This window comes from Kitasatospora sp. NPDC101157 (assembly GCF_044768255.1).
Lineage (GTDB): Bacteria > Actinomycetota > Actinomycetes > Streptomycetales > Streptomycetaceae > Kitasatospora.
Genome location: NZ_JBIWPL010000010.1, coordinates 1 through 57,671, shown reverse-complemented (window position 1 = coordinate 57,671; position 57,671 = coordinate 1). Strand labels below are relative to the sequence as shown.

The following is a 57,671-nucleotide window of genomic DNA, read 5'->3' as shown; positions in this document are numbered from 1 at the left end:
ACTTGCCCTCGGCGTCGGCGTGGTGGCGGTAGCGCAGGAGGGCGGGGTGGCGCGAGGGGTGGGTGTGGAAGGACTCCTCGCGGGTGAGGGTCATCTTCACCGGGCGGCCGGTGCGCAGCGCCAGCAGCGCCAGGGTGACCTGGAAGGAGAGGTCCTCGCGGTCGGTGGTGGCGCCGGGCACGCCGGTGACCACCAGTCGGACCCGGTCCGGCTCCAGACCGAGGCAGGCGGCGGTCCGGTCGCGGTCACCGTGCGGGTCGGTGGAGGACAGGTGCAGCTCCACCCCGCCGTCCGGGCGCGGCACGGCCAGCCCGGCCTCGGCGCCGAGCGGGGCCGGGTCCTGCCGGCCGACCTGGTAGAGGCCCTCGACGACGATCTCGCCGACCGCGTCCGGGTCCCCGGTGCGCAGCGGCAGGTGGCGGAACAGGTTGCCGTCCGGGTGCAGCGCAGGGGCGGTGAACGCCTGCTCGGGGTCGGTGACCGCCTCCAGCGGCTCGTAGTCGACCGCGATCAGGCCGACCGCCAGCCGGGCGGTGTCCGGGTGGTCGGCGGCGACGGCCGCGATCGGCTCGCCGTGGTGGCGCACCACGCCCGCGGCCAGCACCGGCCGGTCGGCGACGATCGGACCGGCCGGGGCGCCGTCCGGCAGGCCGTCCGGGCCGGGCGGCAGGTCGGCGGCGGTGACCACGGCGTGCACCCCGGGCAGGGCGAGCGCGGCCGAGGTGTCGATGCCGCGGATCCGGGCGTGCGGATGCGGCGAGCGCAGCACCGCGCCCCACAGCAGCCCCTCGGCCCACAGGTCGGCGGCGTACGGGTAGATGCCGAGCGCCTTGGGCAGCGCGTCGCTGCGCAGCGGTGAGCTGCCCAGGCCGAAGGGTTCCGGTGCGGCGCCGCCCTCGCCGCCGTCCTGCTGGAGTGCTGCGCCGATGTCGGTAGGCGACGTCATGATGCGTGGTCGTCCTCGGGGAGCCGGATGCCGTGGGCGGGGGTGGCGCCGTAGGGGACGCCGAGGGTCGGGGCGCCGGGCGGCCCACCGCCGTCGGCCGGGGCACCGTGCGGGTCCGGGTACGGGATGCCGTGCGGGTCCGGGTACGGGGTGCCGTGCGGGGGCGTGCCGTCGTGGACGGCGCCGGGCAGCGGGGTGCCGTGCGCGGGGGTGGGCTCGTAGACCGGCGCGTCGTAGCCGGTGTCGTAGCCGGTGTCGTAGCCGTTCTGCTGCTGGCCGTCCGGGTAGCCGGCCGGCACGTAGGTGCCGTGGGCGGGGGTGGCCTGGTACGGCTGCTCGGGGTAGCCCTGCGGCTGGTAGTACACCTGGTCGTCGGCGGCCTGGGCGGGGATGCCCGGCTGCATCGCCGTCAGGGCGGAGGTGTCGTACACGCCGGTGTCGTACACGCCGGTGTCGTAGCCGCTGTCGCCGTACGGCTGTTCGGCCGGCGGCTGGTCCTGCGCCTGGGCCTGGTCGGGGGCGGCGGCGGGCTCGGCGGGCGGCTGGGGGACGTGCTCGATCCAGGCCTCGGCGGCGGCGTGGACCGGCGGCACGACGACCGGCTCGGGCTCGACGGCGGCCGGCTGCCCCACGGCGGCGGCCTGTTCGGCGGGCGCGGCGGAGGTGCCCGGCGCCCCGGCCTCGGCGGACGGTTCGGCGGCGGCCTCCCCGGCGGCGGTCGCGGCGGCCCGCTCCGCCTCCTCGGCCTCCAGCGCGCGCGCGTCCGCGACGGTCTGGACGGCGGCCAGCACGCCGCGGTAGCCGGTGCAGCGGCAGAGGTTGCCGCACAGCGCCTGCCGGGCCTCGACCTCGGTGGGCCGGTGGTTGCGCTGGAGCAGGTCGTGCACGGCCATCGCCATGCCCGGGGTGCAGTAGCCGCACTGCACGGCGCCGGAGGCGGCCAGCGCCTGCTGGACGTCGCTCGCGGCGCCGCCGGCCGACAGGCCCTCGACGGTGTTGATCTCGCTGTCGGCGGCCAGCGCGGCGGGCACCAGGCAGCCGGCCACCAGCTGGCCGTCCACCTGCACCGAGCAGGCCCCGCACTCGCCCTGCTCGCAGCCGTCCTTGGCGCCGGCCAGGCCGAGCCGCTCGCGCAGCACGTAGAGCAGGCTCTCGCCGATCCAGGCGTCGGTGACGGGCCGTTCGAAACCGTTGACCCGCAGCGTGTAGGAGGCGCACGGGCGCAGCTCCCGGCTGACCTGCGGAGCGAGGCCGAGCGGATCGGCGTCGAGGGTCTCGATGGGGTCTGTTGTCACTTCAGCGCCCTTCCCAGTGCCCGTCGGGCCAGCACCGATACGGTACGCCGCAGCCGAACGGCGGCCGCCGTCGGCCCCTCGGTCACGGCCTCCCAGGCGCCCTCGGCGCCGTAGTTGTCGGGGACGCAGGCGGCGGCCACGTACTCGCCGAAGGCGGCGCCGGCCGCCGGGTCGATCTCCCGGCTGCCGTCCCAGTCGATGCAGCCGGCCACCCAGGCCTCGGCCTCCAGCGGGCGCAGCGGCACCGGGGCGACGGCGCCGACGGCGCAGCGCACGGCGCGCCGGGCCGGGTCGAGGACGAGCGCGACGGAGGCGGTGGCGCGGGCCGGGCCGCTGCGGCCGGTGGCCTTGAGGAAGACCTGCGGCGCGTGCAGCAGCGGGACCCGCACCCAGGTGAGCAGTTCGCCGGGGCGCACCGGGTCGAGGCCGGTCAGCAGGTGACTGACCGGCACCTCGCGGCTGGCGCCGGCCCGGGCGAGGGTGACGGTGGCCTCCAGGGCGGCGAGCACCGGGAGGGTGTCGCCGGCCGGGGCGGCGGTGACGATGTTGCCGCCGAGGGTGCCGACGTTGCGGACCTGCGGCGGGCCGGCGGTGCGGGCGGCGTCGGCCAGGGCGGGGATGAGCGCGGCGAAGTCGGGGCGGTCCATCCGGGCGTGGGTGAGTCCGGCGCCGAGCACCGCGGTGCCGCCGTCCTCGTAGCGCCAGCCGCGCAGTTCGGTGATCCGGCCGAGGCCGACCAGGGCGGCGGGGCGCAGCCGTCCGGCGTTGACGGCCTCCATGAGGTCGGTGGCTCCGGCCACCGGTACCGCGGCCGGGGCGGCGGCCAGCGCGTCGACGGCCTCGTCGAGCGAGGCCGGCAGCATGATCGTCCGGTTCACCTGGGTCCCACCGTGCTCCACTTGCTCATCGATCGCCTGCCGCCCGCGGCCGCGGCCGCACTGTCCGCGTCAGCAGCCCGGCCTGGCCGTAGGGTACGGGCGATCGGGCCGGGTTGGGCAACTCTGGCACACAATGCTCGATGATCATTTCGGGACCGGTGAACGGGACTGCCCGATTGGGACGGATACCGGGCGGTATCTGCCCCGACTCCGATCGAGCCGGGGCAGATGTTCATCTGTTCTTGACGTCAGATGACCGCCCATAAGTTCCCGGTGGTCACATCGGCGCACCGGGGCACCGCCTCAGCGCACCGGCGGCGGCCCCTCGATCGGCCGTCCCGCCACCCCGGGCCGACGCTGCCACGGATGCGGCCCGTCCATCGGGCGGTACTCCACGCCCAGCGCGTCCAGCACCTCCAGGTGGCCGCGCAGCCGGCGCTCGAAGGCCGGGTAGTCGCGCTCGGCCGGGTCGGCGGGCAGTTCGGACCAGGCGACCTCGGCGAAGGCGACCAGCCGGGGGAAGACCCGGTAGTCGACGTCCCGGGCGCTGTCCGCGAACTCGCTCCACAGGTTGGCCTGGGTGCCGATGACGTGCCGGGCGGCGGCCTCGTCCAGCTGCGGCGGGACCGGCTCGAAGCGGTAGACGTCCTCCAGCGTGCGCACGAAGCCGACCGGGACCGGCTCGTCCGGCCCGTCCGCCTGCCGGTGGTCGAGGTAGACGTGCTGCTCGGGGCACATCACCACGTCGTGCCCGGCCCTCGCGGCCGCGATCCCGCCGCCGAACCCGCGCCACGACGAGACCGCCGCACCGGGCGCGAGCCCTCCCTCCAGGATCTCGTCCCAGCCGATCAGCCGGCGGCCGCGCTCGGCCAGCCACCGGTCGAAGTGCCGGATGACGTGGCTCTGCAGCTCGTCCTCGTTGGCCAGGCCCAGCTCGCGGATCCGGGCCTGGGCGGCGGCGCTCTCCTTCCACTGCTCCTTGGGGCACTCGTCGCCGCCGAGGTGGACGAACTCGGACGGGAACAGCTCCAGGACCTCCTCCAGCACCCCCTCGAAGAAGCGCAGGGTCTCCTCGGAGGCGTTGAGCACGTGGTGGCTCACCCCCCAGTCCGTCCAGACGCCGAGCGCGGAGGTGTCCACCGCGTCGGTGTTGCCCAGCTCGGGGTAGGCGGCGACGGCGGCCTGGGTGTGGCCGGGCAGGTCGATCTCCGGAACGACGGTGACCCCGCGCGCAGCCGCGTAGCCGACGATCTCGCGCAGGTCGTCCTGGGTGTAGTAGCCGCCGTGCGGGCGGTCGTCCCGGCGCTGCGCGGACCGGTAGCCGACCATCGAGCGCTCCCGCCAGGCGCCGCGCCCGGTCAGCCTCGGATAGCGCTTGATCTCCACCCGCCAGCCCTGGTCGTCGGTCAGGTGCAGGTGCAGCACGTTGAGCTTGTGCGCCGCCAGCAGGTCGACGAAGCGCAGCACGTCGGACTTGGGCAGGAAGTGCCGGGCGACGTCCAGCAGCGCGCCGCGCCAGCCGAACCGGGGCGCGTCCGCGATGTCCGCGCCGGGCAGCACCCAGCCCTCCCGGCGCAGCGGGGAGCGGCGGTACGCGTCCGGCCCGAGCAGCTGCCGCAGGGTCTGCGCGGCCCAGAGCGCGCCGGCCGGGCCGCCCGCGGCGAGCAGGGCGTGGCCGGGGCGCACCGCGATCCGGTACGCCTCGGCGGCCAGCGCGTCGTCCAGGGCCAGTTCGATGCCCGTACCCGGCCGGCCCGGGCCGAACGGGAGCCCGGTGGCCGCGGACAGCGTGCCGCGCAGCCACCGCTCGGCGTCGGACAGGCCGGGCGGCGCGGTCAGCGTGGTGGTGGCGTCGAGCGGGAAGTCCTCGTCCGGGCGCCGGACGGCACTCGAAGGTGCGGGAATGAGGTCCATTCCGACATCCTGCCCAGGCCCGCCACGATTGGCATAGACCACTTCGGAAACGCGGTGCTATGCAAAACGACGTCCCGTGGACGGACGGCTACTGCTTGTCGCCGTCGCCGCCCTGGGGCTTGCCGATGCCGTCGTAGATCTCCTTGCACATCGGGCAGACCGGGTACTTCTTCGGGTCGCGCCCGGGCACCCACACCTTGCCGCACAGCGCCACGACCGGGGACCCGGAGAGCGCGCTCTCCATGATCTTGTCCTTCTGGACGTAGTGCGCGAAGCGCTCGTGGTCGCCGTCCCCGTGGGACACCTGCGGGACGGGCTCGACCAGGGTGCCGGTGCCGAGGCCGCGCTCGGGCTCAAGAGTGCTCATGAGTGCCAAGTCTATGGGCGCCGCCGGAAACCGGGCCAGTGTCGCGCCGCCGCCCGGCCCCGGGCGGCCGCTCAGTTCATCGTCGGGTCGTCCGGGTAGGTCGCCAGCAGCGCCAGCGGACCGCGCTGGCGGCGCAGCACCGCGCGCCACAGCCGCTCCGGCTCGGGGCTGGAGACGTCCCCGGGCTCGCAGTCCACCAGGTACCAGGCGCCGGTCTCCAGCTCGGCCTCCAGCTGGCCCGGGGACCAGCCGGCGTACCCGGCGAAGATCCGCAGGCTCCCCAGCTCCCCGGCCAGCACCTCGGGCGGCGCCTCCAGGTCCACCAGGCCGATCGCGCCGTGCACCCGCCGCCAGCCGAGCGGCTCGCCGGAGCCCGGCTCCCCGGGAGCGACCGCCAGGCCGAGCGCCGAGTCCAGCGCCACCGGACCGCCCTGGAAGACCACCGCCGGCTGCCCGACGAGTCTTCCCCAGCCGTCCAGGACACTGCCCACCTCGACCGGCGTGGGCCGGTTGAGCACCACGCCGAGCGCCCCCTCGGCGTCGTGGTCGAGGAGCAGTACCACCGCACGGGCGAAATTGGGATCGGTGAGCACGGGCGTCGCGACGAGCAGACGGCCGGTGTGCGACCGGCCTCCGTGCGAATGGGCCGCCGTCATGCCACACATGATCCCGCAGAACGGCACCGGTCGGACACCGCAACACTCGAAACCCCGCCGCGCCGGACGAACACCCGTACGGCCGAACCGGCGGGCGTGAGCGGGGCCGGAGAGAGCACCATCACGGGAGAGGCTCACGGGAACCATCGGGACGCCTACTACCATCTACGGATGGTGGACGCCCCTCTACGGTGCCGACTCGGATTCTCCGGGGGCCCGAACGCGCCCGTACGCCCGTACCACCGGTCCACCAGCGGTTCCGTACCGGAGCCGTTCCCACTCCTCTGGCACCCCGGATTGCGAGAACGATGACCGACGACGTCCTGCTGGTCCACGGCGGAAACCCGCTCGAAGGCGAGATCCGCGTCCGCGGAGCGAAGAACCTGGTCCCCAAGGCCATGGTCGCCGCCCTCCTCGGCCAGGGCCCCAGCAGACTGCGCAACGTCCCGGACATCCGCGACGTCAAGGTGGTCCGCGGCCTGCTGCAGCTGCACGGCGTGACCGTGCGCACCGGTGACGAGGACGGCGAGCTGATCCTCGACCCCTCGCACGTCGAGAGCGCCAATGTGGCCGACATCGACGCCCACGCCGGTTCCTCGCGGATCCCGATCCTGTTCTGCGGCCCGCTGCTGCACCGTCTCGGCCACGCCTTCATCCCGGGCCTGGGCGGCTGCGACATCGGCGGCCGGCCCGTCGACTTCCACTTCGAGGTGCTGCGCCAGTTCGGCGCCACCATCGAGAAGCACCCCCAGGGCACCTACCTGGTCGCCCCGCAGCGGCTGCGCGGCACCAAGATCGAGCTGCCCTACCCCTCGGTGGGGGCGACCGAGCAGGTGCTGCTCACGGCCGTCCTCGCCGAGGGCGTCACCGAGCTGCGCAACGCGGCCATCGAGCCGGAGATCGTCGACCTGATCTGCGTGCTGCAGAAGATGGGCGCGATCATCACCCTGGGCACCGACCGCACCATCCTGATCACCGGTGTGGACGAGCTGGGCGGCTACACCCACCGCGCCCTGCCGGACCGCCTGGAGGCCGCCTCCTGGGCCTGCGCGGCGCTCGCCACCAAGGGCGACATCTACGTCCGCGGCGCCCGCCAGCTGGAGATGATGACCTTCCTCAACACCTTCCGGAAGGTCGGCGGCGCCTTCGAGGTGGACGACGAGGGCATCCGCTTCTGGCACCCGGGCGGCGAGCTCAAGGCGATCGCCCTGGAGACCGACGTCCACCCGGGCTTCCAGACCGACTGGCAGCAGCCGCTGGTGGTCGCGCTGACCCAGGCCACCGGGCTGTCCATCGTGCACGAGACGGTGTACGAGTCCCGCCTGGGCTTCACCGGCGCGCTGAACCAGATGGGCGCGCACATCCAGCTCTACCGCGAGTGCCTGGGCGGCACCCCGTGCCGCTTCGGCGCGCGCAACTTCCTGCACTCCGCGGTCGTCTCCGGCCCGTCCAAGCTGATCGGCGCCGAGCTGGTCATCCCGGACCTGCGCGGCGGCTTCTCGTACCTGATCGCGGCGCTGGCGGCCGAGGGCACCTCGACCGTGCACGGCATCGACCTGATCAACCGCGGCTACGAGAACTTCATGGAGAAGCTGCGGGACCTCGGCGCCCACGTCGAGCTGCCCAGCGAGCAGCTGGTCGACGCGTAACGGCCGACGCACGGCGAGAGGCCGGGCTCCCCGCGGGGAGCCCGGCCTCTCGGGCGTTCAAGGGGTGACTCAGGCGCCCTTGGCGGCTTCCTTCAGCTTGGAGCCGGCGCTGACCTTGGCGCTGTAGCCGGCCGCGATCTGGATCGGCTCACCGGTCTGCGGGTTGCGGGCGGTGCGGGCAGCGCGGTGGGTGCGCTCGAAGGTCAGGAAACCGGGGATGGTGACCTTCTCGTCGCCCTTGGCGACGACCTCGCCGACGATCTCGGCGAAGGCGGCCAGAACGGCGTCGGCGTCCTTGCGGGTCACCTCGGCGCGCTCGGACAGCGCGGCCACCAGCTCACTGCGGTTCATGTGTACTCCTGTGGTCTGTTCGCTTGCGGTGTGCGGGGGCCCATCGGTGCTCCCACCGGGGGGCACCCGGATGGGCCGCAGGTCCGCACACTGTGCTCATGCAGGCAATGCGTGGTCGCAGGCCGGGTCCGAACCCGATGCCGCGCGCCGGAGCCGTCGAAGGCCCGCCCGCCCGCCTGGGAACGAATCCTGCCCCGACCGGCCCCGAGAAAGCCAATCGGGCCCCGGCCGAGCCACCCGAACAACGCCCGCCCGTTGGAGGTGTGACGCTCCGTCGGCTCCGGCGGACCGGGCGCGGGCGGCGGTCAGGACGACACGCCGGAAGACCAGGGGGACGTTCCGTACTTGTCGGACACGCCTGCCCCGTGCAGGGCTACCGTACGCCCTAGGCACGACAAGCCCAAACACGCCCCTCGCCCTTGTGTCGCAAGGGTTCGGGGCGGGCTTGGGCGAGTATGGCCGCTAATCGGACATTTGACCGATCGACGACACGTCGTCGAGTGCCGTCCTCAGAGCTTGACGACCGGGAACGCGGAGGTGTCGAGGGTGCCGACGATGCCGGGGGTCGGACGGGCCGGGGCGGGCGCCTGGGCGTCGGCCAGGGCGGCGTCGCGCACCGCGGCGGCGACGGTCTTGGCGACGTCCTTGTGGAAGACGCTCGGGATGATGTAGTTGGCGTTCAGCTCGTCGTCGCCGACGGTGGTGGCCAGCGCCCGGGCGGCGGCGATCATCATCTCGGTGTTGACCGTACGGCTCTGGGCGTCCAGCAGGCCGCGGAAGACGCCCGGGAACACCAGCACGTTGTTGATCTGGTTCGGGAAGTCGCTGCGGCCGGTGGCGACCACGGCGGCGGTCTGCCGGGCGACGGCCGGGTCGACCTCCGGGTCCGGGTTGGCCAGCGCGAAGACGATGGCCTGCTCCGCCATGGTGGCCAGGTCGTCGCCGTCCAGGACGTTCGGGGCCGAGACGCCGATGAAGACGTCGGCGCCCGCCACGGCCTCCTTGAGGGTGCCGGTGCGGCCCGAGCGGTTGGTGTGCTCGGCGATCCAGCGCAGGCTCTCGTTGAGGTCGTCACGGCCCAGGTGGACCACGCCGTGGACGTCCGCGACGGTGGCGTGCTCGACACCGGCGGCCAGCAGCAGCTTGAGGATCGCGGTACCGGCGGCGCCGGCGCCCGACATCACCACGCGGATGTCGCCGATCTCCTTGCCGACCACCTTCAGCGCGTTGGTGAGGGCGGCCAGCACCACGATCGCGGTGCCGTGCTGGTCGTCGTGGAAGACCGGGATGTCCAGGGCCTCGCGCAGCCGGGCCTCGATCTCGAAGCAGCGCGGCGCGGAGATGTCCTCCAGGTTGATGCCGGCGAAGCCCGGGGCGATCGCCTTGACGATGGCGACGATCTCGTCGGTGTCCTGGGTGTCCAGGCAGATCGGCCAGGCGTCGATCCCGGCGAAGCGCTTGAACAGGGCCGCCTTGCCCTCCATCACGGGCAGCGCGGCCGCCGGGCCGATGTTGCCCAGGCCCAGCACCGCCGAGCCGTCGGTGACCACCGCGACGCTGTTGCGCTTGATGGTGAGGCGCCGGGCGTCCTCGGGGTTCTCGGCGATCGCCATGCAGACCCGGGCGACACCCGGGGTGTAGATCATGCTGAGGTCGTCACGGTTGCGGATCGGCAGCTTCGAGGACATCTCGATCTTCCCGCCGAGGTGCATCAGGAAGGTTCGGTCCGAGACCTTGCCGATCGACACGCCGTCGATCGCCCGCAGCTTCTCGACGATCTCCTCGCCGTGCGCCACGGAGGAGGCCGCCACGGTCACGTCGATCCGCAGCGCCTCCAGACCGGAAGCGGTGACGTCGAGACCGGTGACCGATCCGCCGGAGGACTCCACGGCCGTGGTGATCGCACTGACCGCGTTGCCGCGGGCCGGGACCTCCAGTCGCACCGTGATCGAGTTGGAGACACTGGGCACCGTCGCCATCGACGCTTCCTTCTTCCGTCTGTCCCGCAGGCTCAACATTTTGTTGAAGGCATCGCCTGCGCATGCTAGACCTCGATCGTCGCACCTTCCAAGGGATTGCCAGAAATAACGTTCATTGAGTGTGCGGATCCGACAAGCGGGCCCGGCCGCCCGCGGTCTTCCGCCCTCCACTCCTTGCCTCTGCGGGCCGATGCGTTACATTGGACAGGCACCGGCTCGATCCAAGCCCCCGGGCCCAACCTTCGTCCCTCAGAGGGACCACTTGCCGCGAGGCGAGCATGGCGGGTCGGTGTTCTAAACGTCTGAAGGCCCCTCACCACCGGTGAGGGGCCTTCGTCATGGGGCGGGTCAGCCGTGCAGCAGCGCGGGCACGCCGGCCGCGTCCGGCAGGTCGTCCGGGCCGGACAGCACGGTCAGCCGCTGGGTCGCCCGGGTCAGCGCCACGTACAGCACCCGAAGGCCTGCCTCCGACTCGCCCGCGATGCCGGTCGGGTCGGCGACCACCGTCGCGTCGTACTCCAGGCCCTTGGCCTCCAGGCTGCCCAGCGCCACCACGCGCTCGCCCAGGCCCTCGGCCCAGCCCGCGGCCTCGGCCCGGCGGTCCATCGGCACCACGATCGCCACCGTGCCGTCCACCTCGCCCAGCAGAAGCTCCAGCTCGGCCCGGGCGGCCTTGCCGAAGGCCTCCGGCGAGGGGTCGGTGACGGCCGCGAAGCGCGGCTCCACGCCGACGTGGCGCACCGCGCTCGGCGAGGGCGTGCCCGGCGCGGCCAGCGCCAGCACCTTGGCCGCGACCTCGGCGATCTCGGCCGGGTTGCGGTAGTTGACGGTCAGCGTGAAGCGGCGGCGCGGCTTGCCGGCCAGCACCTCGTCCAGCGCCGCCTGGGCCTCCTGCGGGAACGGCCAGGAGGACTGCGCCGGGTCGCCGACGATGGTCCAGGTGGCCATCCGGGACCGGCGGCCGATCATCCGCCACTGCATCGGGGTGAGGTCCTGGGCCTCGTCCACGATGACGTGGGCGTACTCCTTGCGCTCCACCGGCTGGCGGTCGCGCTGGCGGGAGCTGCGGTCGGCGAAGGTGGTGACCTCCTCCAGGCCGCTCAGCAGGTCCACCGCGTCCACCTCGCGGACCTTCGGACGGGCCGGCTCGCCGAGCAGCACCTGCAGCTCGTCCACCAGCGCCACGTCGTGCGCCGACAGCGCCCCCTCGCCCTCCGGCGACAGGTGCCGCCAGGAGGCGGCCAGCAGCCTCGCCTCGTCCGGGGTCACGGCGCGGCGGGCGATCCGGTTGGTGTGCCGGGCCTGCTTGAGCGTGCCGAGCACCCGGCGCGGGCTCAGGGCCGGCCACCAGGCGTCCAGGAAGTCCAGGAAGGACGGCTCGTCCGAGACGTAGTCGTCGAAGGACTCCTTCTCCTCCTGGCGCTGCTCCCGGGCGTAGTGGTCGGTGGGCCTGGGCAGGTGCCGGGTGGCCTCCTGCCACAAGGCGTCCAGCAGCAGCCGGCGGGCGCGCGGGCGCAGCAGGTTCAGCGGGGTGCCGCCGGAGCCCACCACGTTGCCGCGCACGGCCCGCAGCCGGCCCGCGTCCAGCTTCAGCACCTCGCCGCGGGCGACCACCTTGAGCTCCTGCGGGGCGCCCAGCTCCAGGGCCGCCCGGGCGGCCCTGCGCAGCAGCTGCACCATCCGGGCCGAGCCCTTGACCCGGGCCGCCTCAGGAGTGTCGTAGGTGCCCGCCTCGATGCCGTCCACCAGCGAGCCGACGGCGCGGATGGCGACCTGGCCCTCCTCGCCGAGCGAGGGCAGCACGCCCTCGGTGTAGGAGACCAGCAGCGGGGTCGGCGAGACCACCAGGATGCCCCCGGCGTAGCGGCGGCGGTCCTGGTAGAGCAGGTACGCGGCGCGGTGCAGGGCGACGGCGGTCTTGCCGGTGCCGGGGCCGCCGGTGACGAGCGTGGCACCGGCCGCGGCGGCGCGGATCACCTCGTCCTGCTCCTTCTGGATCGAGGAGACGATGTCGCGCATCGAGTGGCTGCGGGCGCGGCCCAGCGAGGCCATCAGCGCGCCGTCGCCGACCACGGCCAGCTCCTCGCCGTCCAGGGTCGGGGTGAGGTCGGGGCGCAGCAGGTCGTCCTCGACGCCGATCACCTTGCGGCCCTTGGAGCGGATCACCCGGCGGCGGATGACCCGGCCCGGCTCGACGGGGGTGGCGCGGTAGAACGGCGCGGCGGCGGGCGCCCGCCAGTCGATCACCAGCGGGCCGTACTCGGCGTCCAGCACGCCCAGGCGGCCGATGTGGAGGGTCTCGGCGACGGCCGGGTCGGCCGGGTCCAGCGGGGTGTCGGACGGGATGCCGTGCTCCTCCGGGGCGTCCGCCTGCTGGAGGTCGATCCGGCCGAAGAGGAAGTCCTCGAACTCGTTGTTGAGGCGCTGGAGGTGCGCGCCGGCCCGGTAGACCTGGGCGTCGCGCTCGGCGAGGGCGCCGGGGGTGCCGACGTGGACCCGCTTGGCGGCGTCCTCCAGGATGTACTCGGCCTCGGCGAGCTTCTCCTCCAGCCGGTGGTAGACGGTGTCGAGGTGCTGCTGCTCACCGGCGATCTCGCGCTCGCGGACGGTCTCGTGATCGGTGATGGGGGTGGTGTCCGTGTTGCTCTGCATGGCCTCGGGGTTTGCGGCGGGGTTGCGGCGGAATCCGGCTCCGGAAAACGAGCGGACGGATGATCCTACGCCCGGGTGGCCGGACGCGCCGCACCAGGACGGTAAAAGTTCGAAGGCCGCCCCCCGCGTGAGCGGGGAACGGCCTTCGGTGTGAACATGGGGTGGTGGAGATGCCGGGAATCGAACCCGGGTCCAGTGGAGTTAATTCAGGGCTTCTCCGAGCGCAGTCCGCTGTGCTTTTCTCGGCCCTGGCGGTCACGCGGACAAGCCGCCAACAGGCCCAGCTGCTGTTTGATTTCCCATCCGCCCCCGCAGCCCGGGCGGACGGTTGAGTTCCCTAGATTATGCCAGGGTCCGGGTCGGGAACTCCCCGGTCTGACACCCAAGCGCTATCGGTGCTTATTAGGCAGCGAGAGCGAACTGCTGGGAATCGCGCTTAGAGTTGGCGATTATTTTTTTGCGACACGTGGTTAACGAGATCATTGCCGCGTTCCTCGGCTCGCTTCCCCTGTTTCAACATCCCCTGTCGAAACCGATCATCCCCATGTTTTTTTGAGAAACAGCTCGGACGGCGACCGTCCGTGTTGCTTGCGCCATAGTACGCGAGGCGACGGGCGAGGGTCCAGCGGATTAAGCCCGCTGGCGCCGCCGGGCCGCCGCCACCGCGCGGGCCGCCTCGCGGGTGTCCTGCTTCTCGCGGAGCGTCTGGCGCTTGTCGTACAGCTTCTTGCCGACCGCGAGCGCGAGTTCCAGCTTGACCCGGCCGTCCTTGAAGTACAGCGACAGCGGGACCAGGGTGTGGCCCGCGTCGCGGACCTTGGTCTCGATCTTGCGGATCTCCAGCTTGTGCAGCAGCAGCTTGCGCTTGCGGCGGGCCGCGTGGTTGGTCCACGTCCCCTGGGTGTACTCGGGGATGAAGACGTTGTCGATCCACGCCTCGTGGTTCTGGATGTAGGCGTAGCCGTCGACCAGGTTGGCCCGCCCCTCCCGCAGCGACTTGACCTCGGTGCCGGTGAGGACGAGGCCGCACTCGTAGGTGTCGAGGATCGTGTACTCGTGTCGCGCCTTCTTGTTCTGCGCGATCAGCTTCTGTCCGGTTTCCTTTGCCATAGCGCGGTCATTCTCGCACTTCGGAGCCGGATCGGGCAGCTGCTTTAGGGACCCGTCCGGCCGGTCAGGAGCGCGTGCCGAGTCCGGCGAGCACGCGCAGGGCCAGCGCGTCGGCGTCCTCGCCCGCGGTGGCCGGGACGTCCGGGTTCAGGCCGGTGCCGTCCAGGGAGCGCCCGGCCGGGGTGTGGTAGCGGCCGACGGTCATCTCCAGCACGGCGCCGTCGGCGAGCCGGCTGGGCTGCTGGACGGTGCCCTTGCCGAAGGTCCGCGAGCCCACCACCACGGCGCGGCTGCGGTCCTGCAGGGCGCCGGCGAGCAGTTCGGCGGCGCTCATCGTGCCACCGTCCACCAGGACCACCAGCGGGGTGCGCGCGTCACCGCCGGGCGGGGCGGTCAACTCCCGCGTCCCGCCGCGCTCCTGGTACGAGCCGACCGCTCCGCCGTCCAGGAAGCTCCCGGCGGTGCCGACCGCCTCGTCCACCAACCCGCCGGAGTTGCCGCGCAGATCGAGCACCACACCGGTGTGCGGGGCGCGCAGCGCGGCGCGCACCTGGTCGGCCACGCCGCTGGTGAAGGCCCGGACGGTGATCCGCAGCACACCGTGGTCCAGGTGCTCCGCGGTGACCTGCCGGCTGTCCAGCAGCACCCGCTGCAGCCGCAGTTCGCGCACCTCGCCGTCGCCGCGCCGCACGGCCAGGGTGACCTCGGAGCCGGCCCGGCGCTCGTCGCCCTGCCCGCGCAGCCGGGCGACCACCTCGGTGACCGGCAGCCGGTCGGCCTGGTCCGGGCCGATCCGCAGCAGCCGGTCGCCGGGGGCGATCCCGGCCCGGGCGGCCGGTCCGGCCGGGACGACCTGGGAGACCTCGGTGACGCCGTCCTCGCCGCGGCCGACCGACAGGCCGACGCCGGGGTAGCGGCCGTCCAGGCCCTGGCTGAACTCCGCGTACTCCTGGGCGGTGTAGTAGGCGCCCCAGCGGTCGCCGCCGGCCGCGAGCAGGTGCTCGGCCTGCTGCTCGGACAGCGCCCGGCCGGACGGGTCCGCCGGGAGCCCGGCGGACGCCGCCGGGGCGTGGTCGGCGGAGGGGCGGCGCGGCGGGTCGCTCGGGTCGCCCCAGGCGCCGGTGGCCGCGCCGGCCAGCAGCACGGCACCGAACACCAGGCTGAGGGCGGCCACCTGACGCGCCCTGCGCGGAGTTTGCAGCATGGCACCGGAGTGTAGACACCGCGCCGTGCGCGGCGGGCCGGAACGAGTGGGGGTGGAACGGCGACGGCCCCGTACGGCGCAGTGCCGTACGGGGCCGAAGGAACCTGCGGGGGTCAGACCTTGAGGTACTTGCGCAGCGTGAAGAACGCCGCGATGCCGGCCATGCCCATACCGACCACGACCAGCAGCGGGATCACCGCCAGCACCGAGCCGAGGCCGATGAAGTGGATGAACTGCACCCGGTCGGCCAGCCAGTTCTGGACGAAGAAGTGCCCGCCGATCAGCAGTCCGGAGGCGAGCGCCGCACCCAGCAGCGCGGAGAACGCCGCCTCGGCGATGAACGGCATCTGGACGTAGAAGTTCGAGGCACCGACCAGGCGCATGATGCCCGTCTCGCGCCGCCTGCTGTACGCCGACACCCGGACGGTGTTGACGATCAGCAGCAACGCGACGAAGAGCATCAGCACCATGATCACGAAGGCCGCCGTCTGCAGACCGTTGAGCAGGCCGAACAGGTTCTCCAGGATCTTCCGCTGGTCCTCGACCGACTTGACGCCCGGCTTGCCCGCGAAGGCGCTCTGGATGACGTCGTACTTGGTCGGGTCGTTGAGCTTCACCCGCCAGGACTGCGGCATGGCGTCCGGGCCGAGGACGGAGATGAGCGGGTTGTCCGGGTTCATCTCCTTCCAGTGCTTGTACGCCTCGGCGGAGCTCTCGTAGGTGGACGACTGGACCACCGAAGTCATCTTGTCCAGCTGGTCCTTGATGTCCTGGACCTGCTGGTCGGTGGCCGCGCCCTTGTCGCACTGCGGCGAGTTGCGGGCGTCCGCCTTGGTGCAGAAGTAGATGCTCACCTCGACCTTGTCGTACCAGTACCCCTTCATGGAGTTCACCTGGTCGCGGACCAGGAGCGAGGAACCGGCGAGGGCGAGGGAGAGCGCGACGCTGACCACGACCGCGATGGTCATGGTCAGGTTGCGTCGGAGACCCACACCGATCTCCGACAGGACGAACTGGGCACGCATGCGGGAAACAACTCCAGGGTCGGTACTGCGCGGTCTGGCGGTCGGGCCGGCGGCCCCACGGGGTCAGCGCTGGTGGATCAGTGCTGGTAGCCGTAGACGCCGCGGGCCTGGTCGCGGACGAGCAGCCCCTTGTCGAGTTCGATGACCCGCTTGCGCATCTGGTCGACGATGGCCTGGTCGTGGGTGGCCATCAGCACCGTGGTGCCGGTGCGGTTGATCCGGTCGAGCAGCTTCATGATGCCGACCGAGTTCTGCGGGTCGAGGTTGCCGGTGGGCTCGTCCGCGATCAGCAGCATCGGGCGGTTCACGAACGCCCGGGCGATCGCCACGCGCTGCTGCTCACCACCGGACAGCTCGCCCGGCATGCGGTCCTCCTTGCCGCCGAGGCCGACCAGCTCCAGCACCTCGGGCACCACCTTGTTGATGGCGCTCTTGGGCTTGCCGATCACCTCCAGCGCGAAGGCGACGTTCTGCGCGACCGTCTTGTTGGGCAGCAGGCGGAAGTCCTGGAAGACGGTGCCCAGCTGGCGGCGCATGTGCGGCACCTTCCAGTTGGACAGCTTGCCCAGGTCCTTGCCCAGCACGTGCACGGCACCCGTGGACGGGCGCTCCTCGCGCAGGCACAGGCGCAGGAAGGTGGACTTTCCCGAGCCGGACGAGCCGACCAGGAAGACGAACTCACCCTTCTCGATCTCCAGCGAGACGTTGTCCAGGGCGGGACGGTTCTGCTTGGGATAGGTCTTGGAGACGTTGTCGAATCTGATCACGGCTGCATCACGGAGGCCATCCTAGGCGGCGCCAGTCCTCGGTCGGTCCGCCCCGGAGGCCCGGTCCGGCGGCGGGCGATGGGAGCGCGGAGGGCCGCTCCCGGTCTGGGACCATACGCGAACCCGCGACCGCCCCGCAGGGACAGCCGGGGAGGGGCCCCGGAATCTGGGGGAGAATGTCCACTTGTGCCCCGATAATTGCGAGCCATCTCACAGCCCGGGAGCCGTGAGCGCCAGAACCTGGCAGAGTGGAGGTGGCGTCCGTGTCCGGCCGCTCCCCCGTACAGGGCAGACTCCCCCGTACAGGTAAGAAGAGGGAACCAAAGCCCCGTCCGGTGCGTTGGCTGTAGCAGCGAGGAGGAGATCGCATGACGTGCGACCATCTGGTGTGCGCCAACTGCAACGGCCGCGTCAGCGACGGGCGTTGCCCGGTGTGCCGCGCCAACCGGGCCCGGCTGCAGGAGCAGCAGGGGCCGTTCGCCGCGCTCTCCCCCGCGATGCTGCTGGCCCTGCTGGCCGGGCTGCTCGCGGTGGCGCTGATCGCGCGGCAGGCGCTGGCCTGAGGCCCCCGACCACACGGAAGGCCCCCGACCGTCGCGGTCGGGGGCCTTCTGCGTGGGTCCGGGCTGCGGGTGTCCGGGCTGCGGGTGTCCGGGTGCCTACTCGGCGCTGGTCTCGCGCTGCTTGCGCCAGCGGATGCCGGCCTCGATGAAGCCGTCGATGTCGCCGTCCAGGACGGCCTGCGGGTTGCCGGCCTCGTACGCGGTGCGGACGTCCTTGACCATCTGGTACGGGTGCAGGACGTAGGAGCGCATCTGGTTGCCCCAGGAGCTGCCGCTGTCCTTCAGCGCGTCCATCGCGGCCTTCTCCTCCTGGCGGCGCCGTTCGAGCAGCTTGGCCTGGAGGACGTTCATCGCGGACGCCTTGTTCTGGATCTGCGAGCGCTCGTTCTGGCAGGACACCACGATGCCGGTCGGGAGGTGGGTGATGCGCACCGCCGAGTCGGTGGTGTTGACGCCCTGGCCGCCGGGGCCGGAGGCGCGGTACACGTCCACCCGCAGGTCGCCCTCGTCGATGTCGACGTGGTCGGACTGCTCGACGACCGGGAGCACCTCGACGCCGGCGAAGGAGGTCTGCCGACGGCCCTGGTTGTCGAAGGGCGAGATGCGGACCAGGCGGTGGGTGCCCTGCTCGACCGAGAGGGTGCCGTACGCGTACGGGGCCTTCACGGTGAAGGTCGCGGACTTGATGCCGGCCTCTTCGGCGTACGAGGTGTCGTACACCTCGGTGGGGTACCCGTGCCGCTCGGCCCAGCGCAGGTACATGCGCATCAGCTGCTCGGCGAAGTCGGCGGCGTCCACGCCACCGGCCTCGGCACGGATGTTGATCAGCGCCTCGCGGGCGTCGTACTCGCCGGAGAGGAGGGTGCGGACCTCCAGCTCCTCGACGGCCTTCTGCAGCGAGACGAGCTCGGCCTCGGCCTCGGCGCGGGTGTCCGCGTCGTCCTCGGCCTCGGCCAGCTCGAACAGCACGCCCAGGTCGTCGATGCGGCCGCGCAGGCCCTCGACGCGGCGCAGTTCGCCCTGGAGGAAGGAGAGCCGGCTGGTCACCTTCTGCGCGTTCGCGACGTCGTCCCACAGGGTGGGGGCGGCTGCCTCCTCCTCCAGGACCGCGATGTCGGCCCGGATCTTGTCCAGGTCGAGGACGGCCTCGATCGACCCCATGGTCGTATCGAGGTTCTTGAGCTCTTCGGAAGGATCGACGGCTGCCACGCCCCCAGCGTAATGGTTCCGGGGGTGGTCATGACGACACCCCCGTTCCGGGAGGGGACCGGAGGGGGCTACGGGGACCGCGGGGCGGTGCCGTGCACGGCCGGTCGGGCCGGGTGGCCGGCGCCCGGCCCGGTGGCGGCGAAGGCCGTCCAGGCCGCGGCGGCGCCCGCCAGCAGCAGCACGGTGGCCAGCAGCACGGCCAGCATCCGGCGGCGGCGCAGCAGCGCGGCACGGTCCCGGCGGTGGCCCGGGGCGGTGCGCTGGGCGCGGGACTCGGCGGCGTACGCGGCCAGCTCCTCGGCGGAGGGGCGGCGCAGGCTGGTGTGGGTGTCCCGGGTGGAGTCCGGGGCGGCGCCCGGCACCAGCGGGACGGCCGGGCCGCGGCGGCGCTTGTGGACGCCCGGGCCGGCGTCGACCTCGGCGTAGACCGCCTCGCCCGGGGTCAGCTGCTCCTCGGCCGGGGCACGGCCCTGGGAGGGCACGGCCAGCACCGGCAGCCCGGCCAGCGAGGGCAGCTGCTCGCGCAGCCGGGCAGCCAGCTCGGCCGCGCGCAGCCGGGAGGCGGGGGCCTTGGCCAGGCACTCGGAGATGATCCGCCACAGCCCGTCCGGCAGGCCGGGGATCGGCGGCACCTGCTCGGTGACGTGCCGGCGCAGCACCGCGCCGGTGTGGCCGCCGCCGAAGGGGGTGAAGCCGGCCAGCAGCTCGTACAGCACGGTGGCGAGGGCGTAGATGTCGACGGCGGCGCGCGGCTCCAGGCCCTCGATGATCTCGGGGGCGAGGTAGTCGGGGGTGCCGATGATCCGGGTGGCCCGGGTGCGCCGCGGGGCGTCGACCAGGCGGGCCACGCCGAAGTCGGTGAGCTTCGCGCGCGGGGCGCCGCCGGGGCCGGGGGCGGCGGCGAGGTCGAGCAGGACGTTCTCCGGCTTGACGTCGCGGTGGACGATCCCGGCCGCGTGCGCGGCCGCGAGGCCGTCGGCGACGTCGGCGATGACCGAGGCGGCGACCTGCGGCGGGAGGGCGCCGTCCCGCTCCAGCCGGGAGCGCAGGTCGGTGCCCTGGACCAGTTCCATCACCAGGGCGAGGTCGCTGCCGTCCACGACCATGTCGCGCACGCCGACCACTCGGGGGTGGTCGAGGCTGGTCAGCGCCGTGCGCTCCTGGACGAAACGGCCGACCAGTACCTGGTCGGCGGCGAGGTCCTCGCGCAGCAGCTTGACCGCCACCGGGCCGTCGGGCCCCTCACCGAGCCAGACCGTCCCGGCCGAACCCCGGCCGATGACCTGGTGGACGGTGTACCGGCTGCCGATCTTGCGTGCCAATGCTGCTCCGTGGGCGGCGCGGGAGCGCTCCGGGGGTCCGGGCGCGCTCGGTGGGGCGGGACAACAGCGACCAACCTACGCGCCCGGACCCCCTGCGCGGGGCGCCTGGGGGCCGTGGAGCGGGACTCGGGGCGAGAAATCTCGTGAATTGTCGACAAAGCGTCAATCCTGGCTTCCGGAACGGGTCCGGACCCCCGGTCAGCCGCCCGCGAGCCACCGGCGCGGCCCCGCCCCGCGGCCCGGCGCTACGTGCTGGAACTGCCGAACACGCTGGTCACCCAGTCCCGCGCGGTGTCGAACCAGCTCACGACGTTGTCCCAGTAGTGCGGCAGCGGCGTGAAGTTCCACAGCGCGATCGCGGCGACGGCCAGTACCAGCAGCACCATCAGGCAGCCCTTGAGGCAGCCCAGTCCCGGGATGTACATCCGGTTGCGGCTGCGCGGGCGTCGCTCGCGCGGCGGGGCGCTCTCCCGGCGGGACGGTGCGGGCGGCTCCTCCCGGGGCGGCCGGGGCTCCCGGTACTGCGGCGCGGGCGGCTCGGCCCGGCGCGGCGGCGCGGCGGGCGGGGGCGCCGGGTAGCCGCCCTGCGGCCGGCCGTACCCGGCGGGGGCCTGACGGTAGCCGCCCTGCGGCTGCGGACGGCCGCCCTGGCCGCCCTGGGGCCCCTGACCGCCGTGGCCGCCCTGGCCGCCCTGGCCCGCCCGGTAGGGCGGCGGGGCGACCGGCGGGCGCTGGGCGTAGCCGGGCGGCGGGCCCTGGCGGCGCTGGTCCTGGCGGTAGCCGGCCGGCGACTGCGGGTGGCCCGGCCCGCCCTGGCCCGCCTGGTACGGCGGCGGGGCGACCTGCGGGTCCTCGAAGTCCTCCGGGCCGAAGTAACCGACCTGGGTCTGCTGGTTGCGGTCGCGCGCCGCCCGCAGCTGGGTCTGCCACGGGTGCGGCGCCTCCTCCTGCGGCGCGGGCGGGCCGGCGGGCGGGGGCGGCGGCACGGCAGTGGGCGGCATCACCTGGGTGCGGTCCTGGGTGCCGTACGGCGGCGCGGGCGGCGGCTGGGTGCCCATCACCCGGGTCGCCGCGGCCGGGTCGTACTGCGGGCCGCCCGGGGCCGGCGGCAGCACCTGGGTGCGGTCCTCCGTCCCGGCCCCGGGTCCGACCGGCACGGTGCCGGGGACGACCGGCACGGTGCCGGGTACGGCGGTCGGCTGCGGGTCCGGCAGCAGCAGGGCGCCGACCGCCAGCGCCTCGTCCACCGCCGCCGGGGAGGCGTGCACCCCGACCCCGGCCGCGACCACCCGCAGCGCCCGGGCCAGCGCGGTGGCGCTCGGCCGCTGCGCCGGGTCCTTGCGCAGGCAGCGCTCGATCACCGTCCAGAGCGGCTCGGGCATGGTGCTGGGCCGCTGGGGCTCCTGCGCCAGGTGGGCCTGGAGCACGGCCAGGGCGCTGTCGCCCTGGAACGGCTGGCGGCCGGTGACCAGCTCGTACAGCATGATCCCGGCGCCGTAGACGTCCACCGCGGAGGTCTGCGGGCGGCCCTCGGCGGACTCGGGGGCGACGTACGCGGGGGTGCCGACGAACTCGTGGGTGCGGGTGACGCCGGGGGAGTCGGCCAGCCGGGCGATGCCGAAGTCGGTCAGCATCGGGTGCATCTGCTCGCTGCCCTGCACCACGGTGGAGGCGAGCAGCACGTTGGCCGGCTTGAGGTCGCGGTGGACGATCCCGTCCGCGTGGCTGGCCGCCAGCGCGTCCGCGACCTGGGCCATCAGCAGGGAGCCCGCGATCGGGCTGAACGGGCCGTTGGCGCGCAGGTAGCGGGCCAGGTCGGGGCCCTCCACCAGGTCCATCACCAGGGCCAGCAGCTCGCCCTCGACGACCAGGTCGCGGACCCGGACGATGTTCGGGTGGCTCAGCCGCAGCAGCAGCGAGCGCTCGCGCAGGAAGCGCATCACGACGTCCGGGTCGGCCGCCAGCTCCTCGCGCAGCACCTTGATCGCCACCTGCTGCCCGGGCTCGCTGCCCGGCACCTGGACGTCCTGGCGCACCAGACCGCGCCAGACGGTCCCGGTGGCACCCCGCCCCAGGGTCTCCTCAAGCAGATACTTGCTGCCGACTGGCCGCACCTGTCGCACTCCTCGCCGTGCCGCCCGCGCGGGGCGCTCCCCCGCCGGTGTGCGGTGAGCCTGCCGGGCCCGTGTTTGCGGCCACTCTAACGGTGTCCGTACGGGTTTTTGGGGTGACCGGTGGGCCGTCCGAGCAGGGTTGGGGGACATCCCCTAGGGGACCGCCCGGGCGTGTCGCGGGTGCCGGCCCGGAGGCGGCCGCCGGCGTCCGGGGCGGGGCCGCCGGTGCGGCGGTTGACCTGACCCTCCGTCGCCTCCACCATGGCGATGATCGCAAGATCGTCAAATCCGGTACGGTGCGCGGACTGTCCACGCCGGATGGCAGGATGGACACTCGCCACTCGTGTGGCCCAATGGGTCGCCGCGACCGCCCGGCGCGTCCGCGACGACACCGGGCAGCGGTACCAGGCATCACACCAGCAGAAGGGACCCGCGGGCGAGATGCAGATCCGGCTGACCGTCCTCCGACCGCGCAGCGGCCCGACCGCCGCCGGCTCCGCCATCCCCTACGTGGACGTGCTGGTCACCGCGCCCGTGGGCACCGCGCTCGGCGCCATCGCGGGCGCACTCGCCGGCGCCGTCGGCGTGCGCGGACCGCGGGCCGCCACCCATGTGCACCTGTACGCCGGGGCACACCGGGTGGACGAGCACACCCTGCTCGGCCATCCCCCACTGCTCGACGGCGCCGTCCTCAGCCTCAACGAGCCCGACCCGACCGCCGACGACCCCGACGACACCCCCGCCGCCGCCGAACTGCGGGTGGTCGGCGGCCCGGACGCCGGCGGCGTCCACCGGCTGCACGGCCGGGAGATCCGGATCGGCCGCTCCGGCGAGGCCGACGTCCCGCTCGACGACCCGGACGTCTCCCGGCTGCACCTCGCCCTCCACCTCGGCGAGGACGGCCGGATCGCCGTCCGCGACCTCGGCTCCACCAACGGCACCACCCTGGACGGCCGGATCGTCCCACCGCTGCCGGCCGAGGCCGCCGTCCCGCTGGACAACGGCGCCCTGCTGCGGATCGGCGAGTCCACCCTGCAGGTCGTCGAACCGGCCGACCCCGCCTCCGTCCGGGCCGCCCTGCCCGACGGCAACGGCCACCTCCAGCTCGCCGCCCCCGGCCCGGTCCGGACCTCGGCCCCGGTGATCGAGCCCCCCACCGCCCCCGAGCCCGCCCAGGGCCGCGGCCGCGGACTGTTCTCCCTGCTGCCCGGGCGCGCCGCCGAACCGCCCGGCCAGGAGAGCGCCGAGCGCCATCACGCCGCCGTCCGGATGCGCCAGGCCGCCGCCCAGCGCGACCGCTGGCCCGACCTCGCCACCGTGCTGCTCAACGCCGTCGGCCCCGGCCCCCGGCTGTGGGAGCGCGGCCCCGGCCACCCCGACGCCCTCACCCTGCGGCTGGGCACCGCCGACCGCCCCGGCGGCGCCGGCACCACGCCGGGCACCGTGCTGCCCGCGGTCCCGGTCACCCTCGACCTGCAGACCGCCGGCAGCCTCGGCCTCAGCGGCCCCCGCGAGCGCCTCGACGCCCTCACCCGCGCCGTCGTCGCCCAGCTCGCCGCGCTCCACCCGCCCACCGGGCTGAGCCTGGTCGTGGTCGACGCCGATCCGGGCCGCAGCCCCGAGGAACGCGTCGACACCTGGGCCTGGGCGCTGTGGCTGCCCCATCTGCGCCCCGCCGACGGCCAGGACTGCCGGCTGCTGGTCGGCCTGGACGACGAACAGGCCACCGCCCGGCTGACCGAGCTCACCGCCCGGCTCAGCGGCCCGACCGGCCTCGGCGGCCACCCCGCCACCGTGGTCGTGGTCGACGGCCGCCCGGCCGGCGAGGCCGCCCGGCAGGCGCTCGACCTGCTGCTGCGCCAGGGTCCGGCCGTCGGCATCTTCCCGATCTGCCTCGCCGAACAGCCCGAGCTGCTCCCCCGGGGCCTCGGCGCCACCGCGCTGATCACCGGCGAGGTCGGCACCCAGCTCTCCCTGGACCGCCCGGTCGCCCGCGGCCGGGAGACCCTGCACGAGATCTCGCTGGACGCCGTCTCCGACGCCTGGGCCGAACGGCTGGCCCGGGTCCTCGCCCCGCTGCGCGAGGCCGCCCCGGCCTCCCGCGGCCCGCTGCCGGACGCCCTGCGGCTGCTCGACCTGCTCCAGCTCGACACCGTCACCCCGGCCAAGCTGTCCGCCCGCTGGGCCGCCCACGCCGGCGGCATCGGCGCCGCCACCGCGCTGCTCGGCACCACCCGGGACGAGCTGTGCACCCTCGACCTGGCCGACCCCGAACTCTCCCTGCCCTCCCCCGACCCGGGCGGGCCGCACCTGCTGATCGGCGGCGCCCGCGGCTCCGGCAAGACCGAACTGCTGCGCACCCTGGTCGCCTCGCTCGCCGTCTCCGAGCGGCCCGAACGCCTCGCCGTCACCATCGTCGAGGGAAGGGCCACCGAGGACGGACTGTCCGGCTGCTCCGAACTGCCGCACGTCACCGGCCGGGTCAACGCCGCCACCGACCCGCGCGCCGCGCTCCTCGCCGCCGAGGCACTGGAGGACGAACTCGCCCTGCGGGAGCGGCTGTTCGACGGACTGGACTTCGCCTCCTGGCACGCCACCCGCATTCTGGACGGGCACAGCCTGGACGGGCACGGCCTGGACGAGCAGGGCGTGGGCTCCGTCCCCGTGCCCGCCACCGTCGGCGCCGCCTCCACCCCGGTGCCCCGGATCATCCCGCCCCGCAGCGGTGACGGCCCCCGGCCGGGCACCACCCCCTCCGGGCCCGTCCCGGCCCGGCTGGTCGTCGTCGTCGACGACTACGACGCCCTGCTCTCCCCCACCTCCCCGGCCGGCCGCCCGCTGGCCCGCGCGCTCGCCGCCGTCGCCCGCCGCGGCGGCCCGCTCGGCGTCCACCTCGCGGTCGCCACCGGCCGCCCGGAGGAGAGCGCCGGCACCGAGGTGGACGAGGCCGCCCTGCTGCGGATCGCGCTGCGCACCGAGGACCCGGCCGACTCCGACCTGCTGATCCACCTCGGCGACGCGGCCGCCCTCCCGGAGGACACCCCCGGCCGCGGCTACCTGCGCCGCCCGGACGGCGGCGTCACCGCCTTCCAGACCGCCCGGATCAGCGGCCGCATCCCCCGCACCGCCACCCTGCGCCCCACCGTGGTCGCGATAGACCCCCTCCAGCTCGGCGCCCCACCCGCCCGCCGCCCGGTCCGCGAACTCGGCAACGGCCCCACCGACCTGGCCCTCCTCGCCAGCGCCCTCCAACGCGCCGCCTCCCGCTGACCCACCGGCACCCGAAGGGCCCCGACGAACCGCTCGGTTCGCCGGGGCCCTTCGGCGTCGCTCCTGGCCTGAGGACGCGGAAGGGGCCCGCGTCCGGGTGGACGCGGGCCCCTTCCGTGCGGCTGTCCGTCAGCGCATCGAGCCGGTGCGCAGCAGGGTGCGGATGACGCGCATCGCGACCGAGAGGCTGGACAGCTCGTAGTTGTCCGAACCCCTTATGTCGTCGAGGGTGGCCTTGGCGCGGTTCAGCAGGGTGGAGTTGAGGTCCGCCCAGGCGTTGTAGCGCTCCTCGGGCGAGGCGCCCTCGGGGCCGCAGGCCAGGATGTCGGCGGTCAGCGCCGCGTGCGCCGCGAAGAGGTCCTCGCGGATCGCGGCCCGGGCCATCGACGACCAGCGGTCCGTGCGGGGCAGTTCGATGATCCGGTCGAGCAGGGGGGAGATCTGCAGGCGGTCGCCCAGGTCGTAGTACAGCTCGGCGACGTCGGCGACGTCCTTGCCGGCGCGGTCCGCGACCTCGCTGATGTCCAGGGTCGGGAAGACCGAGGACAGGCCGGCGATCCGGGTGGCCAGCTCGTCCGGCACGCCGGCCGCGGCCAGCTCGCCCTGGATCGACTCGAACCAGGCCAGGTCCTCGCCGCGCAGCGGCTTGGGCAGCGAGCCCCAGACCTGGTTGACCCGGTCGTGGAAGAACTCGATGGTGCCGGCGATGTCGAGCGGCTGGCGGCGGTTGTTGAGCATCCACCGGGTGGCACGCTCGACCAGGCGCCGCGAGTGCAGCCGCATCTTGGTCTGGGTCCGGGCGGGGACCTGGTTGTCCAGGCCCGCGATCCGGCCCCAGATCTCCTCCAGGCCGAAGACGGCCCGCGCGGCGGTGTGGGTCCGGGCGATCTCCTCGTAGGTCGCGCCGGTCTCCTCCTTCAGGCGGAAGGCGAAGGTGCAGCCACCGCGGTTGATCGTGTCGTTGACGATCAGCGTGGTGATGATCTCGCGGCGCAGGGCGTGGTTGTCGATCGCGTCGGCGAACCTGGCCCGCAGCGCGCTCGGGAAGTACTCGTGCAGCGCGGTGCGGAAGTACGGGTCGTCCGGCAGGTCGGTGGCCAGCAGCTCCTCGGCCAGGATGATCTTGGTGTAGGCGAGCAGGACGGACATCTCGGGCTGGGAGAGCCCGCGGCCGTTCTGCTGGCGCTCACGGATCTGGCGCTCGGTGGGCAGGAACTCCAGGCCGCGGTCGAGCTGGCCGGCCGCCTCGAAGCGGTTGATCATCCGGGCGTGGACGTTGACCATGCTGTGCGCCTGGGCGACGGCGTTGGCCAGCACCACGTTCTGCGCGTAGTTGTTGCGCAGCACCAGGTGGCCGACCTCGTCGGTCATCTCGGCGAGCAGGGCGTTGCGCTGCTTGACCGTCATGTCGCCCTCGGCGACGACCTGGTTGAGCAGGATCTTGATGTTGACCTCGTGGTCCGAGGTGTCCACACCGGCCGAGTTGTCGATGGCGTCGGTGTTGATCCAGCCGCCGGTGCCCTCGGGACCGCCGTTGGCCGCGTACTCGATGCGGCCGAGCTGGGTGCAGCCGAGATTGCCGCCCTCGCCGATGACCCGGGCCCGGACCTGCTCGCCGTTGACCCGGATGGCGTCGTTGGCCTTGTCGCCGACCTCGGCGTTGGTCTCGGTGGAGGCCTTGACGTAGGTGCCGATGCCGCCGTTCCAGAACAGGTCGACCGGCGCCTGGAGGATCGCCTTCATCAGCTCGGCCGGGGTCAGTCGGGACTCCTGGATGCCCAGGGCGGCCCGGACCTGCGCGCTGACCTGGATCGACTTGGCACTGCGCGGGAAGACCCCGCCGCCGGCCGAGATCAGCGACTTGTCGTAGTCGTCCCAGGAGCTGCGTGGCAGCTCGAACAGGCGGCGGCGCTCGGCGTACGAGACGGCCGCGTCCGGGTTCGGGTCGAGGAAGATGTGGCGGTGGTCGAAGGCGGCGACCAGCCGGATGTGCTCGCTGAGCAGCATGCCGTTGCCGAAGACGTCGCCGGACATGTCGCCGATGCCGATGACGGTGAAGTCCTCGGACTGGGTGTCGACGCCGAGCTCGCGGAAGTTGCGCTTGACCGACTCCCAGGCGCCGCGGGCGGTGATGCCCATGCCCTTGTGGTCGTAGCCGGCCGAGCCGCCGGAGGCGAACGCGTCGCCGAGCCAGAAGCCGTACGACTCCGCGACGCCGTTGGCGATGTCGGAGAAGGTCGCGGTGCCCTTGTCGGCGGCGACGACCAGGTAGGTGTCGTCCTCGTCGTGGCGGACCACGTCGGCCGGGTGGACGACCTCGCCGGCCACCAGGTTGTCGGTGATGTCCAGCAGCGCCGAGATGAAGGTCTTGTACGAGGAGACGCCCTCGGCCAGCCAGGCGTCGCGGTCCACCGACGGATCCGGCAGCTGCTTGGCGACGAAGCCGCCCTTGGCGCCGACCGGGACGATGACGGTGTTCTTCACCATCTGGGCCTTGACCAGGCCGAGGATCTCGGTGCGGAAGTCCTCACGCCGGTCGGACCAGCGCAGACCGCCGCGGGCGACCTTGCCGAAGCGCAGGTGCACGCCCTCGACCTGCGGCGAGTAGACCCAGATCTCGAACGCCGGGCGCGGGGCCGGCAGGTCCGGGATGGCCTTCGGGTCGAACTTCATCGACACGTAGGAGTGCCACTCGCCGGAGCCGTCGTGCTGGAAGAAGTTGGTCCGCAGGGTGGCCTTGATGAGGTTCAGGAAGGAGCGCAGGATGCGGTCCTCGTCCAGCGAGACGACCTCGTCGAGCGCGCCGGCCAGCTCCTCCAGGATGCCCTCGGTCAGCTCGGCGGCGCCCAGCTGGTGGCTCGGGCTCAGCCGGGCCTCGAACAGGTTGACCAGCAGGCGGGTGGTGTGGGTGTTGTTGCGGAGCGCGTCCTCCATGTAGTCCTGGGAGAACGTGGAGCCCGCCTGGCGCAGGTACTTGGCGTACGCGCGGAGGACCATCGCCTGGCGCCAGTTCAGCCCGGCGGTGAGGACCAGCTCGTTGAAGCCGTCGTTCTCGGCCTTGCCGATCCAGGTCGCGGCGAAGGTGTCCTGGAAGCGCTCGCGGGCCTCGTCGGTGAGCTCGGTGGCCTCGCGCAGCTTCAGGCCGAAGTCGTACACCCACGCGGTGGTGCCGTCGGAGCGGCGCAGGGCATAGGGGTGCTCGTCCAGCACCTCGACGCCCAGGCGCTGCAGCACCGGCAGGACCTCGGTGAGGGAGATCGGGCCGCCGACCCGGTAGATCTTGAAGCGGCGCTCGTCGTCGCCCGCGCCGACCGGCTGGTACAGGTTCAGCCGGAAGTCGCCGTCGCCGTGCAGCGACTCGATCTGCTTGATGTCGGCGACGGCGGTGCGCGGCGGGAAGTCGGCGCGGTAGCCGTCGGGGAAGGCGTTGGCGTACTTGTGGCCGAGCTCGGCGGCCTTCTCCTCGCCCAGCTCGATGTGCAGCTGGTCGTGGAAGCCGTCCATCCAGAACCGGGCGGCCTCGGCCAGGCGGTTCTCGATCCGCTCGATGTCGGAGTCGGTGAGCTGGGGCAGCTCGGTGCCCGGGGCGACCCGGACCACGAAGTGCAGGCGGGTCAGCACCGACTCGGTGGCGTACACCGTGTAGTCGATGGTGGCGCCGTTCAGCTCCTCCTTGAGGATGTCGGTGAGCAGCAGCCGGATGCGCGTGGTGTAGCGGTCGCGCGGCAGGTAGATGAAGGCCGAGAAGTAGCGCCCGTACTCGTCCTGGCGCAGGAAGAGGCGCAGCTTACGGCGCTCCTGCAGGTAGAGCACGCTGGTGGCGATGGAGAGCAGCTCGGCGGCCGGGGTCTGGAAGATCTCGTCCCGGGGGAAGGTCTCCATGATCTGCAGCAGGTCGCGGCCGTCGTGGCTCTCGCTGGAGAAGCCGGACTCCTCCAGCACCGCCTGGACCTTGCGGCGCACGACCGGGATGCGGGTGACCGACTCGGTGTAGGCGGCGGAGGAGAACAGGCCGAGGAAGCGGCGCTCGCCGATCGGCTCGCCGGCGGCGTTGAACTTCTTCACGCCGACGTAGTCCAGGTAGGCCGGCCGGTGCACGGTGGCCCGGCTGTTGGCCTTGGTCAGGACGAGCAGCTTCTTCTCGTGGGCCTTGGCGCGGACCGGGGCGGAGAGGCGGCCGAAGGCCTCGGAGACCGAGTGGTGGCGGTCGTCGTGGCTGTGCGGGTCGGAGCGCAGGATGCCGAGGCCGGTCCCGGCGACGGCCTTGAGGACCTCCTCGCCCTCGTGCTCGACCAGGTCGTACTCGCGGTAGCCGAGGAAGGTGAAGTGGTCGTCGGCGAGCCAGCGCATCAGCTCCCAGGCCTCGCCGACCTCCTGCTCGGGCAGGCCGGCCGGGGGCTCCTCGGCCAGCTCGTCGGCCAGGCGCAGCGCGCTGTCGCGCATCTTGGCCCAGTCCTCGACGACCTCGCGGACGTCGCCGAGCACGCGGCGCAGGTTGGTCTCGATGGTGCGCAGGTCGTCGCGGTCGGTCTCGCGGTCGATCTCGATGTGCATCCACGACTCGACGGTCGCGTCGGCGGGCCACTCGGCGCCGGCGGCCTGGCTGCGGGAGCAGGCGTCGACGTCCAGGATCTCCAGCAGCTTGCCGGTGATGTCACGGCGGACGACCAGCTGGGGGTGGACGACGAGGTGGATCGCGCGGTCCTGGCGGGACAGCTCGTTGGTGACGGAGTCGACCAGGAAGGGCATGTCGTCGGTGACGACCTCGACCACGGTGTGGCCGCAGGACCAGCCGTTCTCCTCGACCGAGGGGGTGTGCACCCGCACCTCGGCCGTGCCCTGGGGGCGCTTGAGGCCCAGGCGGTAGTGGGAGGCGGCCGCGCCGTACACGTCGACCGGGTCGAGGTCGACCAGGTCCTCGGGCGCGGTGTGGAGGTAGTAGTGGTGCAGGTACGCGGTCAGAGCACCGTTGCTCAGACCCTCCCCCGGCGCCGCTCCCCCCACCTGGCTGTTCTCAGCGGCTACGGCTGCCTTCTTGAGCAGTTCGGCCTTGGCTGCGTCCAGCTTGGTCTGCATGACTTCTTGGCTCCTGTCGCGCGCCGTTGCGTGACTCGGTGGTGTATGGGTGTACACCGACGGGTCGCTCGCAATCCTGCCGCACCGTCCGACTGAAAGGGGCTCATGGCACGCATGAAACGCCCTCCCAGCGGGTAGGACGACTCGTTCGTCCTGCAAGCCACCCGACGACGCCAGCCAGCCTAACCGGATCAATCGAAGGTGCACAGGTACAGGGAGGCGCAAACCCGCAGGATGTCGGGTCCGTCCTGGACACCATGTCCAAACCGGAGCATGGTGTTCGCTTTCAGCCCATATGCGGGTACCCGTGGTGGATCGGCGGTACGAAGGTCTCCTTGATCGCCCGGGCCGAGGTCCACCGCAGCAGGTTCTGGGCGGCGCCCGCCTTGTCGTTGGTCCCGGAGGCCCGGGAGCCGCCGAAAGGCTGCTGTCCGACGACCGCCCCGGTGGGTTTGTCGTTGATGTAGAAGTTTCCGGCCGCGAAGCGCAGTTCCTCCACGGCCTGGGCGATCGCGTAACGGTCCTGTGCGATCACCGCGCCGGTCAGGCCGTACGGGGCGCCCGAGTCGACCCGGCCGAGCACGTCGTCCCAGCGGGAGTCCTCGTAGACGTGGACGGCGAGGATCGGGCCGAAGTACTCGGTGCGGAAGATCTCTCCCCGGTGGTCGGAGGAGACCAGCACCGTGGGCCGGACGAACCAGCCGATCGCGTCGTCGTACTGGCCGCCGGCCGCCAGCTCGACGGTCGGGTCGGCCTTGGCGCGCTCGATGGCGCCCCGGTTCTTCTCGAACGCCCGCTCGTCGATCAGGGCGCCCATGAAGTTGGACAGGTCGGTGACGTCGCCCACCGTGAGGGCGTCCACCTCGGCCAGGAAGTCGTCCTTGATCCTCAGCCAGAGGCTGCGCGGCAGGTAGGCGCGGGAGAGCGCCGAGCACTTCTGGCCCTGGTACTCGAAGGCCCCGCGGATCAGCGCGGTCCGCAGGATCTCCGGGTCGGCCGAACGGTGGGCCAGCAAGAAGTCCTTGCCGCCGGTCTCGCCGACGATCCTCGGGTAGGTGCGGTAGCCGCCGATGTTGGCGCCGATGGTCTGCCAGAGCGACTGGAAGGTGGCGGTGGAGCCGGTGAAGTGCAGCCCGGCGAGCGCCGGGTCGGCGAGCGCCACCGGGGAGACCTGCAGGCCGTCGCCGGTGACCAGGTTGATCACCCCGGGTGGCAGGCCGGCCGCCTCCAGCAGCCGCATCAGGTGGTACGCGGCCAGGGTCTGGCTCGGCGCGGGCTTCCAGACCACGGTGTTGCCCATCAGGGCGGGGGCGGTCGGCAGGTTCCCGGCGATCGCGGTGAAGTTGAACGGGGTGACCGCGTAGACGAAACCTTCCAGCGGGCGGTGGTCGACCCGGTTCCACACCCCCGGGGAGGAGACCGGCTGGTCCGCCAGCACCTGCCGGGCGAAGTGGACGTTGAACCGCCAGAAGTCGATCAGCTCGCAGGCCGAGTCGATCTCGGCCTGCTGCACGGTCTTGGACTGGCCGAGCATCGTCGCCGCGTTGAGCGTCTCCCGCCAGGGCCCGGCCAGCAGCTCGGCGGCGCGCAGGAAGACCGCCGCCCGGTCGTCGAAGGAGAGCGAGCGCCACTGCCGCCCGGCCGCCAGCGCCGCGTCCACCGCCGCCTGGGCGTCCTCCCGGGTGGCGTTGCCGAGCACGCCCAGCTTGGCGGCGTGGTGGTGCGGCTGGACGACGTCGATCCGCTCACCGCCGCCGAAGCGCTGCTCACCGCCGATGGTCATCGGCAGCGGGACCTGCTCGGCCGCCAGCTCGTCCAGCCGCCGGACCAGCCGGTCCCGCTCCGGGCTGCCGGGCGCGTAGGCCCGCACCGGCTCGTTGACCGGGGTCGGCACCTCGGTGACTGCGTCGATGGGCATGGCGGCTCCGTCCTGGCTCTACTGGTGTCGGTCCAGCCTGACCAGCGCGGGGGCGATCCGCTCGTCCAGACACGCCAACGGCGGGCGTGGCGCCCGCCACGTCCGCCGTCGGGAACTCTCAGCCCGCCAGGCTCTTGGCCAGCTCGACCGCCTCGGCCAGGCTGTCCACCACCGGGACGCCGACCGGCTCCAGCTTCTCCCGGGTGTGCGAGCCCCCGGTGTACAGCACCGCGTGGGCGCCCGCGTGCAGCGCCGCCAGGGCGTCGTCCGCGGCGTCGCCGATCAGCACCGTCCGGGCCGGGTCGACCCACTCGCCGAGCGCGGCCAGGTGCTTCGTCAGCTGCTCCGCCTTCTGGCCGCCCGGGGGCCCGCTGCGGCCGTCCACCCGCAGGAAGCTGCCGGTCAGGCCGAAGGAGTCGACCAGCGGCACCAGCCGGTCGTGCACGTACATCGACAGCAGGGACTGGCTGTGCCCGGCCGCCTGCCAGCCCGCCAGCAGCTCGGGCACGCCCTCGGTCAGGCCGCAGCCCGGGCTGAGCTCGCGGTAGCGGTCCTGGAAGGCGTCGTCCAGCCGCAGCCACTCCTCCGGGGAGGGCATCCGGCCGAGCAGCCGCTCGTAGAAGCGGGGGATCGGGACCTCGTACTGCTCGCGGTACTGCTGCATGGTCATCGGCCCGACGCCGATGGTCGCGAACGCGGCGTTGCTCGCGCCGAGGACCGCATCCATGTCGTGGAAGAGGGTGCCGTTCCAGTCCCAAACGATGTGAGTGCGCACGGGGCCAAACGGTAACCCGAACGGTCGAGCGGCACCAAGGCGTGCAGTAGCGCATGAACATGTCGCCGAGGAGGACGAGTCCGGCCGACTACCAGTCGGTCGGGCTCGTCCCGATGCGGGCGGTCACGCCTCGCGGGCCTGCGTCGAGATGTCGGTGGGTTGCTTCGGGTGTCGGTCGAGGGCCTGGCCGAGGGCTCGGTCGAGGCGGCGACGGAGGGCACGGCCGACGGGCTTCTCGACCACGCGGTGGATCACCCAGGCCAGGAGGAGCATCGAGACGGTGGTGAGGGCGAGCCGGCCCCACGGTCCGAGCCAGTGGGCGTGGACGGTGAGTTCTCCGGCCATGGGCAGGCCGAGGCTCTGGTGGATCAGGTAGAAGGGATAGGTGAGCGCACCGGCCGTCATGAGCCAGCGCCAGCGGATGCGGGCGAGCGGTCCGATGGTGGCCAGGAGCAGGAGGGCCAGGAAGGCGGTCAGCAGGGCGCTGGCGACGGTCCAGGAGCAGAGCGCCTTGGATCCCCATTCCCGGTAGTGGCCGGACAACCGGATGGGGAGCATGGTCAGTTCGTAGCACCAGGCGAAGCCGAGGAGTATCCAGAGCATGAGGTTCTGCCCGAAGCGGTACATGAGGTAGACCGCGATACCGGCGACGAACAGGCCGGCGTACTGGCTGAGGACGAGGTCGTCCAGGAACTTGCTCTTCGTCTCCGAGGTGACGATCCCGGCAGCGAGCCAGATCACGCAGAACCCCATGACCCGGTGGTAGGTGGTGCCGAAGGCCAGGAGGACGGCCATGAGGAGGTAGAAGTGGGCCTCGACCGCAAGGGTCCAGGCGACGCCGTCCAGGAGGCTGGCGTGGAGGGCGTCGGGGAACATGGTCAGGTTGGCCAGAACGATCCGAGGATGGATCACCGCGGCGACGTCGTGGGTCTGCATGGGGATCAGCGCGATCCTGGCCACGATCAGGATGAGGGCGCACCAGTAGGCCGGGTAGAGCCGGGATATCCGTGAGACGGCGAACTGCCCTGGCGTGCGTCCCCAACCGCTCATGCAGATGACGAATCCGCTGATGAGGAAGAAAGCCTCGACACCGAGCCAGCCGTACATCGATGCGTGGTGCAGCGAGTACGCGAACTCCTTCGGGGACGGCCCCCACAGTGTGGGCCCGATCGCGCTCAGGTAGTGGAATCCCGTAACAGCGAGTGCGGCGATCAGCCGCATGCCGTCGACGACGGCCAACCGGGCTCCGGGCTCGCCCCGGCCGCGGCCTTCGACCAGGGCTCCTGCCCGTGCATGACCATTCCGGGCCCGCTGGCCGGTGGGCGGTGACATGGGCGCATGAAGCACGGGCGGGAGTCCGATCATGTCGACAGGCCTGCTCCCGCCCGGGACCGCAGACGAGGGTCATAGGCGTAAGGGAACTGTGATGCCTCTCAGCCGTTGCACGGGCACGCCACCGGCAGGCTGATCAACCGTGCGCTCATCTTAGAGCGTCCACTGGCAGGTCATCGGGGGCGGGGTGCGGGGGCGGGCCCTGGCCCCGGATCCTCGGTCGCGTCGGTGTCCCGTCCGGAGAGCGTGGCCCGCCCGCTCAGCCCAGGAGGGACGGGATCTCCTGGGTCGCGTACCAGAGCAGGTCGTGGTCCTCCGCGCCGTCCACGGTGAACTGGGCGTCCTGGTCGCCCGAGTCGGCCGCGGCCACCGCCGCCACCGCCGCCGCGACGTCCTCGACCACCTCGTCGTCGGCCACGTCCGCGTGCACCGAGGCGGCCTTCGCCAGCTTCACCGGGCCGGCCAGCACGACCCGGCCGAGCGAGGCCTGGTCCTGGTACTCGTCGCCGGGGAAGGGGCGCACGGCCGAGTCGGCCACGTCCAGGGCCACCACGACGCGCCGGCGCGGGGCATCGGGCTCGGCCGCCAGCAGCCGCAGCGAGGACTGGGCGGCCCGGTTGAGCGCCGCGTACTCCAGCTCCTCCAGGTCGTCGCTCACGTACCACTCGCGCAGCGCGGGCGTGACGGCGTAGGCCGCGGACGGCTCCAGGGCGCCGCCCTCGTGCGCTGCCGCCAGGCCGGTCAGGGTGGTGGGCACGTACACGCGCATCGGTGGCACTCTCCGGTTCGTCCAGCGGGGGTTCGTCCAGCGGGGGGTTCGTCCAGCGGCACAGCATCCAGCGCCCCAAGAATAAGCTCCGCCGGACCGCCCGTGATCACCTCGGGCCGGGGCCGCGCCCGGCGGCCAGCGCCTCCCGGCTGGTCCGCAGCGCACTCTCCAGCACCTCGCCGCGGCGGGCCGGGTCCATCAGGTTCGGGCCCATCACCGCCAGGTCGGCCAGGGTCGGCGCGAGCAGCCGCACCCGGACGCCCTCCGCCCGCAGCAGCGCGGCCTCGCGCAGCAGCTGCCGGGTCACCGCCCGCCGGTAGCGGCTGACCAGCTGGGCCAGCACGCCGCGCGGGCGGTCCCGGGCCCGCCACTCGCGCAGCGCGGCCAGGGTGCCGCGGTCCGCGCGCTCGGGCCGCGGGCCCAGCCGCAGGGCCATCGGGGCCAGCACGTACACCTCGTCCAGGCCGCGGCCGAGCAGCAGGTCGGCGTTGGTGGCCGACCAGCAGCCGCCGTCCACGTACGCCGAACCGTTCAGGCGCACCGGCGCGAACCAGCCGGGGATGGCGCAGGAGGCCATCACGGCGTCGGCCACCGCGACGGCAGGGGCCTGCGGATCGCCGAAGATCACCCGGTGGCCGCTGCGGTAGTCCACCGCGGCCACCCGCAGCGGCGCGGCGGCCGCGCTCGGCGCCGGCCCGGCGACGGTGGCGGCCGCGCTCGGCGCCGGCCCGGCGACGGTGGCGGCCGGGCTCGGCGCCGGCCCGGCGACGGTGGCGGCCGGGCTCCCCGGGGCCGGCCAGCCGTCCGGTCCGAACAGCCCGCGGACCAGCTCGCCGACCGGCGCCAGCGAGCCGCGGCCGTGCGGCGCCATCGCCGAGACCATGGTCAGCAGCGGGTACTCGCGCGGGTGCCGGACGGCGTCCCGCAGCAGGTCGGGCGAGCCGATTCCGGCCCGCGGGCGGGGCGGCAGCGCGCCGCCCACCGCCGTCTCGTAGTCGAAGGCCACCCCGGCCAGCGGGCCGTCGGTGATCGGCAGGCCGCGCTGGTGGTCGCGCAACTGCTCGGGGGGCACGCCGCCGGCCAGCAGCGCGGCCAGGATCGCGCCCGCCGAGGTGCCGAGCAGGACGTCCGCCCCGCCCGGCCGGTGCCCGGTGGCCTCCTCGACGGCGCACAGCGCGCCGACCGTCCAGGCCGCGCCGAGCATCCCGCCGCCGCCCAGCACCAGGCCGCGCCGGGGCTCACCGCCGGAGGTCGTTCCCGCCACCGCCGTCCGTGTGGTCGTCCCCGCTGTCGTCATCCTGTCCGCCCGTCAGTCGTTGGGAGCGGGTCAGGCTACCGATGGTGCGCGCGGGCGGGCGGGCGGCGCAACGGGAGCGGGGCCCGCAGCCACCCGGTCCGCCGTACCCGGGCGTCCCCTTTCGGGCCGTACGGCCCGTCCCCGCACGTCAACCCGCCGCCTGCTGGACGCCCGCCAGGCCCGTCGCCACACAGGGCGACTCACCCGGATAGGTGAACTTCGGACCGCCCTTCCGACCCCCCGGAAACACGTTGCCGCCCCGCCCGGCCCGCCGCCAGCCTGGACCCGTCCGTACCCGCACCACCCTTACCGGGAGCCACCGTGACCGCACAGCTCGGCACCGACCTCAGCGCGCACCCCGCCACGCACCCCACCACGCACCCCACCGACCGCCTCGTCGCCCGCCCGCACCGTCGCGTCCGCGCCTCCGGCGGCTGCGACCCGGCCGGGCGCCGGCCGCGCCACCCGCGCGCCGCCTGCGACGGAACCCCCGCCACCGCCGGGGCCACCGGAGCGGCGCGCCACGACACCGGGGCGCTCGCCGCCCGCTTCGCCCACCAGCTGGTCGAGGTCCTCACCGGAGCCCGGCCCTCCGGCCAGCTGATGCGGCACACCACCCTGGACGGCTACGGGCAGCTCGCCTCGCTGGTCCGGGCCGGTGCGCTGCGCCGCGGCGGCCCCGCCGACCGGCCCCGGCTCGGCCCGGTGCACGACCGGTCACCCTCGCCCGACGCCGTCGAGGCCTGCGTCCGGGTCGACCTGGGCCGACGACACCACATGGTGGCCTTCCGGCTGGAGCAACGCGGCCCGGCCGGCCAGTGGCAGTGCACCGCCGTGGAGGCCCGGTGACGGCCGCGGCGCACGGGACGGCGCAGGGCGCCGCCCCGGTACGGGAGCGGCGCCCTGCGTTGCGCGCTGTGCGTGGCTCAGACCTTGCGGCGGCGGCCCTTGGCGGACTTGGCGGCCTTGCGGCGCTCGGCGCGGGTCATCCCGTCGCCCTCGTCCTCCGGCACGGTGTCCTCGAAGTCGCCCTCGACGACACCGCCGCCGACCTCGTCCGAGGGGGCCGTGTAGTGCAGCCGCTGCGGCTTCGGGGCCTCCAGGCCCTTGGCCTTGATCTCCGGGCGGGCGGTGTCCTTCTCCAGCTTGTCGAGCACCACCTCGGCGTCCTCGACCGGGACCTCCTCGACCTGCTGCTCGACCTGGACCTCCAGGTTGAACAGGTAGGCGACGGACTCCTCCTTGATGCCCTCCATCATCGCGGTGAACATGTCGAAGCCCTCGCGCTGGTACTCGACCAGCGGGTCGCGCTGCGCCATGGCCCGCAGGCCGATGCCCTCCTGGAGGTAGTCCATCTCGTAGAGGTGCTCGCGCCAGCGGCGGTCCAGCACCGACAGCACCACGCGCCGCTCCAGCTCGCGCAGGATCTCCTCGCCAAGCTGGTCCTCGCGGGCGCCGTACTGCGCCTGGATGTCCTCCTGGACGACCTTGATCAGGAACTCGGGGGTCAGGCCGGACGGACCGCCGACCTCCTCCTCCAGCTCCGCCAGGTCCAGGGTGATCGGGTAGAGCTGCTTGAACGCGGTCCAGAGCTTGTCGAGGTCCCAGTCGTCCTCGAAGCCCTCGCCGGTGGCCGCCTTGACGTAGGCCTCGACGGTGTCGTCCATGAAGTGGCCGACCTGCTCCTGGAGGTCCTCGCCCTCCAGGACGCGGCGGCGCTCGCCGTAGATGACCTCGCGCTGGCGGTTGAGCACCTCGTCGTACTTCAGGACGTTCTTGCGGATCTCGAAGTTCTGCTGCTCGACCTGGGTCTGCGCGGAGGCGATCGCGCGGGTGACCATCTTGGACTCGATCGGCACGTCCTCGGGCACGTTGGCCATCGAGAGCACGCGCTCGACCATGCCGGCCTTGAACAGGCGCATCAGGTCGTCGCCCAGCGACAGGTAGAAGCGGGACTCGCCCGGGTCGCCCTGACGGCCGGAGCGGCCGCGCAGCTGGTTGTCGATCCGGCGGGACTCGTGCCGCTCGGTGCCGAGGACGTAGAGGCCGCCGGCCTCCTTGACCTCCTCCTGCTCGGCCTTGACCGCGGCCTTGGCCTTCTCCAGCGCCTCCGGGAACGCGGCCTCGTACTCCTCCGGGTTGTCGCTCGCGGAGAGCCCGCGCTGGGCCAGCTCGGCCGCCGCGAGGTGGTCCGGGTTGCCGCCGAGCATGATGTCGGTGCCACGGCCGGCCATGTTGGTGGCGACGGTGACGGCGCCCTTGCGGCCGGCCTGCGCGACGATCTGGGCCTCGCGCTCGTGGTGCTTGGCGTTCAGCACCTCGTGCGGGATGCCGCGCTTGCGCAGCTCCTGGGACAGGTACTCGGACTTCTCGACCGACACGGTGCCGACCAGCACCGGCTGGCCCTTCTCGTGCTTCTCGGCGATGTCCTCGACCACGGCGGCGAACTTGGCCGGCTCCGACTTGTAGATCAGGTCGGGCTGGTCGATGCGCAGCGGCGTCTTGTTGGTCGGGATCGGCACCACGCCGAGCTTGTAGATCTGGTGGAACTCGGCGGCCTCGGTGGTGCCGGTACCGGTCATGCCCGCCAGCTTGTCGTACAGCCGGAAGAAGTTCTGCAGGGTGATGGTGGCCAGGGTCTGGTTCTCGTTCTGGACCTCCACCCCCTCCTTGGCCTCGATCGCCTGGTGCATGCCCTCGTTGTAGCGGCGCCCGGCCAGGATGCGGCCGGTGTGCTCGTCGACGATCATGACTTCGCCGTTCATGACGACGTAGTCCTTGTCCTTCTTGTACAGCTCCTTGGCCTTGATGGCGTTGTTCAGGAAGCCGACGAGCGGGGTGTTCACCGACTCGTAGAGGTTGTCGATGCCGAGGTAGTCCTCGACCCGGGTGACACCCTCCTCCAGGACGCCGACGGTGCGCTTCTTCTCGTCGACCTCGTAGTCGCGGTCGATCTTCAGTCGCAGCACCAGCTTGGCGAAGTCGGCGTACCACTTGGTCGCCTGGTCCGCCGGGCCGGAGATGATCAGCGGGGTGCGGGCCTCGTCGATGAGGATCGAGTCGACCTCGTCGACGACCGCGAAGTTGTGGCCGCGCTGGACGAGTTCGTCCTTCGACCAGGCCATGTTGTCGCGCAGGTAGTCGAAGCCGAACTCGTTGTTCGTGCCGTACGTGATGTCCATCGCGTACTGGCGCTTGCGCTCGGCGGGCGTCATGTTGGCCAGGATCACGCCGACTTCGAGGCCGAGGAAGCGGTGCACCCGGCCCATCCACTCCGAGTCGCGCTCGGCGAGGTAGTCGTTGACGGTGATCAGGTGGACGCCCTTGCCGGTCAGCGCGTTCAGGTACGCGGGCAGGGTGCCGACGAGGGTCTTGCCCTCACCGGTGCGCATCTCGGCGACATAGCCGAGGTGCAGGGCGGCGCCGCCCATGAGCTGGACGTCGTAGTGCCGCTGGCCGAGCACGCGCTTGGCGGCCTCGCGGACGGTGGCGAACGCCTCGGGGAGGATGTCGTCCAGCGTCTCGCCGTCCGCGAGCCGCTGCTTGTACTCGTCGGTCAGCGCGCGCAGCTCGGCGTCGGTGAGGTTGACGAAGTCCTCTTCGATGGAGTTGACCTGGGCAGCAATCCGCTGCAGCTTGCGAAGGATCTTGCCTTCGCCGGCGCGCAGGATCTTGTCGAAGACGGACACTTGGGCGGGCTCCTTGCCTGTATTGGCACTGGACGACTGCACGGCGGGTCCACCCCACCGCACGGGCCATCGTATGCGAGGAGTCCAAGGCGCCGGGAGGTGCGTCAGCACGGTATTCCCGTGTCACCCGCGCGTGCACATGGATCGATAGCACCGTCCACCGGGGCAAATCGGTCGGCGGGCCGAGGAGTTGGCCGACCATTCGGATGCCCGCATTCCCCTCACGGGGAAATAATCCGCCCATGGAACAGCCGCGAAGCGAACTCGTCACCCTCACCACCGACCGCCTGGTCCTGCGGGCCCCGCGGGAGTCGGACGTCGACGCGGTCTTCGCCGCCTGCCAGGACGCGGAGATCCAGCGCTGGACGGTCGTCCCCGTTCCCTACCGCCGCGAGGACGCCGAGTTCTTCGTCCGCACCCTGGCCCCCGCGGGGCTGGCCGCGGGCACCGAGTACATCTGGTGCGTGGTCGAGCGCGGGACGGGACGCCTGGTCGGCACCCAGGCGGTCGTGCGCAAGCCCGGCGACCCGAACGCCGCCTCGGTCGGCTGGTGGACGGCGAAGGAGCAGCGCGGCCGCGGCTACACCGTCGAGGCGGCCCGCGCGGTCGCCCGCTGGGCGCTCACCGACCTGGGGCTGCGCCGCCTCCAGTGGCTCGCCTACGTCGGCAACGAGGGCTCCCGCGCGGTCGCCGAGCGGGTCGGCTACCGCCCGGAGGGCACGCTGCGGTCGTACGCCGAGCAGCGCGGTGTCTTCCACGACGCCTGGATCGCCTCGATGCTCCCGTCCGACCTGGACTGAGCACCCGGCCCGCTCCCCGGGGCCGGGGCCCGCTGTCAGTGCCCCCGGCTACGCTCGCCGGCATGACCGCCGCCGCTGCCGACCACACCCCCGTCACCGTCCTGAGCGCCGACGACGCCCGCCGGATGGCCCTGCGCGCCCAGGGGCTGCTGGGCGCGCCCGACCGCCGGGGCGGGGTGCGCGGGGTGCTGCGGCACCTGGGCGCCGTCCAGCTGGACACCATCTCGGTGCTGGCCCGCTCGCACGAGCTGGTGCCGTACGCCCGGCTCGGCGCGGTCGGCCGCCCGGCGGTCGAGGCGGCCTACTGGGGCGCGGGCACCAGCTTCGAGTACTGGTCGCACGCGGCCTGCATCCTGCCGGTCGAGGAGTGGCCGCTGTTCGCCTTCCGTCGCCGCCGCTACCGCGCCCGCGGCCACCTCTGGGGCCACCAGGTCGCGCCCGAGACGTACCGGGCGGTGCTCGACCAGCTGCGCGCCGAGGGGCCGTTGACCTCCACCGAGCTCGGCGGTGCCAAGCGGACCGCCGAGTGGTGGGACTGGTCCGACACCAAGATCGCCGTCGAGCGGGCGCTGGCCTTCGGCGACGTGGTCTGCACCGAGCGCCGGGGCTGGAAGCGGGTCTACGCCCTGGCCGAACAGGCGATCCCCGACGCCCTGTTCGGGCAGGAGCGGTCCGACGAGGAGTGCGTGCGCACCCTGGTGGCCCAGGCGGGCGCCGCGCTCGGCGTGGCCACCCGGGCCGACCTGCTGGACTACCACCGGCTGCGCGCCGAGGAGTTGGACCCGGTGCTCGCGGACAGCGGCCTGGTCCCGGTCCAGGTGGCCGGCTGGGGCCCGGGCGGCACCGCGGCGGCTGCCTGGGCCGACCCGGCCGCGCTCGCCACCACCCCGCGCGGGCGCCACCGCACCACCCTGCTCTCGCCGTTCGACTCGTTGATCTGGGACCGCGCCCGCACCGAACGGATCTTCGGCATGACGCACCGGCTGGAGGCCTACACGCCCAAGCACAAGCGGGTGCACGGCTACTTCGCGATGCCGCTGCTGGCCGGCGGCCGGCTGGTCGGCCGGGTCGACCCGGCCCGCGAGGGGCACACCCTGGTCGCCCGGCAGGTCTCACTGGCCGACGCCCGGGGAGCCGGCGCCCGGGGAGGCGGCGCCCGGCACCTGGAGGCGCTGGCCGCCGCCCTGCGCGAGGCGGCCGCCTGGGTCGGCTGCGACGGGGTGCGGGTCGAGGCGCTGCACGACGAACGGCTGCGCCCGGCCCTGGAGAAGCTGCTCGCCGATTAGGGGCCCGCCGGACAGGCCCTGGCCCGCGGGACGGGCGAACGGCGGGGGCCGCCGCTCGCCCGGTGGCGCCGCTCACCCTATTTCGAGGATCTTCTCCCGCATCGCGTACACCACGGCCTCCATCCGGGAATGCAGTTGGAGCTTCTCCAGGATGTTGCGGACGTGGTTCTTCACGGTGTTCTCGCTGATGAACAGCTCCTTGGCGATCTCCCGGTTGTTCATCCCGGTCGCCACCAGCTTGAGCACCTCCAGCTCCCGGTCGGTGAGCCGGGGCGCGGGCACCAGGTCCCGGTCGTCGGAGCGCCGCTGGATCATCGACTTGAACTCGGTGAGCAGCTTGGAGGCCATCGACGGGCTGATCTGCGACTGCCCGTCGGCGACCGCGCGGATCGCGGTGGCGACCTCGTCGGTGGAGATCTCCTTGAGCAGGTAGCCGGTGGCCCCCGCCTTGATCGCCTCGTAGAGGTCGGCCTCCTCGTCGCTTATCGTCAGCATGATGATCTTGGTGCTGGGCGCCACGTCCTTGATCGCCGTGCAGGCCTCGATCCCGCTGCGGCGCGGCATCCGGACGTCCATCAGGATGATGTCGGGCAGCAGGTCGGCGGCCTTCAGCACGGCCTCGGCGCCGTCCCCGGCCTCGCCGACGACCTTGATGTCCGGCTCCTCGGCGAGCACGATCTCCAGCCCCCGGCGGAACAGGGCGTGGTCGTCCACCACCAGGACGCGGATCGGCTCACCCCGGTGCGGCGCGTACGCGGGTTCCTCCTCCGGCCCCGGTGGCAGTCCGGCGCCCGGCCCCGCTGCGGGCCCCAGCCCGAAGTGATCCCCCATCCGCTCCTCCCCCTTCGCGGGTCGACGTGCGCCCAATCATTCCACGCCCCGCCCTCGCCGCGGTCACCCTCCGATGCCGATTCCCCCGCATCGGGTGACCCCCGGAGGCAAGGGATCGGAGCACCGTTCGAACCCGTCCCACCGGGTGCGCCCGAAACGGGCGGAACGCCCCGAAACGCCGGTGGCCCCGGCGACTGCCGGGGCCACCTCTCCGTCACTGCTGTCGGGACGGTCAGTCCTCGTCGTCGGACCGGCCGATCGCACCGCCCGCACCGCTGGCCACGCCGGCCGCCATGTCCGGCTGCACGTGGATGACACCGTAGTGGTAGCCGTGCCGGCGGTAGACGACGCTGGGCAGGCCGCTGTCCTTCTCCACGAAGAGGTAGAAATCGTGGCCGACCAGCTCCATCTCGTAGAGCGCCTGGTCCAGCGCCATGGGGGCGGCCGAGTGCGTCTTCTCCCGGACCACCAGCGGGCCTTCGCCCTCCACTTCCAGGGATCCCATCATGGTCTTGCGGACGGCCCCGTTGGTCTCGCCCTCCCGCGCCGTCGTGTCCGGCAGTGCGGCCAGGGCCGCGGTCGCCTCGGCGACGCTGATCGGGGTGCGGCCGTTGGCGCCGCCCTTGTGCACCCGACGCCGGTCAGCCGACTTGCGCAGCTGCGCGTCGAGCTTCGCCGCGGCCAGGTCGAGCGCGGCGTACGCGTCGGCGGCGGCGGCTTCGGCCCGGATCACCGGGCCCCGGCTGCGAAGAGTGATCTCCACGCGGTCCGACCGGTCGGCCTGCCGCGGGTTGTGCTCCTTGGACACCTCGACGTCGAGGCTGATCACCTTGCCGTCGAACTTCTGGACCTTCTCCAGCTTCTCGGCCACGTGCTCGCGGAACCTCTTGGGCACCTCGGTCTTGCGGCCCTTGACGACGATGTCCACGCAGAACTCCGATCCCTCGTGCTGACGCCGATCCGGGTGCTACCGGACCGGACTGAGCTCCAGCTGGACCAGCCCATCCACTGCCGGCCCCCGCCCGCCGCCAGCGGCGGAACGACTGGCCCTCATCTCACTTCCTCCCCATCAGGGACGGTTGAAACCCCCTGGAGCCTTATCGAACACCTCACGGGGAGTTTTCGCCTCCCCGGGCGAGATGAGGGGTATGACCCGATACTGCGGGCTGGCGGTCAAACTGTTGCACCCTGTCTACCCTCCTGTGGGTGAAGCGGCAGTAAATACCTGGACAACGCCCCCCATACGGCGCATCCTTTGCTGACTCTCCGTGCCTGCCGCCGCCAGGAGCAGCCGTGCCTCCGCCCCCTTCCCCCGCCCTTCCGCCGTCCGTACGGACACCGTTCGGCCACGCACTGGCCGGCCTGCTGGACGTCCTGCTCCCCGCGAACTGCGCGGGCTGCGGTGCCGAACGCACCCAGCTCTGCCCGGCCTGCCGGCACGCCCTGGCCACCGCCCGCCCCGGCCCCACCCTGCTGCCCTGGGCGCACGCCGCCGCGCCGTACACCGACCCGGTGCGCCAGTTGCTGCTCGCGCACAAGGAGCGCGGCGCGCTGCGGCTGGCCGGGCCGCTCGGCGAGGCGCTCGGACGGGCGGTGCGCTCCGCCCTCGGGGCCCGGGCCGGGGCCGCGCCGCTGCTGCTGGTGCCCATGCCCTCGGTCCGCGCGGCCGTGCGCGCCCGCGGCCACGACCCGACGCTGCGGCTGGCCGGGGCCGCCGCCCGGTCGCTGCGGCGGGCCGGCCTGGACGCCAGGGCCGCGCCGCTGCTGCGGCACGCCCGTCCGGTCGCCGACCAGACCGGACTGAACGCCGCCGAGCGGCGGCGCAACCTGCACGGCGCGCTCACCGTCCTGCCGCGCGCCCGCGGCGGCCTGGCCGGCCGTCAGCCGGTCCTGGTGGACGACCTGGTGACCACCGGGGCGAGCCTGGCCGAGGCCGCCCGGGCGCTGGCCGACGCCGGACTGCCCGCCCGGGCCGCCGCCACGGTGGCGGCCACCGCGGTGCAGCCGGCCGGCTGAGGGCCGGTCGGGGGCACGGCGGCGCGCCGGCGGCCGGCCCGCCGGTTCAACCCGCCGGTCCGGCCCGCCGGTTCAGCCCGCCGGTTCAGCCGACGTAGAAGTACGAGCGGGCCTTGTCCACCAGCTGGGCTTCCCGCCACTGGTTGCTGACCAGCCGGTAGACCGTCCCGCCCGCCACCGCGAGCACCGGCCACGGCTGGGCCAGGAGGTATCCGCGGGACTCCGCCGACGAGATGGACTGCGGGGAGGACGGCAGGCCGTTGCCGGTCTGCAGCTGACTGTCCGTGCTCTGCGAGCCGTCGGTGCTGATGTAGTACAGCTGCTGGGGGCGGTCGGCCTCCTTGCCGAGCACCAGCAGCTGGTCGGTCTCCGTCCAGGACACCGAGGTGACGTCGGTGAGCGAGGGGGCACCGGGGCGCACCGAGATGATCCTCGCGGTCGGCGCACCCGGCGTGCCGCCGTGCTCCACCAGCCCGAACTCCAGAGAACTGCCCGACACTCCGGCCGACTTGACCACCAGTGCGATCCGGGCGCCGTCCGAAGAGATCTTCACGGCCTGCACCGTCTGCCCGGCCAGCAGTCCCTCGACCGGCACGCCGTACGTCTTGCCGCCGCGCACCAGGACCACCCGCGGGGCCTGCGGGTTGCGGTCCACCACCCAGAGGTCCCCGCGGCCGTCCCAGGTCGGGGAGGCGAGGCCCTCGTCCTTGGCGCCGGCCTTCACCGGCGAGCTGAGCACCGGTTCGGGCATCGCCGTCGTGCCGGCCGCCAGCGGCACCGTGTAGAGCTGGTGGCCGTCGTCCGAGAGCGCGGCGGCCTGGGAGCCGTCCCGGCTGACCGCGACCGTGCCCAGCTGGGGCGTGCCGTTCGCGTGCGGCTTGCCGAGCACCCCGGGCACCGGGTCGCCGCTGCGGCCCTCGTCGGCCACCATCAGCGCGCCGGTGTCGGCGCGCTGGTAGTACTGCTGCGGGGGAACCCGGCCGGCCAGCGCGCCGGGGCCGACGGCCTGGTCGTCGTTGCGGCTGGCCGTGCAGGAGCCGCCCTGCCCCTTCAGCTCCAGCCGGTCGATCTGTCCCTTCCCCTGGTCGGCGAAGGTGTAGTAGAGCTGGGTCGCCATCCGGCGGCAGGCCGTCGCGTCGCCCAGGTCCGGCCCGCGGAGCTGCACGTGGGCGACCCGGCTGTCGTCGATGGCCACCTTGTCGACCGTGGTGCCGCCCGGGAAGGCCGTCCGGACCACCGGCGCGAGCCAGTGGGAGGGCCCCGCGACCAGCGCGTTGGCGGCCGCGGTCAGCGGGTCGATCCGGCGCCGCAGGTAGATCGGGTCGGCGACCAGCACCTCCTGGCCGCCGGGACCGGAACCCGGCACGGACGGGTCGGGGGCGGTGTAGAAGAAGCGCTCGACCTGCCGGAAGCTGTTCCGGAAGTTGGTCTCGTTCATGATCACGCCGGCGGGCAGCTGGGCGATCCGCCACTCACCGTCCTCCCGCGTGAACGTGAAGTCCAGGACCTTGTTGTTGTTCTGCCCCGCCACCATCACGTACGAGCGCTTCTCGTCGACCGTGGCCAGCAACTGCCCGGACACCGTCTCGGAGTACTCGGTGTCCTTGTCGTTGACGACCTGGTCCGGCGCGATCTGCGTGGCGGAGAGCACCTGTATGCCCGCGTCCGGGTTCCAGGTCGCGGCGGCGTGCTCGGTGAGGTACTTGCGCGCGGTCTCGTACCCCTCGTCCGCGGTCACCGCGTCCAGGAACCCGGTCAGCAGCTCGCGCGGCTTGGCGCCCTTGGTGGGCGCCACCGGGAACACCCTGGCCTGCAGGTTCTTGTCGGCCGAGCCCTGCGACAGCTCCACCTTGGTGATGCCGCCGGAGTCCGGCATGGCCGCGCAGCCGCTCGCCACCAGGGCACCGAGCACCGCGCCGGCCACCGCCACGAGCCGCGGCTCAGTCCTGTTGCTCGTCCTTCGCACGCTGCGACCCCTCCAGGTCCGTCCCACCCGTCGCGTCCGGTTCCGCCGTCCGCTGTGCCACCGACGGCCGTCCCGGCGTCGGGTCCACCATGACCTGGGCGCCGGTGGCGCCGTAGCCGGCCCCCGCCGTCCGCACGTCCGAGGGGTCCGAGCGCGGGCCCTCCGGCAGCCGGTTGCGGCCCAGCCCGGGGCCGATGTTCAGCACCCCGCCGAGCCCGCTGCCCAGCCCGTTGCCGGCCCCCTCCGGCGCCTCGCCCTGCTCCTCGGCGGCGGCCATGGCCGTCGACCCGGCCGGCGCGATCGCCCGGCGGTACGGCGTGCCGTACGCGCCCAGGCCCCGGTTGTTGCGGGAGTCCTCCGGCTCCAGCCGGAACGGCGCCCGGTTGATCTCGCCGCCGCGGGTGCGCGGCAGGGTCAGCCGGAAGTGCGAGCCGCCACCGGGCTCGCCCCAGGCCTGGAGCCAGCCGCCGTGCAGGTGGGCGTCCTCGACCGCGATGGACAGGCCCAGGCCGGTGCCGCCGGTGGTGCGCACCCGGGACGGGTCCGCCCGCCAGAAGCGGTGGAACACCCGGGACGCCTCGCCCGGTTTGAGGCCGATGCCGTAGTCGCGCACGCCGACCGCGACCGCGCCGTCCGCCGAGCCCAGCCGGACCACCACGTCGCGGCCCTCGCCGTGCTCCAGCGCGTTGACCACCAGGTTGCGCAGGATGCGCTCGATCCGGCGGGAGTCCACCTCGGCCAGCACCGGCTCGCCGTCACCGCGGATCACCACGGTGCTGCCCTTGGCCTGGGCCAGCGGGTCGGCGGCCTCCACCACCCGGCCGACGATCTCGCGCAGGTCGACCGGCTCGGCGTCCAGGATCGCGGCGCCGGCGTCGAAGCGGCTGATCTCCAGCAGGTCGGCCAGCAGCGACTCGAAGCGGTCCAGCTGGCCCTGCAGCAGCTCCGCCGAGCGGGCCGCCATCGGGTCCAGGTCCTCGCGGCTGTCGTAGATCAGATCGGCGGCCATCCGGACCGTGGTCAGCGGGGTGCGCAGCTCGTGCGAGACGTCCGAGACGAAGCGCCGCTGCACCCGGGACAGCTCCTCCAACTGGCGGATCTGCGCCTGCAGGGCATTGGCCATCCGGTTGAAGGACTCCCCGAGGCGGGCGATGTCGTCCGTCCCGGTCACCTTCATCCGTTCTTCCAGGTGCCCGTCGGCGAGCCGCTCGGAGATGCCGGCGGCCATCCGCACCGGGGTCACCACCTGGCGCACCACGACCCAGGCGATGCCGCCCATGAGGATCACCACGAAGACGCCGGCGGTCGCCAGGGTGCCGGTGATCAGGTTGAGGGTGTCGGTCTCCTGGCCGAAGGAGAACACGTAGAACAGCTGGTAGCTGGTGTTGGCCGGGCCGACGAACTGCATGCCGAGGGCCAGTCCGGGCTCGCTCTTGCCACCGCCCTCGGGCGAGCGGTGGATCCGGGTCGGCTGGTCGAACATCTGGCCGGGCTCTTCGATGAGCTTGGCGCGCAGGGTGTCCGGGACGCTGCTGGGCTGGATGTCGCCCGAGTAGCGCGGCGCGAAGCCGGCGCTGTCGGGGACGACCGCCCCGGTGCCCGGGGCCATCGCGATCACCGAGTAGACCGTCTGCCCGCTCGCGGCCAGGTCGTTGACCTGGCGCAGCAGCCAGGTGCCGGTCTCGCCGGTGCTCGGGTCGACGGCGCCCCGCAGGTTCTGGTCCCGGGCCTCGTCGATCTTCTTCTGCTCGACCTGGAAGCCGATCCGGGCCTGCGCCCGGGCGGCGTCGATCTTGGTGTCGAGCAGGCCGTTGCGCACCTGCGCCACCACGACCACGCCCAGCACCAGGACCACCGCGATGGAGGCCAGCAGGGACACCGCGACCACCCGGACCTGGATCGACCGGTGGTACAGCACGGCCACCTTGCGCGCGGGCCGACGGAACTGACGCTTCATCAGGCCGAAGATCCCGGAAGGGCCGCGACGGCGGCGGGTGGTCGAACTCAGCACGTCCCCGCGCACGGAGCCCGCCCCGTCGGTCGCGGAACCCGACGGGGTGCCCTCAGCCCGGTCCGTCACGTCAGCTGGGTCCGGCCTTGTAGCCGACGCCGCGGACGGTCACCACGATCTCGGGGCGCTCCGGGTCCTTCTCGATCTTGGAGCGCAGTCGCTGCACGTGGACGTTGACCAGGCGGGTGTCCGCCGCGTGGCGGTAGCCCCAGACCTGCTCCAGCAGCACCTCGCGGGTGAACACCTGCCAGGGCTTGCGGGCCAGCGCGACCAGCAGGTCGAACTCCAGCGGGGTCAGCGGGATGCTGCGACCGTCCCGCTTCACCGAGTGGCCGGCCACGTCGATCACCAGGTCGCCGATGGTCAGCTGCTCGGGCGTCGGCTCCTCGGCGCGGCGCAACCGGGCGCGCACCCGGGCCACCAGCTCCTTGGGCTTGAACGGCTTGGTGACGTAGTCGTCGGCGCCGGACTCCAGGCCCACCACCACGTCGACCGTGTCCGTCTTCGCGGTCAGCATCACGATCGGGACGCCGGACTCCGCCCGGATCTGCCGGCACACGTCGATGCCGTCCCGGCCGGGCAGCATCAGGTCGAGCAGGACCAGGTCGGGCTTGCTCTCCCGGAACGCGGCTAGCGCCTTGTCCCCATCCGCGACGAAAAACGGCTCAAAACCCTCACCACGCAGCACGATGCCGAGCATCTCGGCCAGTGCGGAGTCGTCATCAACGACGAGGACGCGTCCCTTCATGCGTCCATCTTCTCATTACCGGATTGTGACCTGCCGCACAGCAGTGCCAATGCTCCACAACGGCCAACTCGCCGGCCGTCGAATTCCGGCCATACCGGGCGAATAGCCCTCGTCGGAGCGCCTCCGAACGGTCCGGAACCCGCCGTCCGACCCCCCGGTGGCCCCCGTTGCCGATCAGCAACCGGATACCCCTGGGGCGTCTCCGGGCCCCATGGCACGATGGGCGCTGCGCGCGGGCGGAAGATCCGCCCGGCTCCGCGCCCAGGACGGCCCCTCCGAGGAGCAGTGATGACCGACACCCCGGGCTGGGCCTCGCCCAGCTCGTCCGAGCCGCCCCGCGACGGCGCCCGGCCCCCGGCCGAAGCGCCCGCCGCCGTGCCCGGGCCGTCGGCACCCCCTCAGGCCACCCCCGGGTGGGGCGCCCAGTACGGACAGCCGAACCGCGGCGCGCAGCCCCCCGGCCGCGACCCGTACGGCTGGGACGCCGCGCGCAGCCCCCGGCCCGGCGTCATCCCGCTGCGCCCGCTCAGCGTCGGCGAGCTGCTCGACGGCGCCGTCACCACCGTGCGCCGGCACTGGCGCACCGCCCTCACCCTCTCGCTCGGCATCGCCGTCGTCGACCAGGCCGGCGCCTTCGTCGCCCAGCTGCTGGTCAAGGGCCGGACCGGCGCCTCCACCCAGCTCCTCACCCTGCTCGCCGGCATGCCGCTGACGCTGCTGCTCGACGCGCTCGCCGTCGCGCTGCTCACCATCGTGGTCAGCCGCGCCGTGCTCGGCCGCTCGGTGACCGCCGGCGAGGCCTGGCGCGACGCCCGGCCCCGGTTGCTGCAGCTGCTCGGGCTCACCGTGCTCACCACCCTGATGAGCGGCGGCGTGGTGGTGCTCGGCTTCACCCCGCTGCTCGGCTACCGGGCCGGCGGCGCCGACAACCCCGCGACCGTGTCCCTGCTGTTCCTGGTCGGCCTGCTGACCCTGCCGGTCGGCCTCTGGCTGCTGATCCGCTACAGCCTGGCCGCCCCCGCGCTGATGCTGGAGAAGCAGGGCGTGGTGACGGCGCTGTCGCGCTCGCGCCGGCTGGCCCGCGGCTCCTGGTGGCGGATCTTCGGCATCGTCCTGCTGAGCCGGCTCCTGGCCGGGATCGTCGGGGCCACCCTGGTCATCCCGTTCCGCTTCATCGGCCTGGTGCTGGGCTTCGGCTCCATCGACCGCTTCGGCGACTCCTCCCAGCAGTCCATCGGCATGATGGTGCTGACCGCCATCGCCGGGATCATCGCCTCCTCGCTGACCACCCCGTTCCTGGCCGCCGTCGGCGTGCTGGTCTACATCGACCAGCGGATCCGCCGCGAGGCCCTGGACATCGAGCTCACCCGCGCCGCCGCCACGCCCGAGCAGGGCGGCACCGGCGGGAACGGCCAGGCCGACCAGACCCCGGCGAGGCACTGAACCGGATGCCTATCTGGGGGGACAGGCTCCTCGCCGCCGCCGGCGCCCCGGTCACCGTTCCGCGTGACCCTGCCCGCGACGCCGCCCGCGACGAGCTGCTCAACGCCGAGTACCACAAGAACGACCCGACCGTCCTGGAACGCGTCGTCGACTGGATCTGGGACCACATCGACCGCGCCATGGGCAGCATCGCCGGCGACGGCACCGACGGCACCACCGGACTGGTGCTCTTCCTGATCGTCGCCGTGGTGATCGGCGCCGCCCTCTGGTGGCGCCTCGGCGCCCCCAAGCGCGCCGCCCGCACCGTCCTGGGCGTGTACGGCTCCGACGGCCCGCGCAGCGCCGACCGGTACCGCGCGGACGCCGCCGGGCACGCCGCCGCGGGCCGGTGGTCCGAGGCCGTCCGCGAGCAGATGCGCGCGCTGGTCCGGGCCCTGGAGGAGCGCACCCTGCTCGACGCCCGCCCGGGCCGCACCGCCGACGAGGCCGCCGCCGAGGCCGGCCGGGCCCTGCCCGAGCACGCCGCCGCGCTGGCCGCGGCCGCCCGCACCTTCGACGACGTCGCGTACGGCGAGCGCACCGCCGACCAGGCCGCCTACCAGTTGCTGCTGGACCTCGACCGGACGCTGGAACGCACCCGCCCGGTGCTCGCCCACGCCTCCGCCGCGGCCGCCGCCCCGACCTCGACCCCGACCCCGGGAGGAGCGGCATGACCAGCACCGCCCCTGCTCCGCCCGCCGCCGCGCCGACCAGCCTCGCCCCCACCGGGCGCCGCCTGGCCCGCCGCGCCCGCTGGTACCTGGTCTTCCTCGCCGTCCTGCTGGTCGCCGCCGTCGGCATCGCCGTCCTCAACCGCGGCCACCGCTACCCGCCGATCGACCCGCGCTCCTACGACGCCGACGGCTCCCACGCCGTCGTCGCCCTGCTCGAACGCCAGGGCGTCAAGGTCGACCTGGGCACCGACCCCACCACCGCCGCGAACGGCGCCGACACCCTGGTGCTGCCCGAGCCCGACCTGCTCAGCCCGGCCCAGCTGCGCGAGATCGCCGCCGCCCGGCACCAGCGGCTGGTCCTGATCGCCCCGGGCCCGGCCGCCCTCAACGCCCTCGCCCCCGGCGTCCGCACCGCCGACGAGGCCGGCGGAGTCCCGTTCGCGCCCGTCCGCGGCACCCAGCCGGCCTGCTCGCTCCCCGAGGCCCTCCGGGCCGGCAGCGCCGCCATGGGCGGGATGCTCTACACCAGCGGCAGCCGCGGCGACGGCTGCTACCCGCACGGCCGCGACTACCCGCTGGTCCGCACCCCGAGCGGGGGCGGCGACGTCGTCGTGCTCGGCAGCGGCCAGTTCCTCCGCAACGAGGAGCTCGCCGAGGACGGCAACGCCTCGCTCGCGCTCGGCCTGCTCGGCTCGCAGCCCCGCCTCACCTGGCACCTGCCCGACTACACCGCGCCGGTCGCCGAGGGCACCCAGCGCAAGTCCTTCGGCGACTACATCCCGAAGGGCTGGCACTGGGCCTTCTACCAGCTCGCCGTCGCCGCCGTGCTCGCCGCCCTCTGGCGCGCCCGCCGCCTCGGCCCGGTGATCAGCGAGAACCTTCCGGTGGTGGTCCGCGCCGCCGAGACCACCGAGGGCCGCGCCCGGCTCTACCGGCGGGCCAGGGCCCACGGCCGCGCCGCCGAGGCCCTGCGCCGCGCCGCAGCCCACCGCCTCGCCCCCGCCCTGGGCGTCCCGATCCAGGCCGGCGCCCCCGACCCGGAAGCACTCTGCGCGGCCGTCGCCGGCCGCCTCCCCGAACGACCCGCCGGGGACGTCCGGGCCCTGCTCTACGGCCCGCCCCCGACCGACGACGCCGCGCTGCTGCGGCTCGCCGACGACCTCGACGCCCTCGAAAGGCAGGTACGGAACCCGTGACCGAACAGGCGACCGCCCAGCTCCGCATCACCCCCGGCACGGCACCCGCCACCCCCGCCACCGACCCGCGCACCGCGCTGACCGCCCTGCGCGCCGAGATCGGCAAGGCCGTGGTCGGCCAGGACGCCGCCGTCACCGGCCTCGTGGTGGCCCTGCTCTGCGGCGGTCACGTGCTGCTCGAAGGCGTCCCCGGCGTCGCCAAGACCCTGCTGGTCCGCACCCTGTCCACGGCACTCAGCCTGGAGACCAAGCGCATCCAGTTCACCCCCGACCTGATGCCCGGCGACGTCACCGGCTCGCTCGTCTACGACGCCCGCACCGCCGAGTTCTCCTTCCAGCCCGGCCCGGTCTTCACCAACCTGCTGCTCGCCGACGAGATCAACCGCACGCCGCCCAAGACCCAGGCCGCCCTGCTGGAGGCCATGGAGGAGCGGCAGGTCACCGTCGACGGCGAGCCGCGCGCGCTGCCCGTCCCGTTCCTGGTCGCCGCCACCCAGAACCCGGTCGAGTACGAGGGCACCTACCCGCTGCCCGAGGCCCAGCTCGACCGCTTCCTGCTCAAGCTGATCCTGCCGCTGCCCGACCGCGACCAGGAGTTCCAGGTGCTGTCCCGGCACGCGTCCGGCTTCGACCCCAAGGACCTCGCCGCGGCCGGCGTCCGCCCCGTCGCCGGGCCCGAGCACCTCGCCGCCGCCCGCGAGCAGATCGCCGCACTGACCGTCTCCCCCGAGGTCCTCGCCTACATCGTCGACCTCTGCCGGGCCACCCGGCAGTCCCCGTCGCTGTCCATCGGCGTCTCCCCCCGCGGCGCCACCGCGCTGCTCGCCGCCTCGCGCGCCTGGGCCTGGCTCGCCGGACGCGACTACGTCACCCCGGACGACGTCAAAGCACTCGCCCTGCCCACCCTGCGGCACCGCGTCGCGCTGCGCGCCGAGGCCGAGATGGAGGGCGTCACCGCCGACTCCGTCATCCAGGCCGTCCTCGCCCAGACGCCCGCCCCCCGCTGACCCACGCCCACCGGCGTACCGGGCGACCCGCCGCCACCGAACCCCCGGCCCCTCCGACCACGGGCTTCCGAAGGAGCGCACCCGCATGGCCCTCACCGGGCGAACCGCCCTGATCGCCGCGCTCGGCGCGCTCCTCGTGGGCCTCCTGCTGCCCTCCTGGGCCGGAATCGGAGCCGTCACCGGCGCGGTCCTGCTCGCCGTCCTGGCCGACCTGGTGCTCGCCGCCCCCGTCCGCAGCCTGCGGATCGTCCGGGGCGGCGCCACCACCGTCCGCCTCGGCGACACCGCCTCCGTCGAACTGACCGTCACCAACCCCTCCGGACGGCCCCTGCGTGCCCTGGTCCGCGACGCCTGGGCCCCCTCCGCCTGGCGCCCCGGCACCGCCGAGACCGCCTCCCGGCACACCCTCACCGTCCCCGGCGGCGAACGGCGCCGCGCCGTCTCCCTGCTCGCCCCGAGCCGACGCGGCGACCACCACGCCCACCGGGTGACGGTCCGGTCGCTCGGCCCGCTCGGCCTGGCCGGCCGCCAGGGCTCCCACCACGTGCCCTGGACGGTCCGCGCCCTGCCCCCGTTCCACAGCCGCAAGCACCTGCCCTCCCGGCTCGCCCGGCTGCGCGAACTCGACGGCCGCACCTCGGTGTTGACCCGCGGCCAGGGCACCGAGTTCGACTCGCTGCGGGAGTACCTGCCCGGCGACGACGTCCGCTCCATCGACTGGCGCGCCAGCGCCCGCCGCAACACCGTCGCCGTCCGCACCTGGCGCCCCGAACGCGACCGGCACATCCTCGTCGTCCTCGACACCGGCCGCACCTCGGCCGGCCGCGTCGGCGACGCCCCGCGCCTGGACGCCTCCCTCGACGCCGCCCTGCTGCTCACCGCCCTCGCCACCCGCGCGGGCGACCGGGTCGACCTGCTCGCCCACGACGCCCGCAAGCGCGCCGCGGTCGTCGGCAGCTCGCCGAACGAGATCCTGCCGGCCTTCACCAACGCGATGGCCCTGCTGGAACCCGCGCTGCACGAGACCGACATGCGCTCCCTGGTCTCCACCGCGCTCAAGATGGCACCGCACCGCTCGCTGATCGTCCTGCTCACCGGCCTCGACGCGGCCCCCGTCGAGGACGGCCTGCGGCCCCTGCTGCCGCTGCTCACCAAGCGCCACGAGGTCGTCCTCGCCTCGGTCGCCGACCCGCACCTCGACGTGCTGGCCGCCGGCCGCGGCACCGTCGAGGCCGTCTACGGAGCCGCCGCCGCAGAACAGACCCGCGCCGACCGCCGCCACACCGCCGACCGCCTCACCCGGCACGGCGTCACCGTCCTGGACGCCCCGCCCGCCGGGATCGCCCCGGCCCTGGCGGACACCTACCTGGCGCTGAAGGCCGCCGGTCGGCTCTGAACCTCACTGCCTCCCAGGGGCGTTGAGCCGAACGTTGAGCCGGGCCGCCTGACGCGTCAGGTGGTCACGCTCGGCGAGGTTGGGCGCCCGCCGGGCCGCCTCGACGTACAACCGGGCCGCCGTCGCCAGGTCCCCGTCGCGCTCGTGGAGATACGCCGCCACCGCCGCGTACCTCGGCAGGGACTCGTCCACCGCCCCCAGCGCCGCCAGCCCGGCCCGCGGCCCGTCCGCCTCACCGACCGCCACCGCGCGGTTCAGCCGGACCACCGGACTGCCCGTCAACCGCACCAACTCGTCGTACCACTCGACGATCTGCACCCAGTCGGTCTCCCCGGCGGTCGGCGCGTCCGCGTGCAGCGCCGCGATCGCCGCCTGGGCCTGGAACTCGCCCAGCCGGTCACGGGCGAGGGCCGCCTGGAGGATCCCGACGCCCTCGGCGATCAACCCGCTGTCCCACCGGCCGCGGTCCTGCTCCGCGAGCGGCACCAGACTGCCGTCGGGCGCCGTGCGGCCGGGCCGCCGGGCGTGGTGCAGCAGCATCAGCGCCAACAGGCCCGCCACCTCGGGGTGGTCGATCGCCGCCGCCAGCTGCCGGGTGAGCCGGATCGCCTCGGCGGCGAGGTCGACATCGCCCGAGTAGCCCTCGTTGAAGACCAGGTAGAGGACCCGCAGCACGGTGGCGACGTCGCCCGGCCGATCGAACCGGACGGCGGACACGGTCCGCTTCGCCCGGCTGATCCGCTGCGCCATGGTCGCCTCGGGCACCAAATAGGCCTGGGCGACCTGCCGGGTGGTCAGCCCGCCGAGCGCGCGCAGGGTGAGCGCGACCGCCGAGGACGGCGTCAACGACGGGTGGGCGCACAGGAAGTAGAGCTGCAGCGTGTCGTCCGTCGCGGCCGCCGGCCCGGGCTCCGGCTCGTGGTCGACAAGGTCCTCCCGACGGCGGCGCGCGGTGTCCGCCCGGGTCGCGTCGAGGAACTTCCGCCAGGCGACGGTGACCAGCCAGCCCTTGGGATCCCGCGGCGGATCGGCTCCCCAGCCGCGAACCGCCTCGATCAACGCCTCCTGCACGGCGTCCTCGGCCGCCGCGAAATCTGCTCCGCGGCGGACGAGGATGCCGAGCACGGCGGGCGTGAGGCTCCGGATCAGGGCCTCGCCCACCGCGTGGCTTCCGTTGGCCTCCGTCATCGGAGATGGCACTCCGTGGTGGTCGACGGCATGGCCAGGAACGGACGCAGTTCGAGCCACTCGTGGATCGGCTTCCCCCCGGCTCCGGGAGCGGCCGACAGCTCTCCGGCCAGTTCGACGGCGCGCTCGTAGCTGTCGACGTCGATCACCATCCAGCCGGCGATGAGGTCCTTGGTCTCGGCGAACGGACCGTCGGTCACCGGCGGACGACCCTCGCCGTCGTACCGGACCCACGTCCCCTCGGGCGCGAGCGCCTGGCCGTCGACGTACTCGCCGGTCTTCTCCAGCCGGGCGGCGAAGTCCTGCATGTACGTGATGTGCGCCGTGACCTCCTCCGGCGTCCACTGGTCCATCGGCGTGCAGTTGACCGCGGTCGGAGCGCCCCGGTAGTGCTTGAGCAGCAGGTACTTGGCCATCGTCTTCTCCTCGGTGCTGATGCGACCCATTGTGGCCGCGTCCACCCCAGGGACGGAGCCGGTCACGGGTTCTCGACACGGCTGACCAAGATTTTTTCCGGACGTGACCGACCACGCCGGCCTCGCCGGCCTCGCCGGTCTCGGCTCGGTGACCGGATCCGGCGGCCGGACCTGGTGGTTCCGGAAATGCGAAAAGCCCCTGATCCGATTGGATCAGGGGCTTTTCTGAATGATTGTTCGGCGGCGTCCTACTCTCCCACAGGGTCCCCCCTGCAGTACCATCGGCGCTGTGAGGCTTAGCTTCCGGGTTCGGAATGTAACCGGGCGTTTCCCTCACGCTATGACCACCGAAACACTATGAAACTGTCAACCGCACCAACCCACACCAGGGTTGGGGTCGTTGTTTCAGAACAACACAGTGGACGCGAGCAACTGAGGACAAGCCCTCGGCCTATTAGTACCGGTCAACTCCACCCCTCACAGGGCTTCCATATCCGGCCTATCAACCCAGTCGTCTACTGGGAGCC

43 protein-coding genes, 2 rRNA genes and 1 other RNA gene (1 of these 46 running past the window's edge) are annotated in these 57,671 nt (G+C 73.3%); 13 read left to right on the top strand and 33 right to left on the bottom strand.

All coding sequences use genetic code 11. From position 1 onward, the window contains the following. From ACIRVF_RS21115 to ACIRVF_RS21090, 6 genes are all read right to left on the bottom strand, one after another. On the bottom strand, window positions 1–946 hold the beginning of the coding sequence (locus tag ACIRVF_RS21115; RefSeq protein WP_402819742.1) for a xanthine dehydrogenase family protein molybdopterin-binding subunit. Its footprint begins 1,385 nt before the window's first position; only the first 946 of its 2,331 coding nucleotides appear in the window; it begins with the start codon at window positions 944–946; its stop codon lies off the left edge, out of view. Further along, window positions 943–2,241: a 2Fe-2S iron-sulfur cluster-binding protein gene (locus ACIRVF_RS21110; RefSeq protein ID WP_402819739.1), complete on the bottom strand. Its 1,299-nt coding sequence runs from the start codon at window positions 2,239–2,241 to the stop codon at window positions 943–945. The genes ACIRVF_RS21115 and ACIRVF_RS21110 overlap by 4 nt, the downstream gene beginning before the upstream one ends. Next, window positions 2,238–3,104: a xanthine dehydrogenase family protein subunit M gene (locus ACIRVF_RS21105; protein ID WP_046385723.1), complete on the bottom strand. Its 867-nt coding sequence runs from the start codon at window positions 3,102–3,104 to the stop codon at window positions 2,238–2,240. Before ACIRVF_RS21105 ends, ACIRVF_RS21110 begins: the two co-directional genes overlap by 4 nt. Window positions 3,105–3,422: 318 nt before the next feature. Beyond that, window positions 3,423–5,033 (bottom strand): beta-N-acetylhexosaminidase, encoded by a 1,611-nt coding sequence (locus tag ACIRVF_RS21100; protein ID WP_402819736.1) that lies wholly within the window; start codon window positions 5,031–5,033, stop codon window positions 3,423–3,425. An 88-nt stretch (window positions 5,034–5,121) separates the two neighbouring features. Continuing rightward, a complete protein-coding gene (locus ACIRVF_RS21095) occupies window positions 5,122–5,400 on the bottom strand; it encodes a DUF3039 domain-containing protein (RefSeq protein WP_030283993.1) in 279 nt (92 codons plus the stop codon). A 71-nt stretch (window positions 5,401–5,471) separates the two neighbouring features. Further along, entirely contained in the window at window positions 5,472–6,065 is a 594-nt protein-coding gene (locus ACIRVF_RS21090; protein ID WP_402819733.1) for a YqgE/AlgH family protein, read from the bottom strand. 299 nt (window positions 6,066–6,364) lie between these two features. Here ACIRVF_RS21090 and murA point away from each other — a divergent pair, with 299 nt between their 5' ends. Beyond that, window positions 6,365–7,705 carry a UDP-N-acetylglucosamine 1-carboxyvinyltransferase gene (murA, locus tag ACIRVF_RS21085; protein ID WP_030283988.1) on the top strand — a complete coding sequence of 447 codons (1,341 nt, stop codon included), beginning with the start codon at window positions 6,365–6,367 and terminating at the stop codon, window positions 7,703–7,705. A 69-nt stretch (window positions 7,706–7,774) separates the two neighbouring features. On the opposite strand, the gene ACIRVF_RS21080 is transcribed toward murA, so the two are convergent. The 8 genes from ACIRVF_RS21080 to ftsE all read right to left on the bottom strand — a co-directional run bounded on the left by ACIRVF_RS21080 (window position 7,775) and on the right by ftsE (window position 16,793). Next, the gene (locus ACIRVF_RS21080) at window positions 7,775–8,056 is read right to left on the bottom strand and encodes an HU family DNA-binding protein (RefSeq protein WP_030059737.1); all 282 of its coding nucleotides are present in this window, start codon (window positions 8,054–8,056) and stop codon (window positions 7,775–7,777) included. Between the two features lie 509 nt (window positions 8,057–8,565). Next, window positions 8,566–10,035, bottom strand: coding sequence for an NAD-dependent malic enzyme (locus ACIRVF_RS21075; protein WP_402819730.1), 1,470 nt, complete (start codon window positions 10,033–10,035; stop codon window positions 8,566–8,568). 348 nt (window positions 10,036–10,383) lie between these two features. Beyond that, window positions 10,384–12,687, bottom strand: coding sequence for a HelD family protein (locus tag ACIRVF_RS21070; RefSeq protein WP_402819727.1), 2,304 nt, complete (start codon window positions 12,685–12,687; stop codon window positions 10,384–10,386). Between the two features lie 162 nt (window positions 12,688–12,849). Beyond that, window positions 12,850–13,231, bottom strand: a transfer-messenger RNA (tmRNA) gene (gene ssrA / locus ACIRVF_RS21065). Window positions 13,232–13,317: 86 nt separating this feature from the next. After that, the gene (gene smpB, locus ACIRVF_RS21060; protein WP_402819724.1) at window positions 13,318–13,797 is read right to left on the bottom strand and encodes an SsrA-binding protein SmpB; all 480 of its coding nucleotides are present in this window, start codon (window positions 13,795–13,797) and stop codon (window positions 13,318–13,320) included. Between the two features lie 64 nt (window positions 13,798–13,861). After that, the gene (locus tag ACIRVF_RS21055) at window positions 13,862–15,001 is read right to left on the bottom strand and encodes a S41 family peptidase (protein ID WP_402819721.1); all 1,140 of its coding nucleotides are present in this window, start codon (window positions 14,999–15,001) and stop codon (window positions 13,862–13,864) included. Between the two features lie 113 nt (window positions 15,002–15,114). Then, the gene (ftsX, locus tag ACIRVF_RS21050) at window positions 15,115–16,026 is read right to left on the bottom strand and encodes a permease-like cell division protein FtsX (protein WP_380415786.1); all 912 of its coding nucleotides are present in this window, start codon (window positions 16,024–16,026) and stop codon (window positions 15,115–15,117) included. A gap of 77 nt (window positions 16,027–16,103) precedes the next feature. Further along, on the bottom strand, window positions 16,104–16,793 hold the full coding sequence (ftsE, locus tag ACIRVF_RS21045) for a cell division ATP-binding protein FtsE (protein WP_030059730.1): 690 nt from the start codon (window positions 16,791–16,793) through the stop codon (window positions 16,104–16,106). A 368-nt stretch (window positions 16,794–17,161) separates the two neighbouring features. Here ftsE and ACIRVF_RS21040 point away from each other — a divergent pair, with 368 nt between their 5' ends. Continuing rightward, a complete protein-coding gene (locus tag ACIRVF_RS21040; RefSeq protein ID WP_030059729.1) occupies window positions 17,162–17,356 on the top strand; it encodes a hypothetical protein in 195 nt (64 codons plus the stop codon). A 96-nt stretch (window positions 17,357–17,452) separates the two neighbouring features. On the opposite strand, the gene prfB is transcribed toward ACIRVF_RS21040, so the two are convergent. The 3 genes from prfB to ACIRVF_RS21025 form a co-directional block, all read right to left on the bottom strand. After that, window positions 17,453–18,565, bottom strand: a complete 1,113-nt coding sequence (gene prfB / locus ACIRVF_RS21035) for a peptide chain release factor 2 (protein ID WP_380415783.1) — start codon at window positions 18,563–18,565, stop codon at window positions 17,453–17,455. Between the two features lie 68 nt (window positions 18,566–18,633). Continuing rightward, a complete protein-coding gene (locus ACIRVF_RS21030) occupies window positions 18,634–19,887 on the bottom strand; it encodes a serine/threonine-protein kinase (RefSeq protein ID WP_402819716.1) in 1,254 nt (417 codons plus the stop codon). A 245-nt stretch (window positions 19,888–20,132) separates the two neighbouring features. Next, window positions 20,133–22,001 carry a protein kinase gene (locus ACIRVF_RS21025; protein ID WP_402819713.1) on the bottom strand — a complete coding sequence of 623 codons (1,869 nt, stop codon included), beginning with the start codon at window positions 21,999–22,001 and terminating at the stop codon, window positions 20,133–20,135. Window positions 22,002–22,346: 345 nt separating this feature from the next. Between ACIRVF_RS21025 and ACIRVF_RS21020 the strand changes: the two genes are divergently transcribed. Next, a complete protein-coding gene (locus tag ACIRVF_RS21020; protein ID WP_402819710.1) occupies window positions 22,347–25,271 on the top strand; it encodes an FtsK/SpoIIIE domain-containing protein in 2,925 nt (974 codons plus the stop codon). Window positions 25,272–25,400: 129 nt separating this feature from the next. Here ACIRVF_RS21020 and ACIRVF_RS21015 read toward each other — a convergent pair whose 3' ends face one another. The 6 genes from ACIRVF_RS21015 to ACIRVF_RS20990 all read right to left on the bottom strand — a co-directional run bounded on the left by ACIRVF_RS21015 (window position 25,401) and on the right by ACIRVF_RS20990 (window position 36,405). Continuing rightward, window positions 25,401–30,347, bottom strand: coding sequence for an NAD-glutamate dehydrogenase (locus tag ACIRVF_RS21015; protein ID WP_402819707.1), 4,947 nt, complete (start codon window positions 30,345–30,347; stop codon window positions 25,401–25,403). 286 nt (window positions 30,348–30,633) lie between these two features. Beyond that, window positions 30,634–32,259 (bottom strand): L-glutamate gamma-semialdehyde dehydrogenase, encoded by a 1,626-nt coding sequence (pruA, locus tag ACIRVF_RS21010; protein ID WP_402820204.1) that lies wholly within the window; start codon window positions 32,257–32,259, stop codon window positions 30,634–30,636. Between the two features lie 124 nt (window positions 32,260–32,383). Further along, window positions 32,384–33,040, bottom strand: coding sequence for an HAD family hydrolase (locus ACIRVF_RS21005; protein ID WP_402819704.1), 657 nt, complete (start codon window positions 33,038–33,040; stop codon window positions 32,384–32,386). Window positions 33,041–33,163: 123 nt separating this feature from the next. Then, window positions 33,164–34,279: an acyltransferase family protein gene (locus ACIRVF_RS21000; RefSeq protein ID WP_402819701.1), complete on the bottom strand. Its 1,116-nt coding sequence runs from the start codon at window positions 34,277–34,279 to the stop codon at window positions 33,164–33,166. Between the two features lie 352 nt (window positions 34,280–34,631). Beyond that, window positions 34,632–35,141, bottom strand: coding sequence for a DUF6912 family protein (locus ACIRVF_RS20995; protein WP_402819698.1), 510 nt, complete (start codon window positions 35,139–35,141; stop codon window positions 34,632–34,634). A gap of 106 nt (window positions 35,142–35,247) precedes the next feature. Further along, window positions 35,248–36,405 carry a patatin-like phospholipase family protein gene (locus tag ACIRVF_RS20990; RefSeq protein WP_402819695.1) on the bottom strand — a complete coding sequence of 386 codons (1,158 nt, stop codon included), beginning with the start codon at window positions 36,403–36,405 and terminating at the stop codon, window positions 35,248–35,250. A gap of 354 nt (window positions 36,406–36,759) precedes the next feature. Here ACIRVF_RS20990 and ACIRVF_RS20985 point away from each other — a divergent pair, with 354 nt between their 5' ends. Further along, window positions 36,760–37,287, top strand: coding sequence for an Rv3235 family protein (locus tag ACIRVF_RS20985; protein ID WP_402819692.1), 528 nt, complete (start codon window positions 36,760–36,762; stop codon window positions 37,285–37,287). Window positions 37,288–37,364: 77 nt separating this feature from the next. Here the strand turns inward: ACIRVF_RS20985 and secA are convergent, their stop codons facing one another. After that, entirely contained in the window at window positions 37,365–40,127 is a 2,763-nt protein-coding gene (secA, locus tag ACIRVF_RS20980) for a preprotein translocase subunit SecA (RefSeq protein ID WP_402819689.1), read from the bottom strand. Window positions 40,128–40,369: 242 nt separating this feature from the next. On the opposite strand from secA, the gene ACIRVF_RS20975 reads away from it, so the two are divergent. After that, window positions 40,370–40,927 carry a GNAT family N-acetyltransferase gene (locus tag ACIRVF_RS20975; protein WP_402819686.1) on the top strand — a complete coding sequence of 186 codons (558 nt, stop codon included), beginning with the start codon at window positions 40,370–40,372 and terminating at the stop codon, window positions 40,925–40,927. 62 nt (window positions 40,928–40,989) lie between these two features. Further along, complete coding sequence (locus tag ACIRVF_RS20970; RefSeq protein ID WP_402819683.1) at window positions 40,990–42,213, top strand: winged helix-turn-helix domain-containing protein; 1,224 nt, start codon at window positions 40,990–40,992, stop codon at window positions 42,211–42,213. A gap of 72 nt (window positions 42,214–42,285) precedes the next feature. On the opposite strand, the gene ACIRVF_RS20965 is transcribed toward ACIRVF_RS20970, so the two are convergent. Continuing rightward, window positions 42,286–43,044: a response regulator transcription factor gene (locus ACIRVF_RS20965; protein ID WP_030283947.1), complete on the bottom strand. Its 759-nt coding sequence runs from the start codon at window positions 43,042–43,044 to the stop codon at window positions 42,286–42,288. A 232-nt stretch (window positions 43,045–43,276) separates the two neighbouring features. Continuing rightward, on the bottom strand, window positions 43,277–43,972 hold the full coding sequence (gene hpf / locus ACIRVF_RS20960) for a ribosome hibernation-promoting factor, HPF/YfiA family (RefSeq protein WP_402819680.1): 696 nt from the start codon (window positions 43,970–43,972) through the stop codon (window positions 43,277–43,279). Between the two features lie 365 nt (window positions 43,973–44,337). Here hpf and ACIRVF_RS20955 point away from each other — a divergent pair, with 365 nt between their 5' ends. Then, the gene (locus ACIRVF_RS20955; protein ID WP_402819677.1) at window positions 44,338–45,060 is read left to right on the top strand and encodes a ComF family protein; all 723 of its coding nucleotides are present in this window, start codon (window positions 44,338–44,340) and stop codon (window positions 45,058–45,060) included. Between the two features lie 85 nt (window positions 45,061–45,145). Here ACIRVF_RS20955 and ACIRVF_RS20950 read toward each other — a convergent pair whose 3' ends face one another. From ACIRVF_RS20950 to mtrA, 3 genes are all read right to left on the bottom strand, one after another. Further along, window positions 45,146–47,026 carry an LpqB family beta-propeller domain-containing protein gene (locus ACIRVF_RS20950; RefSeq protein ID WP_402819674.1) on the bottom strand — a complete coding sequence of 627 codons (1,881 nt, stop codon included), beginning with the start codon at window positions 47,024–47,026 and terminating at the stop codon, window positions 45,146–45,148. Further along, the gene (gene mtrB, locus ACIRVF_RS20945; RefSeq protein WP_402819672.1) at window positions 47,001–48,983 is read right to left on the bottom strand and encodes an MtrAB system histidine kinase MtrB; all 1,983 of its coding nucleotides are present in this window, start codon (window positions 48,981–48,983) and stop codon (window positions 47,001–47,003) included. The genes ACIRVF_RS20950 and mtrB overlap by 26 nt, the downstream gene beginning before the upstream one ends. 124 nt (window positions 48,984–49,107) lie before the next feature. Continuing rightward, window positions 49,108–49,785 (bottom strand): MtrAB system response regulator MtrA, encoded by a 678-nt coding sequence (gene mtrA / locus ACIRVF_RS20940; protein ID WP_030283937.1) that lies wholly within the window; start codon window positions 49,783–49,785, stop codon window positions 49,108–49,110. Between the two features lie 288 nt (window positions 49,786–50,073). Here mtrA and ACIRVF_RS20935 point away from each other — a divergent pair, with 288 nt between their 5' ends. From ACIRVF_RS20935 to ACIRVF_RS20915, 5 genes are all read left to right on the top strand, one after another. After that, window positions 50,074–51,228 carry a hypothetical protein gene (locus tag ACIRVF_RS20935; RefSeq protein WP_402819670.1) on the top strand — a complete coding sequence of 385 codons (1,155 nt, stop codon included), beginning with the start codon at window positions 50,074–50,076 and terminating at the stop codon, window positions 51,226–51,228. Window positions 51,229–51,233: 5 nt separating this feature from the next. Continuing rightward, entirely contained in the window at window positions 51,234–51,941 is a 708-nt protein-coding gene (locus ACIRVF_RS20930) for a DUF4129 domain-containing protein (protein ID WP_402819668.1), read from the top strand. Further along, a complete protein-coding gene (locus tag ACIRVF_RS20925; protein ID WP_402819667.1) occupies window positions 51,938–53,137 on the top strand; it encodes a DUF4350 domain-containing protein in 1,200 nt (399 codons plus the stop codon). The genes ACIRVF_RS20930 and ACIRVF_RS20925 overlap by 4 nt, the downstream gene beginning before the upstream one ends. 26 nt (window positions 53,138–53,163) lie before the next feature. Then, the gene (locus ACIRVF_RS20920) at window positions 53,164–54,144 is read left to right on the top strand and encodes an AAA family ATPase (protein ID WP_402820201.1); all 981 of its coding nucleotides are present in this window, start codon (window positions 53,164–53,166) and stop codon (window positions 54,142–54,144) included. Between the two features lie 85 nt (window positions 54,145–54,229). Then, window positions 54,230–55,540 carry a DUF58 domain-containing protein gene (locus ACIRVF_RS20915; RefSeq protein WP_402819665.1) on the top strand — a complete coding sequence of 437 codons (1,311 nt, stop codon included), beginning with the start codon at window positions 54,230–54,232 and terminating at the stop codon, window positions 55,538–55,540. A 3-nt stretch (window positions 55,541–55,543) separates the two neighbouring features. Here the strand turns inward: ACIRVF_RS20915 and ACIRVF_RS20910 are convergent, their stop codons facing one another. Both ACIRVF_RS20910 and ACIRVF_RS20905 read right to left on the bottom strand, forming a co-directional pair. Then, window positions 55,544–56,701: an RNA polymerase sigma factor gene (locus ACIRVF_RS20910; protein ID WP_402820198.1), complete on the bottom strand. Its 1,158-nt coding sequence runs from the start codon at window positions 56,699–56,701 to the stop codon at window positions 55,544–55,546. Window positions 56,702–56,724: 23 nt separating this feature from the next. Then, entirely contained in the window at window positions 56,725–57,144 is a 420-nt protein-coding gene (locus ACIRVF_RS20905; RefSeq protein WP_402820195.1) for a YciI family protein, read from the bottom strand. Between the two features lie 103 nt (window positions 57,145–57,247). Here ACIRVF_RS20905 and ACIRVF_RS20900 point away from each other — a divergent pair, with 103 nt between their 5' ends. Then, window positions 57,248–57,373 (top strand): hypothetical protein, encoded by a 126-nt coding sequence (locus tag ACIRVF_RS20900; protein WP_402819663.1) that lies wholly within the window; start codon window positions 57,248–57,250, stop codon window positions 57,371–57,373. A gap of 6 nt (window positions 57,374–57,379) precedes the next feature. Here the strand turns inward: ACIRVF_RS20900 and rrf are convergent. Then, window positions 57,380–57,496: ribosomal RNA gene (gene rrf, locus ACIRVF_RS20895) — 5S ribosomal RNA — on the bottom strand. Between the two features lie 82 nt (window positions 57,497–57,578). Further along, window positions 57,579–57,671: ribosomal RNA gene (locus tag ACIRVF_RS20890) — 23S ribosomal RNA — on the bottom strand; the annotation flags it as partial.

Bases quoted from the DNA above. Each gene is read 5' to 3' on its own strand.
- ACIRVF_RS21105 (WP_046385723.1), bottom strand. From the start codon at position 3,104: ATGCTGCCGGCCTCGCTCGACGAGGCCGTCGACGCGCTGGCCGCCGCC.
- ACIRVF_RS21100 (WP_402819736.1), bottom strand. From the start codon at position 5,033: ATGGACCTCATTCCCGCACCTTCGAGTGCCGTCCGGCGCCCGGACGAG.
- ACIRVF_RS21095 (WP_030283993.1), bottom strand. From the start codon at position 5,400: ATGAGCACTCTTGAGCCCGAGCGCGGCCTCGGCACCGGCACCCTGGTC.
- ACIRVF_RS21090 (WP_402819733.1), bottom strand. From the start codon at position 6,065: ATGTGTGGCATGACGGCGGCCCATTCGCACGGAGGCCGGTCGCACACC.
- murA (WP_030283988.1), top strand. From the start codon at position 6,365: ATGACCGACGACGTCCTGCTGGTCCACGGCGGAAACCCGCTCGAAGGC.
- ACIRVF_RS21080 (WP_030059737.1), bottom strand. From the start codon at position 8,056: ATGAACCGCAGTGAGCTGGTGGCCGCGCTGTCCGAGCGCGCCGAGGTG.
- ACIRVF_RS21075 (WP_402819730.1), bottom strand. From the start codon at position 10,035: ATGGCGACGGTGCCCAGTGTCTCCAACTCGATCACGGTGCGACTGGAG.
- ACIRVF_RS21070 (WP_402819727.1), bottom strand. From the start codon at position 12,687: ATGCAGAGCAACACGGACACCACCCCCATCACCGATCACGAGACCGTC.
- smpB (WP_402819724.1), bottom strand. From the start codon at position 13,797: ATGGCAAAGGAAACCGGACAGAAGCTGATCGCGCAGAACAAGAAGGCG.
- ACIRVF_RS21055 (WP_402819721.1), bottom strand. From the start codon at position 15,001: ATGCTGCAAACTCCGCGCAGGGCGCGTCAGGTGGCCGCCCTCAGCCTG.
- ftsX (WP_380415786.1), bottom strand. From the start codon at position 16,026: ATGCGTGCCCAGTTCGTCCTGTCGGAGATCGGTGTGGGTCTCCGACGC.
- ACIRVF_RS21040 (WP_030059729.1), top strand. From the start codon at position 17,162: ATGACGTGCGACCATCTGGTGTGCGCCAACTGCAACGGCCGCGTCAGC.
- ACIRVF_RS21015 (WP_402819707.1), bottom strand. From the start codon at position 30,347: ATGCAGACCAAGCTGGACGCAGCCAAGGCCGAACTGCTCAAGAAGGCA.
- ACIRVF_RS20995 (WP_402819698.1), bottom strand. From the start codon at position 35,141: ATGCGCGTGTACGTGCCCACCACCCTGACCGGCCTGGCGGCAGCGCAC.
- ACIRVF_RS20975 (WP_402819686.1), top strand. From the start codon at position 40,370: ATGGAACAGCCGCGAAGCGAACTCGTCACCCTCACCACCGACCGCCTG.
- ACIRVF_RS20970 (WP_402819683.1), top strand. From the start codon at position 40,990: ATGACCGCCGCCGCTGCCGACCACACCCCCGTCACCGTCCTGAGCGCC.
- ACIRVF_RS20965 (WP_030283947.1), bottom strand. From the start codon at position 43,044: ATGGGGGATCACTTCGGGCTGGGGCCCGCAGCGGGGCCGGGCGCCGGA.
- mtrB (WP_402819672.1), bottom strand. From the start codon at position 48,983: ATGAAGCGTCAGTTCCGTCGGCCCGCGCGCAAGGTGGCCGTGCTGTAC.
- mtrA (WP_030283937.1), bottom strand. From the start codon at position 49,785: ATGAAGGGACGCGTCCTCGTCGTTGATGACGACTCCGCACTGGCCGAG.
- ACIRVF_RS20935 (WP_402819670.1), top strand. From the start codon at position 50,074: ATGACCGACACCCCGGGCTGGGCCTCGCCCAGCTCGTCCGAGCCGCCC.
- ACIRVF_RS20930 (WP_402819668.1), top strand. From the start codon at position 51,234: ATGCCTATCTGGGGGGACAGGCTCCTCGCCGCCGCCGGCGCCCCGGTC.
- ACIRVF_RS20925 (WP_402819667.1), top strand. From the start codon at position 51,938: ATGACCAGCACCGCCCCTGCTCCGCCCGCCGCCGCGCCGACCAGCCTC.
- ACIRVF_RS20915 (WP_402819665.1), top strand. From the start codon at position 54,230: ATGGCCCTCACCGGGCGAACCGCCCTGATCGCCGCGCTCGGCGCGCTC.
- ACIRVF_RS20905 (WP_402820195.1), bottom strand. From the start codon at position 57,144: ATGGCCAAGTACCTGCTGCTCAAGCACTACCGGGGCGCTCCGACCGCG.